General features: G+C 37.3%; 53 protein-coding genes, 1 tRNA gene and 1 riboswitch (1 of these 55 running past the window's edge). Of the genes, 26 read left to right on the plus strand and 28 right to left on the minus strand.

Going from position 1 to position 57,671, the window contains the following annotated elements; translation table 11 throughout:
- From AXA65_RS09775 to AXA65_RS09790, 4 genes are all read right to left on the minus strand, one after another.
- Window positions 1-316 (minus strand): hypothetical protein (locus AXA65_RS09775; protein ID WP_131797797.1); only part of this gene is annotated, 316 nt, incomplete at its 3' end.
- Between the two features lie 112 nt (window positions 317-428).
- Window positions 429-513 (minus strand) — tRNA-Ser (locus tag AXA65_RS09780).
- A 113-nt stretch (window positions 514-626) separates the two neighbouring features.
- Window positions 627-992, minus strand: coding sequence for a fluoride efflux transporter CrcB (gene crcB, locus AXA65_RS09785; protein ID WP_063969924.1), 366 nt, complete (start codon window positions 990-992; stop codon window positions 627-629).
- A 108-nt stretch (window positions 993-1,100) separates the two neighbouring features.
- Complete coding sequence (locus AXA65_RS09790; protein ID WP_063969925.1) at window positions 1,101-1,697, minus strand: ferritin-like domain-containing protein; 597 nt, start codon at window positions 1,695-1,697, stop codon at window positions 1,101-1,103.
- Window positions 1,698-2,067: 370 nt separating this feature from the next.
- Here AXA65_RS09790 and AXA65_RS09795 point away from each other — a divergent pair, with 370 nt between their 5' ends.
- The 4 genes from AXA65_RS09795 (at window position 2,068) to AXA65_RS09810 (ending at window position 4,952) form a co-directional block, all read left to right on the plus strand.
- Window positions 2,068-3,576, plus strand: a complete 1,509-nt coding sequence (locus AXA65_RS09795) for an acyl-CoA dehydrogenase family protein (protein WP_063969926.1) — start codon at window positions 2,068-2,070, stop codon at window positions 3,574-3,576.
- Between the two features lie 374 nt (window positions 3,577-3,950).
- Window positions 3,951-4,373: a cold-shock protein gene (locus AXA65_RS09800; RefSeq protein WP_034967718.1), complete on the plus strand. Its 423-nt coding sequence runs from the start codon at window positions 3,951-3,953 to the stop codon at window positions 4,371-4,373.
- Window positions 4,374-4,408: 35 nt separating this feature from the next.
- Window positions 4,409-4,603: a cold-shock protein gene (locus tag AXA65_RS09805; RefSeq protein ID WP_028123823.1), complete on the plus strand. Its 195-nt coding sequence runs from the start codon at window positions 4,409-4,411 to the stop codon at window positions 4,601-4,603.
- A gap of 88 nt (window positions 4,604-4,691) precedes the next feature.
- Window positions 4,692-4,952, plus strand: a complete 261-nt coding sequence (locus tag AXA65_RS09810; RefSeq protein ID WP_063969927.1) for a SemiSWEET transporter — start codon at window positions 4,692-4,694, stop codon at window positions 4,950-4,952.
- Here AXA65_RS09810 and pdeM read toward each other — a convergent pair.
- From pdeM to AXA65_RS09825, 3 genes are read right to left on the minus strand one after another with little or no spacing between them, the layout of a single operon-like run.
- Window positions 4,949-5,593 (minus strand): ligase-associated DNA damage response endonuclease PdeM, encoded by a 645-nt coding sequence (pdeM, locus tag AXA65_RS09815; protein WP_063969928.1) that lies wholly within the window; start codon window positions 5,591-5,593, stop codon window positions 4,949-4,951. The two genes, AXA65_RS09810 and pdeM, sit on opposite strands and share 4 nt — an antisense overlap.
- A 19-nt stretch (window positions 5,594-5,612) precedes the next feature.
- The gene (gene rhuM, locus AXA65_RS09820; RefSeq protein ID WP_063969929.1) at window positions 5,613-6,569 is read right to left on the minus strand and encodes a virulence protein RhuM/Fic/DOC family protein; all 957 of its coding nucleotides are present in this window, start codon (window positions 6,567-6,569) and stop codon (window positions 5,613-5,615) included.
- 25 nt (window positions 6,570-6,594) lie between these two features.
- Window positions 6,595-8,991: a ligase-associated DNA damage response DEXH box helicase gene (locus AXA65_RS09825; RefSeq protein WP_063970024.1), complete on the minus strand. Its 2,397-nt coding sequence runs from the start codon at window positions 8,989-8,991 to the stop codon at window positions 6,595-6,597.
- 179 nt (window positions 8,992-9,170) lie between these two features.
- Here AXA65_RS09825 and AXA65_RS09830 point away from each other — a divergent pair, with 179 nt between their 5' ends.
- Both AXA65_RS09830 and AXA65_RS09835 read left to right on the plus strand, forming a co-directional pair.
- A complete protein-coding gene (locus AXA65_RS09830) occupies window positions 9,171-10,520 on the plus strand; it encodes a DNA cytosine methyltransferase (protein ID WP_086048151.1) in 1,350 nt (449 codons plus the stop codon).
- A gap of 1 nt (window position 10,521) precedes the next feature.
- Window positions 10,522-11,580, plus strand: coding sequence for a hypothetical protein (locus AXA65_RS09835; protein WP_063969930.1), 1,059 nt, complete (start codon window positions 10,522-10,524; stop codon window positions 11,578-11,580).
- Window positions 11,581-11,583: 3 nt separating this feature from the next.
- Here the strand turns inward: AXA65_RS09835 and AXA65_RS09840 are convergent, their stop codons facing one another.
- The 3 genes from AXA65_RS09840 to AXA65_RS09850 all read right to left on the minus strand — a co-directional run bounded on the left by AXA65_RS09840 (window position 11,584) and on the right by AXA65_RS09850 (window position 15,078).
- Window positions 11,584-13,164, minus strand: coding sequence for an ATP-dependent DNA ligase (locus AXA65_RS09840; protein WP_063970026.1), 1,581 nt, complete (start codon window positions 13,162-13,164; stop codon window positions 11,584-11,586).
- 257 nt (window positions 13,165-13,421) lie between these two features.
- The gene (locus AXA65_RS09845) at window positions 13,422-14,450 is read right to left on the minus strand and encodes a ligase-associated DNA damage response exonuclease (RefSeq protein WP_063969931.1); all 1,029 of its coding nucleotides are present in this window, start codon (window positions 14,448-14,450) and stop codon (window positions 13,422-13,424) included.
- Window positions 14,451-14,571: 121 nt separating this feature from the next.
- The gene (locus AXA65_RS09850) at window positions 14,572-15,078 is read right to left on the minus strand and encodes a pyridoxamine 5'-phosphate oxidase family protein (protein WP_063969932.1); all 507 of its coding nucleotides are present in this window, start codon (window positions 15,076-15,078) and stop codon (window positions 14,572-14,574) included.
- Between the two features lie 167 nt (window positions 15,079-15,245).
- On the opposite strand from AXA65_RS09850, the gene AXA65_RS09855 reads away from it, so the two are divergent.
- The 3 genes from AXA65_RS09855 to ligD all read left to right on the plus strand — a co-directional run bounded on the left by AXA65_RS09855 (window position 15,246) and on the right by ligD (window position 18,645).
- Window positions 15,246-16,025 carry a Ku protein gene (locus AXA65_RS09855; RefSeq protein WP_063969933.1) on the plus strand — a complete coding sequence of 260 codons (780 nt, stop codon included), beginning with the start codon at window positions 15,246-15,248 and terminating at the stop codon, window positions 16,023-16,025.
- A gap of 80 nt (window positions 16,026-16,105) precedes the next feature.
- Window positions 16,106-16,717: a DNA polymerase ligase N-terminal domain-containing protein gene (locus AXA65_RS09860; RefSeq protein WP_063969934.1), complete on the plus strand. Its 612-nt coding sequence runs from the start codon at window positions 16,106-16,108 to the stop codon at window positions 16,715-16,717.
- 65 nt (window positions 16,718-16,782) lie between these two features.
- The gene (gene ligD / locus AXA65_RS09865; protein WP_063969935.1) at window positions 16,783-18,645 is read left to right on the plus strand and encodes a DNA ligase D; all 1,863 of its coding nucleotides are present in this window, start codon (window positions 16,783-16,785) and stop codon (window positions 18,643-18,645) included.
- On the opposite strand, the gene AXA65_RS09870 is transcribed toward ligD, so the two are convergent.
- Together AXA65_RS09870 and AXA65_RS20460 are read right to left on the minus strand one after the other, a co-directional pair.
- Entirely contained in the window at window positions 18,646-19,362 is a 717-nt protein-coding gene (locus AXA65_RS09870; protein ID WP_317040347.1) for a helix-turn-helix domain-containing protein, read from the minus strand.
- Between the two features lie 20 nt (window positions 19,363-19,382).
- Window positions 19,383-19,523: a hypothetical protein gene (locus AXA65_RS20460; protein ID WP_317040348.1), complete on the minus strand. Its 141-nt coding sequence runs from the start codon at window positions 19,521-19,523 to the stop codon at window positions 19,383-19,385.
- 75 nt (window positions 19,524-19,598) lie between these two features.
- Between AXA65_RS20460 and AXA65_RS09875 the strand changes: the two genes are divergently transcribed.
- The 3 genes from AXA65_RS09875 to AXA65_RS09885 all read left to right on the plus strand — a co-directional run bounded on the left by AXA65_RS09875 (window position 19,599) and on the right by AXA65_RS09885 (window position 21,945).
- Window positions 19,599-20,510, plus strand: coding sequence for a helix-turn-helix domain-containing protein (locus AXA65_RS09875; protein ID WP_228391660.1), 912 nt, complete (start codon window positions 19,599-19,601; stop codon window positions 20,508-20,510).
- Between the two features lie 124 nt (window positions 20,511-20,634).
- The gene (locus tag AXA65_RS09880) at window positions 20,635-21,318 is read left to right on the plus strand and encodes an NAD(P)H-dependent oxidoreductase (RefSeq protein WP_086048153.1); all 684 of its coding nucleotides are present in this window, start codon (window positions 20,635-20,637) and stop codon (window positions 21,316-21,318) included.
- 21 nt (window positions 21,319-21,339) lie between these two features.
- Window positions 21,340-21,945, plus strand: a complete 606-nt coding sequence (locus AXA65_RS09885) for an NAD(P)H-dependent oxidoreductase (protein WP_063970029.1) — start codon at window positions 21,340-21,342, stop codon at window positions 21,943-21,945.
- Between the two features lie 72 nt (window positions 21,946-22,017).
- Here the strand turns inward: AXA65_RS09885 and AXA65_RS09890 are convergent, their stop codons facing one another.
- On the minus strand, window positions 22,018-22,776 hold the full coding sequence (locus AXA65_RS09890; RefSeq protein WP_185114322.1) for an SDR family NAD(P)-dependent oxidoreductase: 759 nt from the start codon (window positions 22,774-22,776) through the stop codon (window positions 22,018-22,020).
- A gap of 83 nt (window positions 22,777-22,859) precedes the next feature.
- On the minus strand, window positions 22,860-23,801 hold the full coding sequence (locus AXA65_RS09895; protein WP_063969937.1) for a helix-turn-helix domain-containing protein: 942 nt from the start codon (window positions 23,799-23,801) through the stop codon (window positions 22,860-22,862).
- Window positions 23,802-24,022: 221 nt separating this feature from the next.
- Between AXA65_RS09895 and AXA65_RS09900 the strand changes: the two genes are divergently transcribed.
- Complete coding sequence (locus tag AXA65_RS09900; protein WP_063969938.1) at window positions 24,023-27,373, plus strand: DEAD/DEAH box helicase; 3,351 nt, start codon at window positions 24,023-24,025, stop codon at window positions 27,371-27,373.
- Between the two features lie 64 nt (window positions 27,374-27,437).
- On the opposite strand, the gene AXA65_RS19900 is transcribed toward AXA65_RS09900, so the two are convergent.
- Window positions 27,438-27,584, minus strand: coding sequence for a hypothetical protein (locus AXA65_RS19900; RefSeq protein ID WP_165596590.1), 147 nt, complete (start codon window positions 27,582-27,584; stop codon window positions 27,438-27,440).
- 126 nt (window positions 27,585-27,710) lie between these two features.
- Between AXA65_RS19900 and AXA65_RS09905 the strand changes: the two genes are divergently transcribed.
- Complete coding sequence (locus tag AXA65_RS09905) at window positions 27,711-28,520, plus strand: SDR family oxidoreductase (protein ID WP_063969939.1); 810 nt, start codon at window positions 27,711-27,713, stop codon at window positions 28,518-28,520.
- Between the two features lie 11 nt (window positions 28,521-28,531).
- On the plus strand, window positions 28,532-29,437 hold the full coding sequence (locus tag AXA65_RS09910; protein WP_063969940.1) for a helix-turn-helix domain-containing protein: 906 nt from the start codon (window positions 28,532-28,534) through the stop codon (window positions 29,435-29,437).
- A gap of 25 nt (window positions 29,438-29,462) precedes the next feature.
- Here AXA65_RS09910 and AXA65_RS09915 read toward each other — a convergent pair whose 3' ends face one another.
- A complete protein-coding gene (locus AXA65_RS09915; RefSeq protein WP_063969941.1) occupies window positions 29,463-29,822 on the minus strand; it encodes a winged helix-turn-helix transcriptional regulator in 360 nt (119 codons plus the stop codon).
- Between the two features lie 106 nt (window positions 29,823-29,928).
- On the opposite strand from AXA65_RS09915, the gene AXA65_RS09920 reads away from it, so the two are divergent.
- From AXA65_RS09920 to AXA65_RS09970, 10 genes are all read left to right on the plus strand, one after another.
- Window positions 29,929-30,684, plus strand: a complete 756-nt coding sequence (locus tag AXA65_RS09920) for an SDR family NAD(P)-dependent oxidoreductase (protein ID WP_063969942.1) — start codon at window positions 29,929-29,931, stop codon at window positions 30,682-30,684.
- A 22-nt stretch (window positions 30,685-30,706) separates the two neighbouring features.
- Window positions 30,707-31,045: a nuclear transport factor 2 family protein gene (locus tag AXA65_RS09925; protein ID WP_228391661.1), complete on the plus strand. Its 339-nt coding sequence runs from the start codon at window positions 30,707-30,709 to the stop codon at window positions 31,043-31,045.
- A gap of 89 nt (window positions 31,046-31,134) precedes the next feature.
- Window positions 31,135-32,166 (plus strand): helix-turn-helix domain-containing protein, encoded by a 1,032-nt coding sequence (locus AXA65_RS09930; protein ID WP_063969944.1) that lies wholly within the window; start codon window positions 31,135-31,137, stop codon window positions 32,164-32,166.
- A 109-nt stretch (window positions 32,167-32,275) separates the two neighbouring features.
- Entirely contained in the window at window positions 32,276-32,743 is a 468-nt protein-coding gene (locus tag AXA65_RS09935) for a nuclear transport factor 2 family protein (RefSeq protein WP_063969945.1), read from the plus strand.
- Between the two features lie 26 nt (window positions 32,744-32,769).
- Window positions 32,770-33,912 (plus strand): nuclear transport factor 2 family protein, encoded by a 1,143-nt coding sequence (locus AXA65_RS19525; RefSeq protein WP_086048154.1) that lies wholly within the window; start codon window positions 32,770-32,772, stop codon window positions 33,910-33,912.
- Between the two features lie 133 nt (window positions 33,913-34,045).
- Window positions 34,046-34,231, plus strand: a riboswitch (cobalamin riboswitch).
- Window positions 34,232-34,340: 109 nt separating this feature from the next.
- A complete protein-coding gene (locus AXA65_RS09945) occupies window positions 34,341-36,359 on the plus strand; it encodes a TonB-dependent receptor plug domain-containing protein (protein ID WP_063969946.1) in 2,019 nt (672 codons plus the stop codon).
- Window positions 36,356-37,486: a YncE family protein gene (locus tag AXA65_RS09950; protein WP_063969947.1), complete on the plus strand. Its 1,131-nt coding sequence runs from the start codon at window positions 36,356-36,358 to the stop codon at window positions 37,484-37,486. Before AXA65_RS09945 ends, AXA65_RS09950 begins: the two co-directional genes overlap by 4 nt.
- A 241-nt stretch (window positions 37,487-37,727) precedes the next feature.
- Window positions 37,728-38,906: a hypothetical protein gene (locus AXA65_RS09960; RefSeq protein ID WP_063969949.1), complete on the plus strand. Its 1,179-nt coding sequence runs from the start codon at window positions 37,728-37,730 to the stop codon at window positions 38,904-38,906.
- Between the two features lie 35 nt (window positions 38,907-38,941).
- Window positions 38,942-41,215, plus strand: coding sequence for a DUF5074 domain-containing protein (locus tag AXA65_RS09965; RefSeq protein WP_063969950.1), 2,274 nt, complete (start codon window positions 38,942-38,944; stop codon window positions 41,213-41,215).
- Between the two features lie 104 nt (window positions 41,216-41,319).
- Window positions 41,320-41,619, plus strand: a complete 300-nt coding sequence (locus tag AXA65_RS09970; RefSeq protein WP_063969951.1) for a hypothetical protein — start codon at window positions 41,320-41,322, stop codon at window positions 41,617-41,619.
- Window positions 41,620-41,692: 73 nt separating this feature from the next.
- On the opposite strand, the gene AXA65_RS20200 is transcribed toward AXA65_RS09970, so the two are convergent.
- The 12 genes from AXA65_RS20200 to kduI all read right to left on the minus strand — a co-directional run bounded on the left by AXA65_RS20200 (window position 41,693) and on the right by kduI (window position 54,275).
- Window positions 41,693-41,875, minus strand: coding sequence for a lipoate protein ligase C-terminal domain-containing protein (locus AXA65_RS20200; protein ID WP_228391662.1), 183 nt, complete (start codon window positions 41,873-41,875; stop codon window positions 41,693-41,695).
- Entirely contained in the window at window positions 41,823-42,713 is an 891-nt protein-coding gene (locus AXA65_RS09975; protein ID WP_228391663.1) for a biotin/lipoate A/B protein ligase family protein, read from the minus strand. Before AXA65_RS09975 ends, AXA65_RS20200 begins: the two co-directional genes overlap by 53 nt.
- Window positions 42,714-42,813: 100 nt before the next feature.
- A complete protein-coding gene (locus AXA65_RS09980; RefSeq protein WP_063969952.1) occupies window positions 42,814-43,734 on the minus strand; it encodes a glutaminase in 921 nt (306 codons plus the stop codon).
- Between the two features lie 165 nt (window positions 43,735-43,899).
- Complete coding sequence (locus AXA65_RS09985) at window positions 43,900-45,510, minus strand: UxaA family hydrolase (RefSeq protein ID WP_256333788.1); 1,611 nt, start codon at window positions 45,508-45,510, stop codon at window positions 43,900-43,902.
- Window positions 45,511-45,677: 167 nt separating this feature from the next.
- Window positions 45,678-47,135: a tagaturonate reductase gene (locus AXA65_RS09990; RefSeq protein WP_063969954.1), complete on the minus strand. Its 1,458-nt coding sequence runs from the start codon at window positions 47,133-47,135 to the stop codon at window positions 45,678-45,680.
- A gap of 4 nt (window positions 47,136-47,139) precedes the next feature.
- Window positions 47,140-48,666 (minus strand): MFS transporter, encoded by a 1,527-nt coding sequence (locus tag AXA65_RS09995; RefSeq protein WP_063969955.1) that lies wholly within the window; start codon window positions 48,664-48,666, stop codon window positions 47,140-47,142.
- A 34-nt stretch (window positions 48,667-48,700) separates the two neighbouring features.
- Window positions 48,701-49,366, minus strand: a complete 666-nt coding sequence (locus AXA65_RS10000) for a ketohydroxyglutarate aldolase (RefSeq protein WP_063969956.1) — start codon at window positions 49,364-49,366, stop codon at window positions 48,701-48,703.
- A gap of 54 nt (window positions 49,367-49,420) precedes the next feature.
- Window positions 49,421-50,425: a sugar kinase gene (locus tag AXA65_RS10005; protein WP_063969957.1), complete on the minus strand. Its 1,005-nt coding sequence runs from the start codon at window positions 50,423-50,425 to the stop codon at window positions 49,421-49,423.
- A gap of 56 nt (window positions 50,426-50,481) precedes the next feature.
- Window positions 50,482-50,829 carry a cupin domain-containing protein gene (locus AXA65_RS10010; RefSeq protein ID WP_063969958.1) on the minus strand — a complete coding sequence of 116 codons (348 nt, stop codon included), beginning with the start codon at window positions 50,827-50,829 and terminating at the stop codon, window positions 50,482-50,484.
- 378 nt (window positions 50,830-51,207) lie between these two features.
- A complete protein-coding gene (gene uxaC, locus AXA65_RS10015) occupies window positions 51,208-52,611 on the minus strand; it encodes a glucuronate isomerase (RefSeq protein ID WP_063969959.1) in 1,404 nt (467 codons plus the stop codon).
- Between the two features lie 39 nt (window positions 52,612-52,650).
- Window positions 52,651-53,436, minus strand: a complete 786-nt coding sequence (locus AXA65_RS10020) for a gluconate 5-dehydrogenase (RefSeq protein ID WP_063969960.1) — start codon at window positions 53,434-53,436, stop codon at window positions 52,651-52,653.
- A gap of 2 nt (window positions 53,437-53,438) precedes the next feature.
- Complete coding sequence (gene kduI, locus AXA65_RS10025) at window positions 53,439-54,275, minus strand: 5-dehydro-4-deoxy-D-glucuronate isomerase (protein WP_063969961.1); 837 nt, start codon at window positions 54,273-54,275, stop codon at window positions 53,439-53,441.
- 779 nt (window positions 54,276-55,054) lie between these two features.
- Here kduI and AXA65_RS10030 point away from each other — a divergent pair.
- Window positions 55,055-57,671: the 5' portion of a SusC/RagA family TonB-linked outer membrane protein gene (locus AXA65_RS10030; RefSeq protein WP_218281623.1), read on the plus strand. It continues 89 nt past the right edge of the window; 2,617 of the gene's 2,706 nt are visible here — the first part of the coding sequence; the start codon lies at window positions 55,055-55,057; its stop codon lies beyond the right edge, outside the window.

Below are 57,671 nucleotides of genomic sequence, written 5' to 3' on the forward strand. Positions count from 1 at the left end.
CCAGGTTTTGAAACTGATCCGTGTTTTTCGAAACTTTACCATCAAGCCTTTGAATAGCTTCATTAAAAGCAATTGTGATGGTTGTAGGCTTGATAAGATCTTTACCAACATTAGGAATCCAGCCAGACTTTAATTTAATCATTAATGCCTTCTGTAGATCTTGTGCAGCATAAAGCCGTTCTTCCGGATCTGGATCAACATTAATTCCTTTGTAATACTTTTGGATTATTTTATGACTAGAACTGTCATAGATGTAAACGTAATATCCGCCATCCCTTTTTTTAGGAATGTGAATTTTAGCTTCTAAATTTTCCATTTTCTGTCTGTAATGCTTCGCAGGCGTTGAGGACAAGAAAAAGACTAATTTTTACTATTTTGCTATTTAAAATTTCGTAAAGTGTTCTTTTTAAACACCTTATGAAAAATTGCGGAGAGAGAGGGATTCGAACCCCCGGACCTGTTACAGTCAATAGTTTTCAAGACTATCGCAATCGACCACTCTGCCATCTCTCCAAAAACTCCGATACTATCGTTGTTTTCAGTGGTGCAAATATAAAACGCTTTTACTTTATGACCAAATTATTTTTGAGAAAAAGTTTTAATTCTTTCGTTATCAAAGGGAAAAATTAATCCTTGACCAATTGGAAGCCCAAGAAAACCATCAATAATCCCACAATCAGACTTAGAAAAACATATAAAATTAAAATAGGATAGTTGCCATTTTGCCAAAGCGAGAAGTTCTCAGCTGAAAATGTGGAGAAAGTGGTGTAGCCTCCACACAAACCAGTGATCAAAAGATATTTTAATGAGTTGTCGACCTTCAGAAAGTAGGCTGACAAAATCCCAATTAGAAAACAACCAGTGATATTGACGACAAACGTTCCCATCGGAAAGTCATTGATCTTCCATAGTTTTTGAGTGTTACTGGAAATCATAAAACGCAACACACTTCCAAAACCACCACCAAGAAATATATAAACAAGGTCTCTCATGAGGCTAAATTATGAAAAATGGAAGAACTGTAAATTCATTGGTACTCAAAATTCTCTATTTCATTCAAAAAAAATAACTCCAGTTGATCTGAAGTTATTTTTTATTCTTTAAAGTGCTTTGGAATTTAAATTTGTGTCGGCAATACTTGAGAGTAGTTCGTCACAATTTTTTTCTTCTTCTAATGTCGATAGCAAATTTTTTAGGCATTTCTTTTCTTTCAAAACCTTTGCGAATGCTGCCAACGTGCCATAGGTCGCAATTTCGTAATGCTCAACTTTTTGTGATGCGGCGATGATTCCTGCATCTCTTACTGGACCAGGTTTTGTCTCTTCCACAATACTGGTTCCTTCGTCCAATAATCCCTGCATTGCGTCGCATTTTTTAGCTTGAGCCTTTTTTCCAAGTGCCGCAAAACAATCTTCTAGGCGTTTTACGTGGGTCTGGGTCTCTGCTAAATGGTCACTTATTGCTTTTTTCAGTTTTGCATCTGTGGCATTTTTATGCATTTTCGGTAATGCTTTTACCAATGCCTTTTCAGCCCAATAGATATCTTTCAAGCTATCTTCAAAGAGATCTTTGAGTTCTTTGGCTGCATCTTTTTTAGCAGGTGTCTTTGTTTTCGAAACCGTTTTTGAAGTGGTGGTTTTTGCAGGTTTACTCTTCGTAGTTGTACTTCGTTTTGTAGTTGTTGCTTTTGTTGCCATAATAATTTTTTAGTTTGGTATGACAAGTTACTTCCAAGTTATATGCCAATGTTTTTTTTTATTAAATATTTGAATTTTAAATATTTGCGAAAATCAATTGGTCTGTTTTTTGACCTTATCAATTTAATTGGATCATTGGTAAATGTATTATTTTAATTAAAATAACTTTATGATCATCAATTGTTAAAGATATGATAGTTAAACTGACGTACGTTTACCAAAATAGTATGAACCAATAAATTATCTTACCTTTGTGTTATTATTTATAATTGTGAAGCTGCTGAATTATCGTCATGATTCATTTGCCATTCGCTTTACATGATTTTTTTGCTGTGAATGATGGCGCACAGCGTTTTATCTCTCAAACTATATGAATGCACTAGCATTGGATTTACCTACCGATTCCTACACGGAGTTTCTAGACCGTTTCAAAACTTCTATTTCATCACTTTTTCAAAAAGAAAATATTGATCAGCTTAGCCTCTCGCGAGGTTTGCCACCCAATGTTTGGAAAGAGATCTTCAATTTGAAACCATTATCCGTAGCTATTCCAAAAGAATTTGGTGGGAGAGGCGTGAAGGTAAAAGAATGCCTTGGACTTCTTTCCGCGGCTTCGTACGAGTCTTTACCGTTGTCTTTGACATTCGGGATCAACATTGCACTTTTCCTGGAGCCTTTGGCAAAATACGGGAATGAGATAATCAAAGGTGATATCTTCAAGCATTTCTTGGATTACGGCGCAATGGGTGGTTTGATGATCACCGAGCCGGATTACGGAAGTGATGCATTGAGTATGAGAACTCAGAATCAATTGATCGATAACGAATATCACGTGAAAGGTACAAAGCATTGGCAAGGCCTTACAGGATTGGCGAATTACTGGTTGATCACTTCCAGAAATGCCAATGCAGAAGGCAACCTTGGAAGAGATGTAGATTTCTTCATAGCAGACACCCACAAACCCAATCAAAATATAGAAGTTTTAGAATATTACGACAACGCGGGATTGTATATGATTCCTTACGGTCTTAATAAAGTGGATGTCAAACTTCCTCAGGAAAATAAATTGATCCCAGAATCTACTGGACTGAAATTAATGCTGGACGTTCTTCACAGAAGCAGATTCCAGTTTCCAGGAATGGGAATGGGATTCCTGAAAAGAATGATGGACGAGGCAACAACACACTGCAAGGAGAGAATCGTTGGAACATCCAATCTTTTCTCTTTGGACCAGGTTCAGTTCCAGTTGGCCAAAATGCAGTCGTATTTCACGCTTTGTTCAGCAATGTGTGCCAAGAGTTGTAAGGTAAGCGGGATTGATAATGATGTTTCCGGAAGCGGTGTTCACGCCAACAGTATGAAAGCTTTGGTAACAGATATGATGCAGGATTCTGCACAGATGTTGGTTCAGCTTTCTGGCGGAAAAGGTTACAGATTGAGCCATATCGGTGGACGTGGCATTATGGACAGCCGTCCATTCCAGATCTTTGAAGGTTCCAATGAAATGCTTTACACGCAGATCTCAGAAGGCATCTTGAAGGATATGAAGAAGAAAAAAACAGAAAATCTTGGAGAATATCTTGCAATCAATGAATTGACAAGCAACGCTTCAAAACTTTATAAAAAGGAATTTGATTTCAATATTGGAAGTCCAATCTCTCAAAGGAAAATGATTGACCTTGGTAAGATAATCGCAAGAGTTGTCACAGTCAATGACCTTTTGGAATTGAATAACGAAGGCTTCAGTCAGCAATTGACAGACAACTCAGTTGAAATGGTAAGACAGGAAATTATAATGTTGTTGGCATCTTTGCAACATCATCAAAACATCTCTGCTTTAGAGGATTTAGGAAATAGTGATTGGATGGCATTCGCGTAATTTCAATAATAAAAATATAATGACCTCAAGGCTAAACGTTTTGAGGTCATTTTTTTATTAATAGATTCTCAATTATCTTTGAATTTAATATTAATTTGAAAATCAATTAATTAAAATAGTGTTTGTATCATATTAATGTTGTATATTTGCATTATAATTTACAAACAGAGGTGTCTGCCTTGCTTTTTCTGTCACAGTTTAGAATACCAATTTTACTCCCTCCCAGTTTTCGCTTACAGTACCAAACTTCAAATTTTAATTATAAAATTGAATATGTTGTTGACCTCGATTTTTTAAATTATAAAAAAACCATAGCTCTCGTGGAAAGGAGTTATCATCACAACAAAAATATTAATATAACACTAGAATAATTTATGGCAGATTCTTTCTCCAAAAAAGAAAATTTTAAGAAAAAAATCGCAAAACAAAAAGAAAAGGCAATACGTCGTGAAGACCGTAAAAACAACAATGACAAAGGAAAAGAGTCAGAGTTTATGTACGTAGATGCTTATGGCAGACTTACTTCTACACCTCCAGAGGAAAGATTAGAAGTTAATTTGGATGACATCCAGCTAGGTGCAGCGCCTATCGAAGCCGAAGAAGCTGTGAAGACAGGAATTGTAACATTCTTTAGCGAGAAAGGTTACGGTTTTATCACAGAGGATGGTAACAAAGAAAACGTTTTCTTCCATAGCAACAATTGTGTGCACTTGGTGAAAAAAGGAAACAAGGTCTCTTTCGAAAAAGAGAGATCACCAAAAGGTTACTCCGCTATCAACATTCAACTTATCAAATAGATAATTTATAACAACAATTTTTTAATACCATTACAATGCAAGAAGGCACAGTAAAATTTTTCAACGAAACAAAAGGTTTCGGATTCATTTCTCCATCAGCTGGAGGAGACGACATCTTTGTACATTCATCAGGTCTAGTTAGCAGAAACATTCGTGAGAATGATAAAGTAACTTTTGAAGTACAAAAAGGACAAAAAGGATTAAACGCAGTTAATGTAAAACTTGCGTAAGCATAAAAAGTTTTTTCCATTGAAAATGATAAGCTCTAATTTATTTTAGAGCTTATTTTTTTGGCTTTATTTTGGATTGTTGACAATTATGGACGAAAATTTACTAGGAATAATAGCTGGGGTTTTGACATCAGTCGCAATGATGCCGCAACTCATCAAGGTCATCAGAGAAAAAAACGTGGAAGATATTTCTGTCGTGATGCTTTTGGTTTTGATTTCGGGACTATCACTTTGGGTCTGGTACGGAATCCTAAAAGACGAATTACCGATTATTTTATCTAATGGATTTTCAGTTTTGGTCAATTTGACTTTGCTGACTTGCTGTTTTATCTTCAAAAAGAAAAGTTAAATCTCGTAAATTTCAGAATCGGTAAAGACAAAGTAAGTTCCTTTCTTGGGAATGTTTTTCGTGTCCAATCCTGTGAATTCGCTGAACGCCGGCAACAATAATTGCTTTGTAGTGCGAGCAAAACAAGGTAATTTAATTTTCTTAACAGGAGAATTAATGACAAATCCAGGATGAATGTGTCCTGTGATCTGAAATTTCGGATTAGAACAATCAAAGTCGTGAACGAAAGCAATGTCATCAATTTCTAACGATGCACTTCTTGAATCCAAACACAATTTCTTTTCCAAAGTTTTCGAAATTCTGTCGTGGTTCCCTTCTATCAAAATAAATTTAATATCGGGAAATTGTTTTTGCCAAGCGCAAAATTCATCTACATCTGAATTATTTCCGGCGTGCAATAAATCGCCAACTATAATGAATTTTTCAGGCTGAAAATTCTCAATTAAGATAGATAGACGTTCTAAATCATTTTTCATAATATGATTCGCCAAAGCAATTCCGTTTTTACGAAAATGAGCGGTTTTACCGATGTGTAAATCTGAAAAAATCAACGCTTTTTCCTTTTTCCAAAATAACGCTCGTTGATTAGTGAGGGTGAAAATTTCGTTTTGTATCGTAATATTTTTGGTGGCGATGTTCATTGTAAGTCGAAAATTGATTTTAATTGATAAGATTACAAATCAATTTTATCATCAGTTCTTTTTCGTTAGGATTACTTTGAGCGACAAGCAAAGCCAAAGCAGTTAATGCATTGTCATTGATTTTAATTTCGCCACTGTTTTTCAGAAGGTGTTTGTTCTTCTCAAGAAACCAAACGAAAAGAAATGCCCCAATGCGCTTGTTGCCATCAGAAAATGGATGATTTTTAATGACAAAATAGAGTAGGTGCGAGGCTTGTTCTTCAATCGTTGGATAGAGATAAATACCATCAAAAGTTTGAATCACCGACTGCAAAATTCCTGAAAATGTCCGGTCTTTTTGATTTCCAAATAATTCAGTAGCTTCCTTTTTTTGAATTAATTGACTCTTTAATTCTTTGATAGCGAATAAGGCTTGACCATAATCAATTTCATAAGTGATGTTTTCTTCCAGATAGTTCAATTCCAGTCTATTACTGTCAAATTGATTGAGGAGAATAAAACTTTTGGTATAATTGGCTAGAATGTCTAGAAGAGCTTTTGCCTCATTGTTTTGGATTTCGTTTTTAGAGATAATTTCAATTAATTGATTGAGCTCTTCTAATCTTTTTTGATTTAAAGAATAGCCTTGAATCAAATACTCCTTCAAACGGGTAGTTGCCCAAATCCTGAATCGTGTTCCCTGAACGGAATTGACACGATAACCAATCGAGATGATAGCATCGAGATTATAGAATTCGATTTCCCTTTTGATAGTCCTCTTACCTTCTTTTTGAACTGTTGCATTTTTTGCAACAGTTGAATCCATTTCTAATTCACCTTCTTTATAAATATTTTTTAAGTGTCTGGAAATTACAGATTTGTCACGTCCAAAAAGTTCGGAGATTTGATTTAAAGAAAGCCAAACAGTTTCTGCATCAAATTTTACTTCGATTTGAGTTTCGCCGTTGGAAGATTGGTAAAGTTCAATGTTACTCACCTTTCAAAGATAGGGAAATTTGAAATCACATCTTACGTGACTGCTGAATCAATTTCTGAATTCTTGCATCCAGATTTTCACTTGTTAAAGTCTGTCTCAAACTGTCAACTTTAATAGGGAAACTCAAAGGTGTAAATTTATCGGAATATCTTAAAATAAACTTCGATTTTTCAATCCTTTTGAAAGCTTCTACTAAACGTTGTTCCTGAAGTTGCATATTAAAAACTTCGGTATAAGCCTGTCTTACGAGAAAATGATTCGGGTCGTAATCTTCCAGAACTTTAAAAATTAATCCGGCTGAACTCTGCAACGCTTTATTGGAACGTTGCTGTCCGGGAAAATTCTGTACAACCATTCCTGAAATCACCGCAATATCCCTGAATTTACGTCTTGCCATCTCTGCCGAATTGATGCTGGAAATCACATCAACCATCAGGTTGTCTCGAGTCAGAATTTTCTCCAAATTATGTTCATTCAGTGGAATTTCTTTATCGCTAAATAACTCAAACCCATAATCATTCATCGCCATCGAAAATGAAATCGGAGCCAGTTTTGAAATTCTATAAGCAATCAAAGCAGCCATCACTTCGTGGACCAACCGGCCTTCAAAAGGATACATAAACAAATGATAACCTTCCCGGTTTTTAATTAATTCAATCAAAAATTCATCATCTTTCGGTATGTGCGACCGTTTTTCCTGATTGGCTAACAATGGATGCAGAAATTTCAGTTCCTTCTCAGAAGCTTTCGGATTCAAGGCGCCTGACAATTTTTCTCTTAAAAAATGACCCAAGTTGGAACTTAAAGGCAATCTTCCTCCCAGATAACTTGGAGCCTGTGCCTTTCCTTTCGAAGCTCGAACGAAAACCGTCATATCTTTAATCATCGCCACTTCCAAAACCCGACCCGCCAATATAAATTTCTCTTCTTTCTTCAATCTTGAAATAAAATATTCCTCAACCATCCCGATATAACCGCCGGAAATAAATTTCACTTTCAGCATTGCATCGCTGACGATGGCACCCATATTCATTCGGTGGAGCATTGCAATTTTTCGGGAAGTTACTTTGTGCAGACCGTCTTCCATCACCACAACTTTGTGATATTCTTCGTAGCTTTTCAAGGCACTTCCGCCAATCGTGAGGAAATCTACCATCGCTTTCCATTCCTCATCTCTGATTTCCTGAAACGTATATATTTTTTTGATTCTTTCATAAACTTCCTGAGGGAAAAATCCATCTCCAACCGCCAAAGTCATCAGAAACTGCACCAGAACATCGAAACACAAAACCACAGGTTCGCGTGGCTCGATAACTTTTTGTTTTACAGCCTCTTTCAAAGCAGCAACTTCTATGAGTTCCAAAGAATGCGTGGGAACACAGAAAATTTTCGAGGTCTCAAAAGGGGAGTGGCCACTTCGTCCGGCACGCTGCAAAAATCTCGCAACACCTTTCGCAGAGCCAATTTGAATGACCGTATCCACAGGTTTAAAATCAATTCCCAAATCCAAAGATGATGTGGAAACGACGGCTTTCAGTTTTCCTGAACTTAAATTTTCTTCAATCCAGATTCTCAGATGCGCGTCAATCGAACTGTGATGAATGGCGATTTGTCCGGCAAAATCTGGATAGGCATTCAGCAAAAGCTGATACCACATTTCGCTCTGACTACGGGTATTCGTAAAAACAATAGTCGACTTTGATTCTAAAATAATTGGAACCACTTTATCAGCCAGTTTTTGTCCGAGATGTCCTGCCCAAGGCAAAAGTTCAACTTCGTCCGGAAAGACGGAAATGATATCGATTTTCTTGAGTTCTTTTGCTGTAATCTTTGTTTTTTTAACGTCATACGGAATCAAAACATCCTGCGCTTCATCAAGGTTTCCGATGGTTGCCGTAATTCCCCAGATTTTAAGTTTCGGAACGTAATGAAAGAGCTGTGAAATTCCCAACTCGACCATCACACCACGTTTTGAACCCAACAATTCGTGCCACTCATCTACGGCAACACAGTGCATACTGTTAAAAAATCGCTGATGATTTTTTTGAGCTAAAAGCAAGTGCAAACTTTCGGGCGTGACAACCAGAATTTCGGGCATATTTTTAACCTGTTGCTGACGAACTTTTGGGTCGGTGTCGCCATTTCTTACGCCAACTGCCCAATCCAGACCAATCTCGTCAATCGCTTCCTGCATTGCTTTGGCGATATCTTTTGAAAGTGAACGGAGTGGTGTAATCCAAATCATTTTCAGTCCTTTTTTGTATTTGTCGGGATAAGTCAGGAAATCTGAAACCAAAGCTAAAAATACCGAAAAAGTTTTCCCAAAACCCGTCGGCGCAACTACCATTCCGCTATAACCACTGCCGAATTTCTTCCAGGTGTCGACTTGAAATTTAAATGGCGAGTTGCCTTTCGCCATCATCCAGTTTTGAATGATTTTAAAGCCTTCGGTATTTTCGTAGGTGCTCAAATTGTTTTATTAAGTCTAATCTTAGATAGTATCAAACATTTAACCATTTTCAAAATAAAATTGCAGTTTTCTATTTTCATTTAATATATTTGAATAATTAAATTGTAAACTAAAATTGTGATATTTAAACTATGCAGATTGAAAATTTAGAAAACGAAGAGGGTGTAGTTAAAGAGCCACAATTGGAATTCTTGTACTATCAAAATTCGAAAAAAGAAACGCAAAAAGAAACCTTAAATGTCCTTTCATTATTCTCTGGTTGTGGAGGAATGGATTTAGGATTTGAGGGTGGCTTTTCTGTGTTACAAGAATCTGTAAATGAGGTTTTAACACCAGAATTTATTAATAGAAAATTAAAGAACGGATTTGTAGAATTAAAAAAAACAAAATTTAAAACCGTTTTTGCTAATGATATTTTATCTGATGCCAGAAATGCTTGGGTTAATTATTTTTCAAAACGAGGAAATAATGCAGAAGATTTTTTTCAAGAGAGTATTGTTGATTTAGTAAAAATGCATAAAAGCGGAATTCCTATTTTCCCAAATGAAATTGATATTGTAACTGGTGGATTTCCTTGTCAAGATTTTAGTTTATCAGGCAAAAGAAATGGATTTAATTCTCACAAAAATCATAAAGGCGAATTAATCGATGACACAACTGCTTCTATCGAAACAAGAGGTCAACTTTATATGTGGATGAAAGAGGTTATTGAGATTACACAACCAAAAATTTTCATTGCTGAAAATGTGAAAGGTTTAGTTAATCTCGATAATGTGAAAGAAATTATTCAAAATGATTTTTCTTCAGCTAATGGAAACGGATATATTGTTTTAGAACCACAGGTTTTACACTCAGCAAATTATGGGGTTCCTCAATCTAGAGAACGAGTGATTTTTATTGGAATTAAGAAATCTGCACTAAGAGAAGGAATTATTAAAGAATTAGAACAACATAATATTTCAGAAAAATATAATCCTTATCCAAAACCTACCCATTCTTACACTGATACAGGTATTGATTTAAAACATTTTGTCCAGCTAAAGAATATTTTTAAAAATTTGCAAGAACCTGAAAATTCAAATGATTTATCTCAAAAATCTTACTCTAAAGCAAAATTTATGGGTAAACATTGTCAAGGACAAACTGAAATAAAACTCTCCAGTATATCTCCAACAATTAGAGCAGAACATCACGGAAATATAGAATTTAGACGTCTTTCAAGAGAAAATAATGGAAAAATTGAAAGCGAATTGCAAAAAGGATTAATAGAAAGAAGATTAACTGTGAGAGAATGCGCATTAATCCAGACCTTTCCTCCTGATTATGATTTTGTAATTGAAAATAAAAATGGTCGAAAAGGTTCATATTTAGTGAGTCCTTCTCAAGCTTATAAAATTATTGGCAATGCAGTTCCACCTCTTCTTGCATATAATTTAGCAAGACGAATTGAAGAGGTATGGGATTTATATTTTAAAAAATAGTATGGTAGTTTCAATAAACTCAGAGCCAAATAAAAATGAATTTAATTCTTTACTTAGTAAAACTATTGAGGAACTAAATATTCACGGACAAAACCCTTCAAAAGAAATTGAGAAATTATTTGGAAGAAATCTTGAGCCATACGTAAAAGATTTAATGTCTGAGTTAGCAATGGGCACTCCATTTGAAAATTCAATTGAGTTAATTGGAGGACAAAAATTTCCTGATATCATTGCTAAGAAATTTTACGGAATTGAAGTGAAGACTACAACTCAAAATCATTGGAAAACAACAGGTAATAGTGTTTTGGAAGGTACACGTGTTGAAAATATTGAAAGGATTTTTATGTTATTCGCAAAACTAGCAAATCCAATTGAATTTCGTTGTCGACCTTATGAGGAAGTTTTGTCAGAAGTTGTTGTCACTCATTCTCCAAGATATTTAATTGATATGAATTTGGAGCAAGGTAAAACTATTTTTGATAAAATAAATATGTCTTACGATACTCTTCGAAAGAAAGAGAATCCTATTCGTCCGATTGTTGATTACTATAAAAGTAAATTAAAACAAGGTGAGGAACTTTGGTGGATGGACAATCAAGAGCAAGTTGGAGGATTAAAACTCCGATTTTGGAATAAAATTAGCAAAGAGGAAAGGAAGCAATTATTGATTTTAGGAATGGTTTTGTTTCCCGAAGTATTTGGTAATTCTCAAGATAAGTTTAATCGATTTGCTTTTTGGTTAGTTTCAAAACATAATATTGTTTGTCCAAATACTCGAGACCCATTTACTGCAGGAGGAACAGGAGATTTTTTTATCGGCTCAAAAGTATACAATAAAGTTTCAAGAATTTTCTTAAACTTGCTGAATAGTACTTCGGAAATAGTTGAAGCAATTATACAAATCCCAACCAATGAACTTTCTGAATATTGGGAAATAAAAACAACTGAGAAAAAGAAAATTTTTGATTGGATAAATTTGGTTTTTGAACAATCAAGAAAGATTCAAGTTGCAATTAATTTAGACATAAAAGAAATTCTATATCAATTAATTATTAAATAAGATTTACTGTATCAATTTCTTAATCTCTTCAATATCATCAATATCATTCACGGTTTTGTCTTTCCGCCATCTTAAAATTCTTGGGAAACGCAATGCCACACCGCTTTTGTGACGGTTGCTGAAACCAATTCCTTCAAATGCAATCTCGAAAACCAATTCAGCTTTCACGGTACGGACGGGACCGAATTTCTCAATCGCATTTTTATTCACAAACTTGCTGACTTCCATTATTTCCTTGTCGGTCAAACCGGAATAGGCTTTGGCAATGGTGACCAGTTTATCACCACTTTTCACGGCAAAACTGTAATCGGTGTAGTAGGCACTTCGTCGTCCGCTTCCTTTCTGAGCGTATATCAAAACTGCATCAATAGTTAAAGGGCTGATTTTCCATTTCCACCAATCACCTTTTTTTCGTCCGGAATGATAATGAGAATTTTTCTGTTTTAGCATCAGACCTTCACTATTGATTTCCCTTGAATTTTCTCTGATTAAATCTAATTTTCTCCAATCTTCAAAATCAATAGCCTGAGGAATTTTGATATTTTCCGGAGATTCATTTAATAATAATTCCTGTAACATCGCTCTTCTTGCTGAGATAGGTTTTTCCCGTAAATCAGTTCCTTCGAGTTCCAAAATATCGTATGCAAAAACTTCAATCGGAATTTCTGCCAGCATTTTTTTAGTTAAAGTTTTCCGGTTCAAACGTTTCTGTAATTCGTTGAAATTTAAAACCTGACCATCTTTTACTGCAAGTATTTCCCCATCTATTACGAAATTTCCTTTCATCTTTTGTATAGTTTCAGCAATCTCAGGAAACTGTTCCGTAACCAATTCTTCTCCGCGAGACCAGATGAAAACTTCATCGTTCCTTCTGATGATTTGTCCACGAATTCCGTCCCACTTATATTCGATGAGCCATTCTTCAGGTTTACCCAAATCTTCCAGCTCTTTTTCCAACGGATAAGCCAAACAGAAAGGGTAGGGTTTTGAGTTATCGGGATTGATATTTTCTGCAGAAATCAGTTCCTGAAATGAAACTTCATCTGGTTGCCATTTTCCCATCAAACTGTGCATCAGCGTGCTTGCTTCCTGTCCGGAAAATTTGGTCAGAGAATTAATCAAAGTTTTGGAGGAAACCCCAATTCTGAAACTTCCTCCCAATAATTTATTGAAAATCAACCGTTCGGTATAATCCAGTCCGTTCCACGAATTCAGAACAAATTCCTTTTTTTCTGCTTCGGTTTTCGTTTTTAGTCCGATGATTTCCGTCATCCATTCAGACAAAGTTTTTTCGATTTTTTCTGTTGGTGGCGGAAGAATTAACGAAATCGTCTCGCCCAAATCCCCAACCGAAGAATAACTTTCCTGAAACAGCCAGAAAGGCAGTTGAATAATCTCCAGCGCCCATTCTTTCATATAATTGGTGTTCACATTTCGCTTGGGTCTTTTCCCGGTAAACAGGGCAATGAACCACAATTTATCATCATTTGGCGCACGCTCAAGATAATCGACGATGGCATCGATTTTAGCATTTGTTTTATTGGTACTCTCCAAAGCGTTGATGAGTTCTGCGAAATTTTTCATTGCTTTATTTTCATTTATTTGGACAGCTTTATCCGCCTTCCGTTCCCAATCTTTTTTTGCCACACGTTTTTGTCCTTTAGTTGAAATCTGAGTTTAGGCAAAAAAAGGATTTCCACTCAAGTCGGGCTGCGAGCAATTCGACTTTTTAGTAATTAACAGGTTGCTCCTACGGAGCTTTAGATATTTTTGTTCTGATTTGCTATTAATAGGGCGCTCCTACAGAGCTTTCCAACCTTCAAGGTTTTATTTAGTAATGCCTATTCTTCTTTTTTATCCGATACAACTTCCTTTTCAACGACTTCTTCGTCATCATCGCCATACAAAGTTTCCACGACATCAGATTTAATTCCGATTTCATTTAAATATTTAGAAAAAACTTCGGTTTGTCCGTGCGTGACGTGAACGATTTCTGCTTCGGTAGCTTTGATGGCTTGCAATAATCCTTTCCAGTCGGCGTGGTCGCTCATCGGGAAGCCGGCATCCATACTTCGCCATCTTCTGGCACCGCGAACCTGCATCCATCCTGAACAAATTGCTGTTGCTGCGTCAGGAATTTTCTTAATGACATTACTGTCGACCAAAGCTGGCGGAACGATAACGATATCGCCTGCAACGTGTTTGATGCTTTCCCTGAAATCGGGAACTTCATAATCAGGAAGCACGATTCCGACTTCTTCAAAGGCTTTGTTGAGTTTCCCAATAGAGTAGTGAACTTGAATTTTTCCCATTCCTTCAACGGCTTTCATAATTCGCTGAGCTTTCCCCAAAGAATATCCGATGAAAACAGAAGTTTTCTGATTTTCCTGATTTCTTAAAACCCAATTCTGAAGTCTTTTATTCAAATCGGGAACTTCGAGCCAATTGTAAATCGGAAGTCCGAAAGTACTTTCAGTCACAAATTCATTACATTTTACCACTTCAAAAGGCGTGCTCAAACCATCATCCTGAACTTTATAATCTCCTGAAACTACGCTCACATAACCTTTATATTCCAAACGAATCTGTGCCGAGCCAATAATATGTCCAGCCGGATGCATCGAAAGTTTAACTCCATTAATATCTAAAACTTCGCCGTATTGCAAAGTCTGACATTCGATGTCGGGAGAAATTCTTTGGTGTAAAATAGGTTTTGTGAAATGATGACAAAGATATTTCTTCATTCCCCAACGCGCGTGGTCAGCGTGTCCGTGGGTGATGACCGCATAATCTACAGGTCGCCACGGGTCAATATAAAATTTCCCCTGCGGACAGTAAATACCTTTGTTTGTAAATGTGATGAGTTTCAAAGAATTGATTTTTTTTAATGATTCAAAAAGCTGACCAATTGTTTTCTTTCATTAATCGTGAAAAAAAAATCTCCAACAATAAATGATTATCGTTGGAGAAATTATATTGACAATTCAGAAATTAAATCGTTGCGTTACCTTCTACACCGTCAGAATTATCGGTTTTACTTCCGCTGATTGCTGCTGCGGCAAAACTTAATAAACTAACCAATTTTCCGGCTTTCGTATCCCAATAGTAAGTCTCTTTTGGTTCTACTCGGATAATGGAAACATTCGGGTCATCTTTTCCGTCGAACCAAGCGTTGGCCATTGGCGACCATTTGTCTTCTATTGTGGACTTGTCTTTATAAATATAAGCATCACCAAAAACAGAAAGATACTCAGAATTGCTGTTGTTCATAAAGTAAAGCTGAACACGTTTGTCTTCTTTGATCTCAAAATTCTTGTTGCTGGTTTCGCTGCTGATGAACCATAGATTTCCGTTTTCGTCGGTTTCCTGGATTCTCATTGGTCTGGAATTGACCGGCAATCTGTCTAGCTCCGTACAAAACATACAGATTCTTGCTTTTTCCGACAGTTCCTTGATTTTTTCTATTGCTTCTTGGTTTGTTAAATCTTTTGTAGACATAATAATTTATTTTTTAGTGATTGATTTCTGTAGGAGTTACAAATAATGTGCTAAAAGATTTGATTAGAATTATTAATGAAAATTTAGAAGTTTTGATGATGGAATATTTATTGTTAGAAACTCGGTAATAATTATTGATTATCAATTTCAATTTTAAAAACTGAATTATGAGAGCAATCTGGAATGGCGCCATAGGCTTTGGACTTGTGAATATTCCCATCAAATTATATTCTGCGACAGATTCCAGCACTTTGGATTTGGATATGTTGGACAGCAAGGATTTGAGCAATATCAAATTCAAGCGAGTCAACGAGAAATCTGGAAAGGAAGTCGTTTGGGAAAATATTGTGAAAGGTTACAAACTGGAAGACAAATACATCGTTCTCGATAAAGAAGATTTTGCAGCGGCAAGTCCGGAGAAGTCGAAAGTTCTCAGTATTGCTCAATTCGTAAAACAAGACGAGATTGATTCTGCCCTGTTCGAAACACCTTATTTCCTTGAACCTCAAAAGAATGGTGAAGCGGCTTACAAATTATTATTAAAGTCATTAATGAAAACCAAAATGGTTGGAATCGGTTCTTTCATTTTGAGAGAACGTGAAATCCTCTGTTTGATTCGGCCTTACGATGATAAAATTTTGATGGTCAACAGAATGCGTTATCCTGAAGAAATGAGAAGCTATGAAGATTTGAAAATCCCAACCGGAAAAGCACCAAAACCTGACGAACTAAAGATGGCTGAATCATTAATAAAATCATTGGCGACCACTTTTGACCCTTTGAAATACAAAGACACTTACAACGCCGATCTATTGAAAATCATCAAGCAAAAAGCAAAAGGCAAAAAAGTGAAATTGGTTGAAGAAAAAGAACCAAAAGGAAAAACCACCGATTTGATGGCAATGCTGAAAGCCAGTCTGGAAGGCAAAAAGAAAAAAGCTGGGTAGAAAAGATACAAAAAAAAGGCAAAAGATTCAGGCTTTAGAATTGAAATCATTTATCATTTATAATTCATCATTAACCGATTATGGCACTCGAGGATTACAACAAAAAACGGAACTTCAAAGAAACTTCAGAACCAAGTGGAAAGGAAAAGGCGAGCGGTAAAAAACTGAAGTTCGTGATTCAACGCCACGCAGCGTCGAGGTTGCATTACGATTTTCGGTTGGAGATGGAAGGTGTTCTGAAAAGTTGGGCCGTTCCAAAAGGGCCGTCATTGAATCCTTCTGACAAACGTTTGGCGATGATGGTGGAAGATCATCCATACGAATATAGAACTTTTGAAGGCTCGATTCCAAAGGGAAATTATGGCGCTGGTGAAGTGGAAATTTGGGATGAAGGAACTTACGAACCGATTGAAAAGGTAAAAGGCAAAACCGATGACCTTTTGATGCGCGCCGAACTGCATAAGCAATCTCTGAAATTCATTCTTCACGGTAAAAAATTGAAAGGCGAATTTGCATTGTTCAAAATCAAAAATCCGCAAGAGGACAATGCTTGGCTGCTCATCAAACATAAAGACGATTTTGCGGTTTCCGATGATTATGATGCAGAAGAACACACATCCAAAAACTCAAAAGTAACGGCTTATCTAGAAGGGAAAGACAGTAAAAAAAAAATACCGCCTCCGAAAGCATAAAGCATTTTAAAAATTACACGCCAGCACTTTCCGGTGAGAAAAAATTATCGGAATTCATCACGCCGATGTTGTGCAAAACAACAGATAAAGCCTTTGATGATGAGGATTGGGCATTTGAGATAAAATGGGACGGTTATCGTGCAATTGCGGATTTGAGAAATGATTCTATCGGATTATATTCCAGAAACGGCCTCGATTTTTCTCAGAAATTCAAAAAAGTGGCGAATGCAATAAAACTTCAGGAACACGAGATGATTCTGGATGGTGAAATTGTCGCATACGATGACAAAGGAAAACCAAACTTTCAATGGCTACAAAGAATCGGCGATAATCCTGATTTGGCTTTGATCTATCAGGTTTTCGATTTGCTTTGGCTAAATGGACATTCGACGGAGGAACTGACTTATCTTGAACGAAAAGAATTGTTGAAAGAAGCTTTGGTTCAGAACGACATTGTCCAATTTCACGACCATATTATCAAAGACGGAAAAGATTTTTATCAAGTTGCCAACGACTTAGGTTTGGAAGGAATTGTTGCTAAAAAAACCGACAGTACTTACAAAGAAGGCGTTCGAAGTTCGGAATGGCTGAAGATTAAAATCAATCAAACCGACGAAGCAATTATCTGCGGTTTTACCGAACCAAAAGGCTCCCGGAATAAATTTGGTTCCCTGATTTTGGGAAAATATCTGAACGGTGAAATGATTTTCTGCGGACACACTGGAACGGGTTTCAATGACAAAACGCTTTCCGAACTTCATCAATTAATGAAACCTTTGATTATAGAAAAATCAGTTTTCAAGATCACGCCGAAAACGAATGCGAAAGCGACTTGGATAAAACCACAATTGGTTGCGGAAATCAAATTTACGGAAGTCACCAAGGATTTTATTTACCGTCATCCCGTTTTCCTGCGGCTTCGCGACGATGTGAAACCGAACGATGTGGAATTCAATTCTGAAAATAAATCAAAAAATGAGATTGTGAAAAAAGCCGAACCAAAAACCAGAACTGCCAAAAACGAAATCACTAAAAAAATCGGAAAACAAGAATTGAAACTGACCAATCATAACAAAATCTATTTCCCCGATGATGACGTGAGCAAAGGCGATGTGATAGATTATTATCAAAGCATTTCGAAATATATTCTGCCACATCTCAAAGCGCGACCGCAATCTATGAACCGTTTTCCGAACGGTATCAAAGGTCTCAGTTTTTATCAAAAAGATGCGTCAGAAGAAACGCCAGATTGGATTGAGATTGAAAAAGTATTTTCGGAAAGCAGTGACAAATACATCAATTATATCATTTGTAATAACAAGGAAACTTTGGCCTATCTCAACAATCTTGGTTGCATCGAACTCAATGTCTGGACAAGCCGATTGCCAAAAGCTGATTTTCCGGATTACTTGGTTTTGGACCTTGACCCATCAGACAAAAATACTTTTGAAGACGTCATTGAAACGAGTTTGGCCGTGAAAGAAGTTCTTGATTTGGCAGGAATCAAGGCCGTTCCGAAGACTTCGGGGAGTTCTGGAATTCACATTTACATTCCGATGGGTGCGAAATACGATTACGACCAAGTCAAGGATTTTGGACATCTCTTGATGCAAATGGTTCATCAGAAATTGCCTGATTTGACAACGCTTGAAAGAAGTCTTCAAAGACGTGATAAGAACAAAATCTATCTTGATTATCTTCAAAACCGTCGTGGGCAGACGCTTGCGAGTGTTTACAGTCTTCGTCCGAAAGAAGGCGCGACCGTTTCGATGCCGTTGGAATGGGACGAAGTGAAAGTTGGATTAAAACCTTCGGATTTCAATATTCATAATGCTTTAAAACGCTTGAAAGAAAAAAGCGACCTTTTCAAACCGGTTTTGGGAAAAGGAATTGATATGTTGAAAGTGATTAAAAAGTTGGAACAATAATTAATTCAAATTCCGATACTCCAAAGGACCTACGCCAACTTTCTGCTTAAAAAGTCTCGTAAAATGCTGCGGATATTTGAACCCTAAGTCATAAGCAAACTGACTGATAGATTTATCATCAAAAATTCTTTCTTTCGCCACTTCAATCACTTTTGACTGGATATATTCCTGAGCAGATTTTCCTGTTTCTTTTTTGATTAAATCACCAAAATAATTGGCCGACAAATGTAATTCATCTGCAGACCAAGAAACTGATGGCAAGCCGATACTTTGTGGTTTATCAGAAGAAAAATAATCATTCATCAATTCTTCAAATTTTTCCAAAATCCCTTTGTTTGCATTATCTCTCGTTATAAATTGTCTGTCGTAGAAACGGATACAGTAGTTTAGAAATAATTCTATATTGGAATTAATCAGCATTTTGCTGTGCTTGTCGATGGATTGCTGCAATTCATAAGAGATTTTTTCGAAACATTCTACAACCAATTTTTTTTCTTTATCGGAAAGGTGCAAAGCTTCGTTTGAATTGTAACCAAAGAAACCAAATTCATGTATTCTTTTTCCCAACGCGGTATTGACAAGCAAATCAGGATGGAAAACCAAAGCAACGCCGCTTGGCTGGAAAACTTCGTCACTCAAAACTTCTACAACCTGTCCCGGAGCGAAGAAAACCAAAGTGCCGGCTTGATAATCGTAGTTATTATTTCCATATTTCAAATCACCGCATTTGACTTGTTTCAAGACAATACAATCATCTTGTGAGCCGCTCTTTTATCAGCTTTAGAATGCTCAACTATGCTTACCAAAGGATGCAGTGTTTCATTATTATTGAAATCATTATAATCCTTTATCGTCCTGAAATTCACAACTCTGTCCATCTTTTCACTTATTTATCTTACAAAATTAGGTAATCAAAATCAATGATTTACACATCGTCATTCAAATCAGTAATAATGGTAAGAGAATCCGTAATCTGTATCATTGTCAATTATTACATTTGTAAAATGATAATGTTCAAAGACTTTAAAACTTACAACGAATATATTGGTCTTTCAAAACCTTTGGATAATGACATCGATGTTGGTTATTACAACCCGCCAAATATGCTTTTGAAGTCTGGACCTGTGGCTGTAGATTTTTACAGAATTTCTTTTAAAATCAATCTTAAAAATAAAAATACGCCTGAAGTCAAACCAATTACGGCAGTGTTTTTCAACAGTCCGGAAATGATTGTCAATGAAGGTTGGGATGTAGAGCCTACTTACAAAGGAATGTATCTTCAGCTTTCAAAGAAATTCATTGAGGAAAACAGATTTCTCTTCAAAACTTATCTGGATTACGGACAGCACGAAGCTTTGTATTTGACTGATGAAGAAGTTCAGGAAATTGGTGATGTTTTTAAATTAATGATGAAATATTATGAAACTGAAAAACGAAATTTCAATGTCCTTTTGTCTTATGTCAATGTGTTAATATCTTTGGTTGAAGCATTTTATAAACGTCAGTTTTCCACCGACCCGAAACAATATAATAGAGTAGTCACAGATTTTCAGCAAAGTTTGGTTGAATATTATAATCAACCGGTAAGACAACTTCCGAATGTTCAATATTTTGCTGATAAATTGGGTTTGACTGCCAATTATTTGGGTGATATCATCAAACATTTTACCCAAAAATCTGCGCTTGAAAATATTCACGAATTTGTCATTAAAAAAGCCAAAGAATTGTTGATGGAAAACGAAAAACTCAACACTACAGAAGTCGCTTACGAATTAGGCTTTGAGTATCCTAATTACTTTTCAAAGTTCTTCAAAAAGCAAGTTGGATTAAGTCCGAAAGAATATCGCAAGGAACTGATTAAATGATGAAAACGTCTTCGAAAGGAGGCGTTTTTTGTTATCGGTAATTTGTTTCTTTTTTAATAGTAGTTTGTCGCCGTCAGTTTTTTCAATCGCTTTTACTTTTGTATTGTAATTAAATTTTCAATCAATGAAAGCAAAAAACATCCTTTTCCTATTCCTGATTTTCTTTTCATTCGGAATACAATTAAAAGCACAAAAGATATCTTCAAAACAGAAAACAGTCTTATTAATTAATACGCATTTGACTTATCCCGGCTGGTCTGAAGGTAAACTGAACGCCTCATTTTATAATGCTGCAAAGACTTTTTTCATTTCTAAAAACTATAAAGTTCTGGAGACAAAAGTGGAAGATGGTTATAATCCCGATGAGGAAGTGGAAAAACATCTGCAAGCTGATATAATCATTCTTCAAACGCCTGTCAATTGGGAAAACACGCCTTGGATTTACAAAAAATACGTGGATGAGGTTTTTAACAGCGCTTTAAAAAACAAAAAGTTCCTTTCCGGAGACGGACGTTCCGAAACTGAAGGTTCAAAGCAATACGGAATGGGCGGAAAAATGCAAGGCAAAAAGTTTATGATTTCTGCCACGTGGAATGCGCCTGAAGAAAGCTTCAATGACAAAAACCAATATTTGTTTAAGGGAAAAAGTGCGGATGATGCTTTGTTCAATGTTGCCGCAAATTATCTGTTCACAGGCTTTGAGGTCGTTCCAGGATATTACTGCTACGATGTTTATCACAACAAACATATTAAAGAAGACATCGAAAATTATCCTGCCTATTTGCAGAAAGTTTTTAACATCAAATAAAATTATTCAATAAAAATGACAATGAATTCAACTAAAAAAGTACTCTTAATCAATACCCATTTAACATACCCAAACTGGTCGGAAGGATTATTAAACGATGCTTTCAACCAAAAAGCAAAAGAATTTTTTTTGAAAAAAGGTTTTGAAGTTTTAGAAACCAAAGTAGAAGCTGGTTACAATCCGGATGAAGAAGTAGAAAAACATATCGAGGCCGATTTTATCATCTTACAAACACCCATCAATTGGTTTGGCGCACCGTGGATTTATAAAAAATATGTAGACGAGGTTTTCAACAGCGGATTGCACAGCGCACAATTCCTTTCCGGAGATGGCAGAACAAGAGAAGATTTAACAGAACAATATGGAACTGGCGGAAAAATGCAGGGCAAAAAGTTTATGGTTTGTTCAACGTGGAATGCGCCAAAAGCCAGTTTCGATGACCCTAATCAACAGCTTTTTGAAGGCAGAAGTACCGCAGATGTTCTTATTCAAATTACCAGCAATTACCGTTTTTGCGGCGTTGAGATTGTTCCGGATTATAACTGTTTTGATATTTTCAAAGAGGGAGATATTGTGGGAGATTTAGAAAATTATCCCAAACATTTGGAAAAGGTTTTTGAACTTTAATCAAACTTAATTAAAACAAAAATCCCATTCAACAACTCGTCGAATGGGATTTTTAAAATTTTTTTGATTCGATTAAATTCTAAATCCTCCTGCAACTTCGATTCTCTGTGCATTAATCCATTTCGAATCGTCTGAACAAAGGAATGCAACCACAGTTCCGATATCATCAGGTAAACCAACTCTTCCCAAAGCCGTTTGTGAAGAAACCAACTGATTATAATCTGCACTGTCACGAACCGCACCGCCACCAAAATCTGTTTCAATAGCACCCGGAGCAATAGAATTCACTCTGATTTTTCTGCTTCCCAATTCCAAAGCCTGATATCTTGACAAAGAATCTACCGCCGCTTTCATTGCACCATAAGCGGAATATCCTGCAAATGAGAATCTTGCCAATCCAGAAGAAGTGTTCACAACGCTGCTTCCGTCATTCAGCAATGGTAATAGTTTTTGAGTTAAGAAATAAGGCCCTTTGAAATGGATATTGGTCATTGCGTCCAAGATTTCTTCGGTCGTAGTTTCAAAACTTTCATTGATTCCGATGCCTGCGTTGTTGACCAATGCATCCAATTTTGCAGATGAAAATTGAGTGTCCAAAACATTTTTCACTTCGGTTAAAAACTGGTCAAAACCTGCAGTGGTGGAAATATCCAAAGGCAAAGCAAATGCTTTCTGTCCCAAGGTTTCGATTTCTTTCACTACTTCGTCCGCAGCTTCTTTTTTGGTTTGATAAGTCAAGATGATATCGAATCCTTTTTTTGCCAATTGTAAAGCTGAATGTTTACCTAATCCACGACTTGCGCCTGTTACTAATGCTATTTTACTTGCCATTTTTATTTGTTTAATTAATGGTACAAAGTTGGAAAATTATCGCAATAGCTTATTTGCATAAATCAAATTAAAATTTGTGAAAATCAAACAATCTGCAATTCTCGGTAATTTTGTGGTGATTGCTTGCTGTATTTTTTAAAGAAGTTAGAAAAGTGCGCGACTTCTTCAAACCCCAATGTGAAAGCGATTTCCGAAATGTTCCATTGTGTTTGGGTCAGCAATATTTTTGCTTCCTGGAAAATTCGGCTTCCTATGATTTCTCCAGTAGTTTTTCCTGTTGTTTCTTTCAAAACTCTATTGAGGTGATTCACGTGAACGCCTAATATTCCTGCAAAATCTGCTGGAGTCTTTAGTTGTAATAATTGACTGATGTTTTCAATCGGGAATTGTCTTTCCAATAATTCGATGAATAGAGTGGTGGTTCTGGAAGCAGCCGTTTTGGTATTTTCAACTGGCAGAATTGGTTTTAATTTCTGACCAAAATGTATTAATTCCATCACATAATTTCTCAGCAGATCATATTTATAAACATAATCAGAATTGATTTCTTCGTGCATTTTCAGGAAAATCGCTTCGAATTGATGAAACTGTTCTGTTGATATTTGAAAAATAAAATCACTCTGAGCCGAGAAAACAGGAAGATGGTCGAGTTCCAAACCAATCTTTGAAGACGGTAAAAAATCTTTAGTAAAAACACAAAAATGTCCTGATTGCTCTGTGTTCTGATGTGTGTAGTTGTAAGGGATCTTTGGTGATGCAAACAAAACGGCGCAATCTTCAATCTCGATTGTTTTGTCTGCGTATTCCACTTTATTCTTACCATTAATTAAACTTATTTTATAGTAAGTTCTCCTGTTGTAAGGCATTTCTGTCTTCGAAGTGCAGCTCCTGTAAATCTCAGAAATATCAAAAACATTGAAATGACCAATATCTTTATGAATGTTTTCACTCAGAAATTGGTTGATGTCAGGACAGGTGTCTCCCAAAATATCCTGATAAAATTCTTTGATGGTGATTGAGTTCATTGGTTTGTAAAAATCAAAGATACAAGATAATTGTTTTAATTGAAAGGTTTCCTGAGTTTGAGTATTTTAATTAATAAAAATTGTAACGAATACTCCGCATTTTTTATTAATTTAGCTCACCTTAAAGATGAGGATTTCCTTTATTAAATGTACTTATTGACTTTAAAGTAAGCATCAAAAAAAATCCGAACTCATCCAAATATCAATCACTAAAAGAAATAATGCAGCAACTTAGAAATCAGTATATTTTCGAAAACATCAACTTCTCAGGTTTTTCGATTTTTGATATTCAAAAGTATTGCTCAGAAAGGATTGATATTGAGAGGGAAAATTTGAAGGATATCCAGCCTTATTTTATTGAAATTAATTCCGGTGTGTTTTATAAACCCTTATCGAATATTGATTTTCCCAGCGTTGCAGTTAATTTTATTGGTAGTTCGCTTATTTTAGAATGTCCGTGCGATGCTCCAAAAACAAAAATGTGCAGCCACCAAGCTCAGGTTTTGTACACGATTATTGAACGACAGGATTTGCGTATTTTCTTTGATGAAAAGCTTCGACGAAAGAAGTTGGAAGACTTTGCAAAAGATTACGGATTAGAAAATGAACCTAATCTTGATGATTATTTTCAATTGGAACATATTCACAATTCTTTAAGAATCGAGCCTAAAATTAAAGAATTAATTAAGCTGAATTCTGAGGAGCTGCAGCAGAAATTATTGCCTAAAAATACCAATCCATTTCACGAAATACAAGTTCCGAATCCGTCAAAAAAAATGTTTCTGGTCCTTAAAAAACATAAATATTATGACCGATTTGGCCTTGAACTTTTTGAAGCAGAAACCACACAATCCGGAAAAATTAAAAATCCAATAACGGCGATTGACCCTTCAAATCTGATTTGGAAAGCCGAAACCATTGATGAAGCAAAATTCTATACTGCTGTTTTGAAATTTGAAAATCATCAAACCGAAGAAAAGAATGATGCCGACCTCGAAGCTTTAAAAATGGTGGTGAAAAATCCGCTTCATCTGCCAACATTTTATCACGACAAAAGCATTTCGGAAAATGTTTCTGCAAAATCAATCGTTTCGGTTGATTTAAAATCATTGAATGCAGATATTGAACTTTCTGTTTTCAAAAAAGAACCATTCTTCGAAATCACTGGCGGAGTTTGGCTGAATGATGTTTTGCAGCCGTTTAAAAACATTAAAATTCAGTTTAATTATTTCATTTTTCACGAAAAAACACTGCATTTGGTTACTAATCTGGATATGCTTCGGGTGTTGGAATTTTTCAAATCGAACAGAGAAATTTTGCTGGTTCACTCATCCAAATTTGAAGAATTTAAACAAAACATTCTGTCCACTTTAGAAAAGCAAATCAAGATTAGCTACGCCTACATACAACCCGCTACAAAAAAGCAATTGGCTGAGAAATCCTTTGATGAAAAGGTCGAGAAAATCATTTATTTGGCAGACCAGAATGAGTATATTTCGATAACGCCGGTGATGAAATACGGCAATGTGGAAATTCCTGTTTTTTCGAGGAAACAAATATTTGATACCGACCAAAACGGCAATGTTTTTCAGGTAGAAAGAGATGACAAAGAAGAGATAAAGCTTACGGCGACCATTATGCAGCAGCATCCCGAATTTGCCGAACAAATCGAGCAATACGAATATTTTTATCTACACAAAGACAAGTTTTTGGACGAAAATTGGTTCTTGGAAGCTTTTGAAAAATGGCGGAATGAAGGAATTGTAATTTTAGGTTTTAATGAATTAAAAAAGAACAAACTGAACGCCAATAAAGCGGTCGTTTCCATAGCAGTTGTCAGCGGAATCAATTGGTTTAATACTGAAATTGATGTGAAATTCGGTAAGCAAAAAGCGTCACTGAAACAGTTGCATAAATCCATCCGAAACAAAAGCAAATTTGTACAATTAGACGACGGAACTAACGGAATTCTGCCTGAAGAATGGATGAAAAAACTCAACCTTTATTTCGATTCTGGCGAGATTTATGATGAACTTTTGAGATTGCCTAAAAGTAATTTTTCTGACATTAAAAACCTCTTTGATGAGAACGTTTTAAGCAAAGAAGTCAGTGAAGAAATCGAAACGTACAACAAAGCGTTGTCTGAAAATCAAAATATTCCCGAAACAGAAGTTCCTGCAGAATTGAATGCAACACTTCGGGATTATCAAAAACAAGGGCTCGATTGGCTGAATTATCTCGATGATTTCAATTTTGGAAGTTGTCTTGCCGACGATATGGGACTCGGGAAAACACTTCAAATCATTGCATTTATCCTTTCACAAAATAAAAAACAGCCTCAAAATACCAATCTTGTGGTGGTACCGACTTCCTTGCTTTTCAATTGGCAGGCAGAAGTCGAAAAATTTGCGCCTTCGATTAAAATTTTGACACATTACGGTGCCAACAGAATTAAAAATACGCTTCATTTTGCAGGTCACGAAATTGTGCTCACGACTTATGGAATGCTGCTTTCCGATATTCGGTTTTTAAAAGAATTTAATTTTAATTATGTATTTCTAGACGAATCTCAAGCCATCAAAAATCCAAATTCTGAACGGTACAGAGCTGCAAGATTGTTGAAATCAAGAAATAAAGTCGTTTTAACCGGAACTCCAATTGAGAACAATACGTTCGATATCTATGGGCAACTTTCCTTTGCCATTCCTGGTTTGTTAGGAAGTAAACAATATTTCAGAGATATTTATTCCATTCCGATTGATAAATTTGAAAATACAAAACGCGCGACAGATTTACAGCATAAGATAAAACCTTTTATCCTCAGACGAACCAAAAAGCAGGTCGCAAAAGAACTTCCCGACAAAACAGAAATGGTGATTTATTGCGAAATGGGAGAGGAGCAAAGGCTGATTTATAATGCTTACGAAAAAGAACTTCGGGAATATATTTCGGCAAAAGACGAGCACGAAATCGCCAAAAACAGTATGCACGTTCTGACAGGATTGACGAAGCTCAGACAAATTTGCGATTCTCCGACACTATTAAAAGACGAAGAACAATTTGGCGACAGTTCGGCAAAAATTGAAGTTCTGATGGAGCAGATTGAAAACAAATCTTCCCAACACAAGATTTTGGTTTTTTCACAGTTTGTATCAATGCTTGATTTGATAAAAGAAGAACTTCAAAAAAGAAATATCTCGTTCGAATATCTCACCGGACAGACAAAAAACAGAGCGGCAAAAGTCAATGAATTTCAGGAAAATGACCAAGTTCGTGTGTTTTTAATCAGCCTAAAAGCTGGCGGAACAGGGTTGAATTTAACAGAAGCCGACTACGTCTATCTTGTTGACCCGTGGTGGAATCCTGCCGTGGAAAATCAGGCTATCGACCGCTGTTACCGCATCGGACAAAAGAAAAACGTCATTGCCGTAAGGTTGATTTGTCCCAACACGGTTGAAGAAAAAATTATGAAACTTCAGCAGTCCAAAAAAGAGTTGGCGAACGATTTAATTACGACAGATAATTCCGTCTTCAAAAAATTATCGAAGCAGGATTTGATGGAGATGTTGTAAGAAATTATTTTTTATGGCAGCTTTTGACTGTGTCGAATAGCGATTTTTAATTATTTTATGGCAGCTATTTCCGCCTTCCGTTCCCGCTTTTTTGCAAATTTCCCAAAGCTTTCCCATTACTGAAATTTCCAAAAAGAGCTCCACTCAAGTCGGGCTGCGTGAGATTCGGTTTCATTCCAGCCGTGGTGCTATAACTTTTGCTCCATTTCATTACGCAAATCTATATTTTCTGCAGAATTATACTTCGTCATTTCGGATACAACCAAACTCATTTTGGCAACATTTCCCTCACTGCGTCTGCGGACATTTGTATTATAAAATTTAAACAAAATTGACAATGCAAAAAACAATTTTCATTACATGCGCATCATCAGGATTAGGAAAAGCGACAGCCAGATTATTTCAGTCAAACGGCTGGAATGTCATCGCAACAATGCGAAATCCCGAAAAAGAAACTGAACTTTCTCAATTAGAAAACGTAACCTTGCTTCCGTTGGATGTTACCAATCTCGAGCAGATTCAGGAAACAGTAAAAACAGCGATTGAACTTCATACGATTGATGTGGTTTTCAACAATGCAGGTTATGGTTTAATCGGTGCTTTGGAAGCGTTGACAGACGAACAAATCGTAAAACAGCTGGACACCAATCTACTTGGCGTAATTCGTGTGACGCAGGCTTTCATTCCTTATTTCAGGAAAAACAGAAACGGATTATTTATTACCACAACCTCCATTGGAGGATTATTGACTTTCCCTCTGGATTCCCTTTATCACGCTACAAAATGGGCTTTGGAAGGCTGGAGCGAAAGTATGTCTTTTGAGCTGGCTTTGCACAATGTTGGCATCAAAACCATTGCGCCGGGCGGAATTAAAACTAATTTTGCAGGAGAATCCTTAGCCGTTGCCAATCATCCGGCTTATGAAGAAGGTATGCAGAAATTATTTGAATTAATGAATCCCGACAACTTCGAACCTGTGGAATGGATTGCTGATGTGGTTTACGAAGCGGCCACAGACGGAAAAAGCCAATTGCGATATGTTACAGGAGAATTTGCCAATCAGCTATACGATCGTCGTTTGGAAATCGGTTCAGAGGCTGCAGTTGAAGAGATGAAACAGATGGTTTTTGGAGATTTAATCAATTAAAAAATTAAGAAATGAATAACCCGATAAAAGTAGATTCTATATCTGAGCTTCACGAGATGCTTGGTTTTGGTAAGCCCGTTCATCCCTTGATTAGCATTAATGACAACACCAATATGATTGTTGACGATAACCTCTTGAACCAGCATTTTCTGTTCAATTTCTACAAGATTTCTTACAAAAAAACACTGAAAGGTAAGATGGGATACGGGCAAGGCTATTATGATTTTGATGAAGGCGGAATGATTTTGAAGGCTCCAAACCAGTTACTTTCCACAAGTGCTGAAGATATGGAATATGAAGGTTTGACATTGCTCATTCATCCCGACTTTTTTAGGAATTATTCATTAGCTACCGGTATTAAAAACTTTGGATTCTTTTCATATTCTGCGAACGAAGCTTTATTTTTATCAGACAAAGAAAAGCAGACAATATTTTCAGTTTTTGATAATATTAAGGAAGAGTTGAATAATACGATTGATGATTTCAGCCAAGATGTTATTCTTTCGCATATCGAGGTTCTGCTCAATTACAGCAACCGTTTTTATAAGCGCCAATTCATTACCAGAAAAGCAGTGAACAATGATTTGCTTTCGAAAATTGAAGAACTTTTAAATGTCTATTTTGATAAAGAAAACGGATTGAATCAAGGATTGCCAACCGTTGACTTTCTCGCAACCGAACTCAGTCTTTCTCCAAGATATTTAAGTGATATGCTTCGGTCTTTGACGGGACAAAATGCTCAACAACTCATCCACGAAAAACTGATTGAAAAAGCCAAAGATTACCTCACGACGACTCAACTTTCAGTAGCAGAAATCGCTTATCAATTTGGTTTTGAACATCCGCAGTCTTTCAATAAGTTATTTAAGAATAAGACCAATCAGACGCCATTAGAATTTAAGCAAGTATTTAATTAGTAATAAGGATATAAAATTTTAAAAATCAATGTCCGATAATTCTTTTTCTGTGATTAATGCCCCAATCTGCTAGTGCTTGGATGATGGGTTCTAAGGTTTGACCGTAATCTGTCAGTTCGTAGCTTACAGTGATTGGTTTTGTATTGTTGACGGTTCTTGTGATGATACCATTGATTTCTAAACCCTGCAATTCTTTCGAAAGCATTTTTGCGCCAAGACCATCGATTTGTCTTTGCAAATCTGTAAAGTTTTTTTTACCGTACAATAAAACACTAATTACTTTAATTTTCCATTTTCCACTGATTAAATCAAGTGTGTCCTGTATTGCAAAAAGAATTTTGGAACAGTCGGCTTGTTCTTCGGGTAAAGATTTTTTCTTAGTCATTGTAAAATTTTATATGATGATACTTACTATACTCAAGGAAATGCATATCAAAAGTAAAGTTACTTTCATTTAGCTTTGCAAACATAATTAATTAAAATTTAAATAAATGACAACAAAATTGAAAGATAAAATAGCAATCGTAACAGGCGCTTCAAAGGGAATTGGTGCAGGCATTGCGAAAGCATTTGGAAAAGCGGGTGCAACTGTAATAGTAAACTACGCAACAAATGATAAAATCGCCAATGAGGTTGTGAAAGAAATCGAAAATAATGGTGGAAGAGCTATTGCAATAAAGGCCGATCTGAGTAATTCTGCAGAAGTAAAGCAAATGTTTGACAAAATATTTGCTGAATTTGGAAAAGTTGATATTTTGGTAAATAATGCGGGAGTCGCAGTATTTGAAATGATTGATGATTTTACAGAAAATGCCTTTCATCAGCAATTTAATTTAAATGTTTTGGGTTATCTGCTAGCAACCCAGCAAGCAGTAAAATATATGAATGACGGGGGAAGCATCATCAATATCAGTTCTATTTTGAGCACAGATCCCTATTTGGCTTCCAGCATTTATTCTGCGACAAAAGGTGCTGTAGATACAATGACTTTGGCATTGGCAAGAGAACTCGGACCTCGAAAGATAAGAGTGAATTCTATTCTTCCGGGTCATACCAATACGCCGGGAACTGATGGGAATTTTGCTGGTGTATTTGGAGAAAAATTAATCGAAGGAACACCTCTTGGTAGATTCGGGGAACCGGAAGATATTGCACCATTAGCTGTTTTTCTTGCTTCAGAAGATGCACATTGGATAACAGGCGAATCCATAAGAGCTTCCGGTGGAGTAAGAGGTGTTGGTTATTAGTAATTTTAAAATAATAATTAGGATGATGAATATAGAAACCTTTATCAAAGATTGGATTGCAGTCAGCAACAGTTACGACACCGAAAAATATCTTGAATTTTACAACGAAAATGCAGTCCTAGACGACCCATCGGTCGGCAGAAAATTTACGTGTCACAGCGGAATCAAAGATTATTTTGTGAGTTATTTTATTGGTTATAAAACGCAGACTGAATTGAGGAAATTAGAAATCAAAGAAAACTCAGCTTATCTGGAAGTTGAATTTACAGGAGAATTTCCAGAGGGTAAAATTGGCGGAAGCTTTGATTTTACTTTTAAAAATGATAAAATTGAATTTGTAAAAGCTGACTTAATACATTGACTAGGATAAGCCATTTTATAAAACTGTCAACCTTTTTTAAAATCTACCATTTCGATAAAACTTTTTATATTAGTAGAATAAATTAAATAATGACCGAGCCCAATCAACTGCTTTTCTTTTTTAGTGCGTTAGGTGCGTTCAATGGTTTTCTGCTTTCGATATATTTTGCAGTAAATGCGAAGAAAAAGATTTTTGCTAACTACTTTTTGGCTTTGTTGTTATTGGTTTTAAGCATTAGAATTATCAAGTCAGTGTTTTTCTATTTTAATCCACAACTGTCCAATATTTTTATTCAAATCGGACTTTCCGCTTGCATTTTGATTGGTCCATTTTTGTTTTTATATCTAAAATCTTATTCAAATAACGATAAACCCAATTGGGCACTTCATACCCTTCCGTTTATCGTGGGAATTACCATTTTAGGAATTTCTTATCCTTATATGGAACATCGCATTGTTTGGAGCAAATGGATTGTGACCGGAATTTATCTTCAATGGTTGATTTATATTCTCGCATCATTCAAATATCTTAAACCGATTTTTAAAAAACTAAAGGAGAAAGAAAAGTTAAAGGATATTGATGTTTGGTTGCTCAGTATTTATCTGGGTGTTGCTTTCATTTTGTTGGCTTACAAATTTGGAACGTATGCGTCGTACATTGTCGGAGCGTTATCTTTTTCTTTTGTGTTTTATTTGATTCTGTTGTTGGTCATTTTCAGAAACAGCAGAGAAACTACTTTTTTTCAGGAAAAAGAGAAGTACAAAAACAAAGCAATTGATAAGGAAACATCAAATTTAATTGAGCAAAAACTTACAATAATTGTAGAAAAAGAATTGTTTCTTGACCCAAATTTCACCCTCGAAATTGCCGCAAAAGAACTGCAGGTGACGAAGCATCTTTTATCGCAATACATTAATGAAAATTTAGGAAAATCTTTTTCAAATCTCATCAAAGAATACCGAATCGAAAAAGCAAAACAGTTATTGCAAACTGAAAGCAATTTCACCATAGAAGGTTTGGGTTACGACAGTGGTTTTAGTTCGAAATCAACGTTTTTCACTGCTTTCAAAAAAATCACAGGTTTCACGCCTGCGGAATATCAAAAACTACATTCAAAATAAGTTCTATTTTATAGAATTGAACTCCTAAACTATAAATGAAACCCTTTAAATAGTGCGTTTCCCGGATATTTGTACTCATTAATTTTAACAATTTTAAATCATTAAAAAAATGAGAAAAGTACTTTTATTGATTGGGTTCAATCTTTTATTTTTGAACTTCAATGCACAAACTGATGACGCAGCAAGCGATTGGAATCAAATCGAAAAAACCTTAAATCTTTACATTGACGGTGTCGGTACGAGCGATTCTGTGAAGGTTTCAAAATCCTTTCACAATTCCTGGCAACTGAAATATCTTGAGGACGACCAACAGTTGAACATCATCAAAAAAGCAAAGTATATGGAACGTTTTAATACGGCTCCGCACGCAAAATCCAGCAATTGGTCTGGGCGTATTGTTTTTATTGATATTACCAATACCGCAGCCATTGGCAAAGTAGAAATCAGTACTTCAAAATTGCTGTTTACAGATTATTTTAATCTAATGAAGACGAAAGACGGCTGGTTTTTAGTCGATAAAATTTCGACCAGAACACCGCACAAAACAGTTGAAGTTCCTGCGATGAAATCTAAGTAGTTTATTCAAATTTAAATGAAATACTTATGATTACTGAAAAACTGAATAAACCATTCGTGTTGATACTTATTTTTTTAAGTTTTAAAACAATTCACGCCCAAAATAAAATCCTGTTTGTGACTTCCAACCAAGATTTCTATGGAAATACAAAAATTCCTGCATCCAATCACTTTGAGGAAATTGTGGTTCCTTATGATGTCTTTACAAAAGCTGGTTATCAGGTTGATTTCATCAGTTCGAAAGGTGGTGCCATCCCAATTGGATACATTAATTCATCCGATATTTTACAAAAGAAATATCTCTATGATGCGTGGTTTATGGACAAGTTGGAGCATACAAAGAAACCAACTGAAATAGTAGCAGATAATTACGTAGCCATTTTTTACAGTGGAGGCGGAGCGGCTATGTTTGGCGTTGCGGAAGACAAGAATATCCAGAAAATTGCCAGAACTATTTACAACAAAAATGGAGTAGTTTCTGCAATTTGTCACGGAACAGCCGGAATTGCTTATCTGAAAGATGAAAATGGAAAATCACTTTATGCCAGAAAAAAAATCACAGGTTATCCCGACAAATTTGAAAGTACAGAAATGGAATATTACAAAACATTTCCGTTTTCAATACATAAAGCCATTAAGAAAAATGACGGAAATTTTGTTTATTCGGATAAAGGCGGAGACGGTTTTTATATTGTAGATGGGAGATTTGTAACCGGACAAGACCCAAGTTCAGGTTCTAAAGTAGCCAATGAGGTTGTGAAAGTTTTAAAGGCTAATTTTAAAAGTAATTCATTTGTAAAAAGTGATTCAGAACAAGTCACAGAAACACTTCTTGATTACATTGATGGTACAGCCAACGGGCAACCAGAAAGACTTCGCAAAGCATTTCATCCCGATTTTAATTTGTACACAGTTGTAAAAGATTCATTGTGGATACGCTCGGGTGAAGAATATGTTTCGAATGTGAAAGTTGGACAAAAAGTCAATAGAATCGGAAAAATCATTTCAATCGATATCGAAAAAGATGCAGCCATCGCAAAAGCTGAAATTGTAATTCCTGATGTGCGAAGTTTTACAGATTATTTTTTATTATTAAAATATGAAGGTTCTTGGAAAATTGTGCATAAAAGTTATTCTTGGAGAGACTTACCGAAAATCGAAATCGAATGAATATTATAGACTAGTGATAAGTTCTCTTATCACTATTTTTTTTGTTTTAAATTGAATTTATGTCTGATTTTCAATCATTTAAATTAAATATCAATCAAATGACCAACATCAGTTTTTTCTAAACCTATTTTATATATCTTTGCGCCAATCTGGTGAGCCGTAAAAAGCGCTTAATAGGGAATCCGGTGAAAATCCGGAGCAGACCCGCTGCTGTAAGCTTCACACAAAGGTTTTTGGAAATTATATCCACTGTCGCAAGATGGGAAGGATTTCAAAAATGAAGTAAGTCAGAAGACCTGCCAGAATGTTTTAATATTTGACGCTTTCGTGGAATAAAGCTTAGTCAACAATGATTTTGTGCAGCACAAACTGCGCCTTATCCTTGCTTTCTTACCTCCATTGGCGTCATCATTATTCGATATGAGCTAATGGTGACACGATTTACTTCCCGGTTTTACAAAACCGCTGTTGCAATATTTGTGACAGCTTCATCTTTCTGTTTTTCCCAGTCCAAAAATGATACAGTCAAGGAAACGGAGATTGTCAAAGTCGACGTTTACAGAAAGAATTTCAAAGAGATTTTACCGGCGCAAACGCTTTCCAGTGAACAGTTGGAAAGATTGAACAGCCATTCTGTTGCAGATGCGCTGAGGTACTTTTCAGGTGTTCAAATCAAAGATTATGGCGGAATCGGCGGACTCAAAACCATCAATATTCGTAGTATGGGAAGTCAGCACATCGGTGTTTTCTATGACGGAATCCAACTCGGAAATGCGCAAAATGGCGTCGTAGATTTGGGCAGATTTTCTTTGGATGACATCGAGGAAGTTTCACTTTACAACGGACAAAAATCTGAGATTTTCCAGCCTGCCAAAGACTTTGGTTCGTCCGGTTCTATTTATCTTCAGCCAAAAACACCAGCATTTAAACTTAATAAAAAAACAAATCTAGTTCTGAGACTTAAGAATAGTTCCATCGATTTGTTCAATCCATCTTTCCGATTGGAACAGAAGATTTCGGATAAGATTTCAGCAAGTTTTAGTTCTGAGTTCTTGCAGAGCGATGGCATTTACAGATTCCGATATTACAAAAAATATCCGGACGGCGCGCTTGCGTATGACACAATTGCGAAGAGATTTGATTCTGACATCAAAGCCAAACGTTTCGAAACCAGTTTTCACGGGATTCTCAATAACGGAAGTTGGAACGTTCGTGGTTACGGTTATATTTCCGACCGCGGCATTCCCGCAGCGATTGTCAATAATAGATTTGATGGGAGAGGACAAAGGTTGGTGGACGATAATTATTTCGTTCAGGCCAATTTCAAAAAGAGGTTGTTTCCCAAATTAGAAACGCAGTTGAAAGCCAAATTTGCTTATGATTTTACGCATTACATCGACACGGTTTCATCCATTAAGATCCAGAATCAGTACATTCAGAGGGAGATCTATTTGTCTTCATCTAATATTTATAATGTAACCCAGAATTGGGATGTCAGCGCCAGTTTTGACTTTCAGTACAACAATCTGGATGCGGATCTGGTCAACTTTTCTTATCCGACGCGCTACACTTCTTTGCTTGCATTTGCCACAACTTACCAATGGAAAAAACTGAAATTCCTGGGAAGTGTTCTTGGAACTTTCGTGCATGAAGATGTGGAAAAAAATGCCAAATCTCCAGATAAAACCGAATGGACACCAGCGGCTTTTCTCAGTTATCAACCTTTTGACTCCAATGATTTTACGTTGAGAGCTTTTTACAAACGGATTTTCAGAATGCCAACTTTCAACGATCTGTATTACACGATGATCGGGAATGCTTTCCTGGAACCGGAATTTACCAATCAGTACAATCTTGGATTCACGTACCAGAAGTCTTTTCAGAGTCAGTTTTTTCAAAGTTTCTATGCGAAGGTCGATGGCTATTTTAACAAAGTTGAAAACAAGATTATCGCCGCACCAACCGGAAATATGTTCCGCTGGATGATGCTGAATCTCGGCGAAGTGGAAATCATCGGGACAGATGTCAATGTTCAGGCTGATTTGCTCGTTGGCAATGTCAAACTGAAACCTTTGCTGAGTTACACTTTCCAAAGAGCGAGAGATTTCTCCGACAGGAACGAAACTTATTTTGGCGACCAAATCCCGTACACGCCTTGGCATTCCGGAACTTTTTCCCTGATGTCGGATTACAAGGATTGGAGTTTTAATTACAGTTTTATGTACGTTGGTGAACGTTATGATGGCCAGCAGAACAACATCCAGTACAATTACATCCAGCCTTGGTACACACACGATCTATCAATTCAGAAAAAGATGCATTGGGAAAATCACCAGTTCAAAGCCAGTTTCGAGGTCAATAATATCTTCAATCAATATTATGACGTGGTACTGAATTACCCAATGCCAGGCCGGAATTTTAAACTTATCTTAAGCTTTACATTATGAAAAAAAATTACTTTTTTCTGCTGCTTCTACTTTGCCTGATGTCCTGCCGAACAGATGAAATAATCGTTCGCCCGGAAGTTGAAGAAGGTCTCGCCACACCAGAAAATACAGCTATCAAAGGATTTTATCTTCTGAACGAAGGCAATATGGGAAGCAACAAAGCCACCTTGGATTTCTTCGATTACACGACGGGAACTTACCACAGGAATATCTATGCGGACATCAATCCGGATGTGGTGAAGGAACTTGGAGACGTTGGCAATGATATCAAGATCTATGGCAGCAAAATGTACGCGGTCATCAATGTATCCAACAAAATCGAAGTTCTGGACGCCAAAACGGCCAGACGAATCAAAACCATCAACCTTGAAAATTGCAGATATGTGACCTTCAAAGATGGGAAAGTTTACGCTTCCAGTTACGCCGGACCTGTGGTTCTGAATCCAAATGCACCACTTGGGAAAGTCGCTGAGATTGACACGGTTTCGCTTTCCATAAAGAGGGAAGTTGTGGTCGGTTATCAGCCGGAAGAGATGCAAATCATTGGAAATAATCTCTACGTTGCCAATTCCGGAGGTTATCGTTTTCCGAACTATGACAGAACAGTTTCAGTCGTTGATTTGAACACATTTACAGAGACCAAAAAAATCGATGTGGCCATCAATCTTCATCACACTACAAAGGACGATGACGGCGATTTGTATGTGAGTTCCAGAGGCGATTATTACAACGTTCCGTCGAGTTTATTTTTGGTCGATTCCAAAACTGGAACTGTAAAAAAAGATTTCAAAATTGCGGTCAGCGAGATGACGATTGTGAACGGTAAACTTTATTATTACGGCAACGAATTCAATTACAACACGCACGCCTACACCAAATCTTTCGGCATCATCGATGTGAAAACGGAGCAGATCATCTCCAACAAGATCATCGACCAGGAATATGTGGATGCCATCAAAACGCCTTACGGAATCGCCGTGAACCCGATCACAGAAGACATTTATATGACCGATGCACGCAATTATGTTTCCACGGGATTTGTCTATTGTTTCGATAAAAACGGAAAATTCAAATGGAAAACCGAAGGTGGCAACATCCCGGCGCACTTTGTTTTTCTTTATAAGTAATGATTATGAATCTTATAAAATTATTTACTGAGCGAGTCGAATTGTTTACTAAGCGAAGTCGAAGTATGGGCAGCTATTTCCGCCTTCCACTCCCAATCTTTTTTGCAGACGTTTTCAGTTTAGTTGAACCCGATGACCACGCAAAAAAGGATTTCCGTTCAAGTCGGGCTGCAGATTTCAACATAAAACCAATAGTCAACATAAAAACACAAACACTCTGAATAAAATTAAATCAATAAAAATGAAACATAAATTCATAAAATTCACTTTACTTTCAGTCATTGCAACTGCAATCATTGCCTGCAAAAACGATGATGATGACAGTACATTTAATCTGGCCGAATCTTACTCAATTGACCGTTTCAAAGTTTTGAATATTCCAACTAATATTTCAGGAACTTTCACTTGGAAAATTAATGATTCTTTGATTTCTGAGAATTCAACTTTAGATTTTATCAGTCCTTTCGCCAAGACTTATCCTTTGACTTTGAAGGTTGAAGCGAACGGAACAACAACGACTTACACTTCAAAAATTATTGTAAACAAAGAAACTTCAGCTTACAGCAAGTACATTTCAAACGTCTTTGATTTTCGTCCTGCCGTTGGGCAATTCATTAATGAAATTCCGGAATATGTCACTGGAAATTCGGCCGAGAATATGATTCAGAAAGCGAAACAGTCTTTGGTTGGTTCCAACTCGTCGATGATTACGTTGGGCGGATTTGGCGGTTATGTCACTTTCGGATTTGACCACACGATTCCCAATATGAACGGCCGTGATTTCAAAATTCTTGGTAACGCTTTTTGGGGCGATTTGTCGCAAGATGAACGTGCCGGCTCTTGTGAACCCGGAATTATAATGGTTGCCTATGACAAAAATAAAAACGGAAAACCCGATGAAGACGAGTGGTACGAGATTGCAGGCAGCGAATATTTCAAAAATACGACGGTCAAGAATTACAGCATCAATTACTTCAAACCCAACGAATCCAAACCTCCAGTTCCCGGAAATGAATATTGGGAAAACGATGTAGAATATATCAAATGGACAGATAATCTGGGAAATACCGGTTTTAAAACTAAAAACGTTTTCCATATCCAAAGTTATTATCCTTTGTGGATTTCGGATGCTTCTTACCAATTCACAGGAACCAAATTGGCCAATAATTACTACGACCAAAGCGGAACCGGAACTTATTGGGTCGGAAAATCTTACGCCTTTGGATACGCCGACAACGCTCCGAATACCGACGAAGCTTCCAATATCGATATCTCGTGGGCTGTGGACAAAAACGGCAATTACGTCAAACTTCCCGGAATCGATTTCGTAAAAGTTTATACGGGGATCAATCAGGAAGCAGGCTGGTTGGGCGAAGTTTCTACAGAAGTGGCCGGCGCTTACGACTTACATTTAAAATAATCATCAACAATAAAAATTCTTTAAATCAATTAAAAATGAAAAAGTTTTATCTTTTGACTTGGCTGTTGTTCTTTGCATTTTTTACCAATGCACAAGTCACAGTTCAAAGTGTTCCCAGAAATGACATCCAGGGAAACTCAATTAAAAAACAATCTAAAAAAGCCGATTTCAATTTCGATGACATCGTGTATTGGGTTGGGACAGGAACCAACGAAGCAGCTTTTGTAGTTCAATGGAATGATGCTAAAAATCCGGACGCTTTGGTTTGGGGATTCAGATGGAACGGCACTGCAACCGGCGAAGATATGCTGAAAGCGATTGCAAAAACCGATAAAAGATTCTTTACATTGCTTTATCAGGGAACGCAATACGGAAGCGCTGTTGGTGGACTTGGTTTTGACCTGGACGGACAAGGTTCTGTTGGTCTTTACAACAATGGAAACGTCACTTATCCGCTTTATCCGGTGGATGGCATCATCAATACAACCGCTTATGATTTTGATAATTATACAGCAATCGATGCGAATGACCATTGGGGTTCTGCTTGGTACACAGGTTATTGGTCTTATTGGGTGAAAGACCCGACGGATGCAGATTTTGGATATTCTGGTTTGGGTGCAAGCAGCAGACAATTGGAGAATGGTTCTTGGGATGTTTGGAATTTCAATCCGAATATGGAAAGCTATGATATCTCTTCAACATTGACACCGGTTTCAGCTTATTCGGCGCAGGCAGATTTTACAAAAGGTTATTTTATAGTGAATGAGGAATGGTTCGGTCACACCAACGGTTCTGTGAATTTTGTTGGAGAAAATGACCAAATTTATTACAGAGTTTACAGCGAAAAGAACAACAATCAGGCTTTTGGCGCTACGACTCAGTTTGGAACTATCTATGGCGATAAATTCTACTTTATTTCCAAACAAGCGGCTGACGGTGGCGATACGCAATACACGCCTGGCGGAAGATTGGTTGTTGCCAATGCTACGACGATGGAAAAGATTGCCAGCTTCAATACCATCGGTGGAGGAGACGGTCGTTCTTTCGTGGGTGTAACAGACAAATTGGGTTACATCGGAGCATCCAACGGAATCTATACTTTCGATATCGAAAATCTACAGGTTGGTACTTTAATCACCGGAACTGGAGGCGGAAGCCAATATGCGGGACAAATCGGAAATATGGTCAGAACTTCGCAATATGTTTTCGCTGTGAAGCAATCTGCAGGAATTCTAATTATCGATCCGAAGACCAACACTTTAGTTAAAACCATTTCTGGTGCTTATCATTCTATTGTTCAGGCAAAGGACGGAAGTATTTGGGCCATCCAAAATCAAAAATTGGTCAACATCGATCCAACAACGTTCGCAACCACTCAATTTGCGCTTTCCACAGCAAGCCAATATCTTGGGTCTTGGGGTGCTTGGAATGCAGGAAGCTTCACTTACAGCAATCAACAGAATGCATTGTACTGGATGAACTCTGTGAATGCCTTTACTTCAGGTGCGAAAGTGATCAAGTTTGATGTAACGACAAAAACTCTGGTTGATAATTTCATAACAATCCCAGGACAGACGGGAACTTACAAGCAGATCCCGTACGGCGCAGCTTTGAGAGTTGACCCGGTTTCTGACAGATTGATATTGAACACGACAGAAAGCGGTTACGGCGCGCATTACCAAAAAAACTGGATCCATACTTATGATAACACTGGAGCTTTGCTGAATACAAAAACTCTAAATGATTATTATTGGTTCCCTGCTGTGACGGTTTTCCCAGACAATACGTTGCCAGTTGTGGCTTCTAGTTTCCCAACAGAAACGACTTTGAGTGGTGTGACGAAAATCGATTTGAAAACGGTTGTTAGCGATGCGGATAATTTGTCTTCAGCGATTGTGAAATCTATCAAATCAAACAGCAATACAACTGCAATTTCGGCTGAGGTGAATTCTAATGACGAGTTGATTCTGACGCCTCAAAGCGCGGGAACGGCAGATCTGGTGATCAGTTTTAATTCCAATGGAAAAGTGGTGGAGAAAACGTTGACCGTGATCTCATCATCTTTGGCTGCTACCGCTGATGTTAAAAAATTGGAGTTGAGTATCTATCCAAATCCAACAACAGAAATATTGAATGTTAAAACGCTTGACAAAGTTCTAGATGTTTCAATATTTGATATCTCTGGAAAACAGATCAGTGCTAAGATTGTAAACGGACAGATCAATGTCAATTCTCTTCTGAAAGGAAATTATATCCTGAGAATTGTAACAGACAGATCAGTTTATCAAGAGAAATTCATTAAGAAATAACCTCTTTTAATTTTAAATCATGAAGCCTTCAAATTAAGTTTTGAAGGCTTTGTGATATTTATACAGAGATCTCTTAAATTTACTCTAAGTTAAAAAGAAAAACAATGCTAGATTTTTATCTGTTAAAAGATGAACAGCGCAAGCCGAGTTATCCCGAAGAAGCAGGATTAGAGTTTGTTGGAGAACTAGATGACCTTATATTCGGAAATTTACAAAGTAAAAAGATCATTGATGAACGATTTGAGTATTATTCAGACTTCAGATTAGATACGTCAGAGTTAAAAAAAATCCGAATGAAGATAATAGAAAAGCAATTGCAATATGATTCTGATGTAAAAGTATTGATTCAGTTATTAGACATTGCTGACAGCGAGCAAAGTGGACTGATAGCTTTCGGCGATTAAGGATTTACAAAAAAATATTTCTTTAAATTTTAAAATAAAAAAGCCTTCAAATTAATTTTTTGAAGGCTTTTTTTTATTTAAATAATTCAATGATCTCCTCAACAGAAACTTTACCAAAGTAATCTGTAAGGTTGATCTTAGATAATTTTTCAGCAATGACACTGATGTCGTGCTTTTCATTGATGATCAGATCTTCAAATTCTTCAATTGGTTTGGAAGCAAAGAAGTCTCCAAATATCTTCGCCTGCTTGATCATTCCTTTTTCGACATCGAGATGGATTTCTATGAAGCCAGCTGGGATCTTGATTACTTTTTTTGAAGTTATAATTCGGAGAGAAACCAAAATTCCAATCCCAGGTTTCGTATTTTTCTTTGGCTAATTTCTCTATTTCGTTGAGGTCTTCATCAGTCAAATTGTAGATTTTTCCACCTTCAGAATTTTTAAGGATCTCGTCGATCAATCGCTGTTTCAGAACTTCTATCGTCGTTCCTTCCGGCAAATAATCGATAAGGTTGGTAACTCTGGAACGGTTTGATTTTGTGGCTTTATCGATAAATTTTAAAGGGTTGGCTATCAGAACATCACTCAGAACATTCATCTCAGAATTGAATAAAATTGTTCCGTGCTGGATCATTTTCCCGCTTTTGGCCAATTTTGCATTCCCGCTGAATTTTTTTCCATCTACCAAAAGATCATTTCTCCCTGTCAGTTCTGCCGGAACATTCCACGCTTTCAAGAGCTGAAGAACAGGACTTGTAAACTTAGAAAAATCCATGAAATCCTGGTCTGCCAACAATGTGTGAAAAGAAAAGTTGAGATTACCAAGATCATGATAAACCGTTCCTCCGCCGGACATTCTTCTTACAACTTTGATGTTATTTTCAGTCACATAGTCCATATTGATCTCTGCCAACGTATTTTGAAACTTCCCAACGATGATAGAAGGTGCATTGATGTAGAGTAGAAAAATATCTTCGGTCGGGAATTTCCCCAGCAGATATTCGTCGGAGGCAATATTGAAATAAGCATTGTGAGAAGGAGAATCTATGATAAGAGTACGTTTGTAATTTGTTACAAAATTAGTGGGTTTTATTGTCGATAGGTCTTGATTTTACTCATATGGATATTCATCAAGAAGCAATCTCTTTAACTTCAAATTTTAAGCCTTCACTTACATTTTAACTTTTTTTTAATCAAAAAATAGATTCCTCGGTTGCTGTCGTAAATTGCTCCAAAAACTTCATTCCACGGTAAGAATTTCCTTTAGGATTCAGTTTTGGGCTCCAAACGGTGATCACATACCGACCTGGAAACAAGGCGACAATTCCACCGCCGACACCACTTTTCCCCGGAAGTCCGACTCGGAAAGAAAACTCGCCGGATTCATCATAGAAACCGCAGGTTTGCATAATCGCATTCACTCTTTTAGCTTGGCTTTTGGTCAGGATCTCTTTTTTGTCAATGATCTTTTTGCCACCATTGGCTAAGAAAGTAAAAGCATTACACAATTCCAGAGTGGTCATTTCTACAGAACAGATCAAACTGTAGAGATTCAGAACATCCTCAGGGTCGTTTTTAATGTTGCCAAATGACTTGATGAAGTTACAAAGTGCTGCGTTCCGAAAACCTATTTTCAGCTCACTTTCTGCAACAGTTTCAGAGTAACTGATGGTTTTTGAATCTGTAAGATCTCTGACGAAGGCCAAAAATTCTTTCTTCGGGTCATCAAAGAGATCGATCAAAATATCAGTAATGACCAACGCTCCGGCATTGAGAAAGGGATTTCTCGGAATTCCGTTATCAGATTCCAATTGTACCAGAGAATTGAAAGGGTTTCCCGAAGGTTCTACATCTACACGTTCCCAGATCTTCTCATCCATATCTCTGTAGACCAGGCAGAGTAGGAGAACTTTGGAAATACTCTGGATAGAAAATTTGGTTTGATGATCACCGTAGCTGTAGTTTTCTTCATTGATGAGTTGGATAGAAACAGCAAAGTGTTCTGGATCCTCATTGGCAAGTTCCGGAATGTAAGACGCAACTTCACCCGGATTTTCTTCATTTTTGATCTGATGAAAAATAGTCTCTATGATGTTCTGATAATGCTGATTCATTTTCTAGATTGAGTTTCCAAATGTATGAATTTAAATACTCAACGTCATTTTTTTTAATTGAATTTCAATCTAACTTCTAAAATCTGATTTCTAAAATATTTGTAAAAAAAGAGCACTCTCCGAAAAGAATGCCCTTTAATAAAAACCTTAAAAATTCAAAAAAAATTATAATGAAACCCCTCTTTTCCAAGGGATAAATACATCCTGTTTCAATTGGTCTGCTTTCGTTTCTACGTTTCCGCTCGCCAATTCGATAATATAATCTACGATCTCCTCACCAACTTCCTGAATGCTTTTTTCGCCCGTGATCACAGTTCCGGCATTCACATCGATAATATCCGACATTCTGTTGATCAGCGCCGTGTTGGAAGAGATCTTCACAACTGGTGCGATTGGATTTCCCATCGGATTTCCCAAACCTGTGGTGAACAGAACGACTGTTGCACCTGATCCTACCAATCCTGTGGTACATTCTGCGTCGTTTCCTGGCGTGTTCAATAGGTTCAAACCTGGTTTAGAGATATATTCGCCGTAATCCAAAACATCGACGATTGGCGCCGTTCCTCCTTTTTTAGAAGCACCTGCAGATTTCATAGCATCGGTGATCAAGCCGTCTTTGATATTGCCTGGCGATGGATTCATATCAAATCCTGAACCTGCATCTACAACGGATTTTTCGAAAGCTTTCATCAATGATAAAAACTTATCTGCTTTTTCCTCATCCACACATCGGTTCATCAATTCCTGTTCTACGCCGCACAATTCCGGGAATTCTGCCAAAATCGTTTTTCCGCCCAATGCGGCGAAAATATCGGAGACAATTCCCAAAGCTGGATTGGCTGATATTCCTGAGAATCCGTCCGATCCACCGCATTCCAAACCAATGCTGATCTTAGAAACGGGAGCTGGTTGACGCTCGATCTTGTTGGCCCTTTTGATCGCTTCGAAAGAATCTTTGATCACCATCTGGAACATCTGATCCGTCGTTCCAATTTTTTGTTGCTCGAAGATCAAGATTTCCTTGTCGCTGTTCGGGCTCATTTCTTTCAAAGCATTTTGAAAAATATCAACCTGAAGATTTTGACAGCCTAAACTTAAAACAGTTGCACCAGCCACATTCGGGTTGTTAACATATCCTGCAAGCAATTTTGCCAACAATTCCGAATCTTGACGGATGCCGCCACAACCACCTTGGTGATTGATGAATTTCACTTCGATATTGTCCAGAAGGTTCTCATTTCGAGACGTGTCTTCAACTTCTGCTACGCTTTTTTCTTCAATTAATGAACGTAGGAAATTCTTGTAGGAAACTTCTTTTTTCGGTAGCAATTCGTTTTCGAAAATGTCTTTCAGCTTCTCAATGTTCTTGTTTTCACAGAAGACCAATGGGAAAAACAACCAGACATTTTTGGTTCCAACTTGTCCGTCTGAGCGGTGATAACCGTTGAAAGTTTTGTCCTTCCATTTATCAACATTCGGTGGCGTCCAACCAAGATCTCCCGTTTTTTTGAAAACAGGTTCACTTTGGTGTTTCACATTTTCAGTCGTGATCACTTCACCTTTTTGGATGGTTTGATTGGCTTTTCCAACCACAACACCATACATGATGATCTGGTCGCCGGCTTCAAAATGCTCTCCAGCGAATTTATGTTTAGCTTTTGTATCCGTTAAAACATTGTAAGGCGTTCCGTCTAGATCCACGATTTCGCCTGCGTAAAGGTCCATCAGCGCAACGACGACGTTATCTTTTGGATTTACTTTTAATACTTTTTTCATAATTTTTAAGTCTTTTAAAAATTAATTGTTTGTCATTTAATAATTATTTGGGCAGCTATTTCCGCCTTCCGTTCCCGCTATTTTTTGCCAAGCTTTTCCCTCCGCAAAAAATGAGCTCCACTCAAGTCGGGCTGCGACGATTCAACGTTTTATGACCGAACCAAAAATTATTGAATGAAATTTTTATAACCTTGCTCAATCCCATTAGCATCGATTTCTTTCAAGGCTTTTGTCACAGCATCTGTCAATCCAGAAACTTCTGTCAGGTCTGTATCCCAGAAACTGATCTCTGACAAAGTCGCTTTTACCACTTCTCCAAGGTCATTGTTTGTCCAGATCTCTTTGAATCTTTCCAAAACGGGCGCATCGTCCATCACTGGAAGCGCTTTTCCGTTGAATTCGCCTTGGTAGAATCTGATCAGTGCTGCAAGCGCAAAGGTCAAATTAGTTGGCAATTCTTTTTTGTCGTCAACGTATTGCAACAAACTTGGCAATACTCTTACTTTGAATTTCGCAACCGAGTTCAGCGCAATACTGGAAAGCTGATGTTTCAAAAATGGATTTCTGAATCTGTCAAAAACTTCCTCAGCGAAAGCCGTCAATTCTTCTTTTGAAAGATCAAGCATTGGGATGATCTCGTTATAAACTGTATCAGAAATGAATTTCCCAGCGAATTCCGCATCGATAGCTTCCTTCACTGTTTCTTTTCCGTCAAGTATAGAGAATGCCAACATTGCTGTGTGAGCACCGTTCAGGATTCTTACTTTTCTGGTTCTGTAAGGTGTGATGTCATCAACAATCAATACCTGATCATCAATTTTGTCAAACGGGATCAAGGCTTTCAATTTGTCGTCACCTTCGATCACCCAAAGTAGGAATGCTTCGCAAACTACCATTAAGTTGTCGTCGTATCCGAATTTAGCTTCGTATTCGTCTTTTTCTTCTCTTGGATACCCAGGCACGATCCTGTCCACCAAAGTGTTGTGGAAAGAGTTGCTGTTTTCCACCCAAGTAGAGAAACCTTCATCAAGATTCCAAAGTTGAGCGTATTGAAGGATATATTTCTTTAAAGTCAAGCCATTATTCTCGATCAATTCACAAGGGATGATGTGAAGACCTTTGTCCTCAGCTCCGTTGAAATGTTTGAATCTCTCGTAAAGGAAAGCCGTCACTTTTGCAGGAAAATTCTTGTGAGGTCCAGCTTCTAAAGTAGCTTCGGAATCGTCAAAAGCGATTCCAGCTTCTGTTGTGTTTGATAAGATGAACTGAAGATCTTCGCCTTTCGCAAGATCAAGATATTCCTGATAGTGATCGTAAGGACTCAATGATCTTTGGATTGCGGAAATGACGCGTTGGTCATCCACAATCTGTCCTTTTTTTACCCCTCTTACGAAAAGTGTGTAAAGGTTATTTTGCTCTTCCAACATATTTACAAGTCCGCCGACAGTTGGCTGAACAACAGCTACACCAGCGTTGAAGCCCGCTTTTTTGTTCATCTTGTCGATCAGGTAATCAACGAATGCTCTTAGGAAATTGCCTTCTCCGAATTGTAAAAATTTTATAGGAAGTTTCTCAGTTAGACCTGAGTTTTCACGGTTTAGTTTTTCTTTAGTTTGATATTCCATTTCTTTATTCTTTAATGATTTTGTAAGTCGGAACCAATGATTTCATGACGAACCACGCAATCAGATAAGCCACTGCGCAGAATGAGAAAATGATCATATAACCTTTGTCGATACCGTCGGAAACCACGGCACCTGATTTTTGTAATTGTTCAAAAAAACCTTCCGGTAAACGCTGTTCTGTGTATTGAGGGAATTTTTCCAAAAGCGGAACGCCATCTACAGTTGTCCACGCCTTATGAGAATAGTCGAACAACAGACCAGAACTTTTATTGATGATCGTGGAACCAATTCCACCTGCCAATCCACCGATTCCTGTGATGGTTGCAATCGCTTTTTTCGGGAACATATCACCAACAGTGGAGAAGATATTCGCGGACCAAGCCTGATGCGCTGCACCTGCGATTCCGATGATCAATACTGGGAACCAATAAGATATTTTACCAGTAGATTGTGCCAATAGTGCCAACAGTGGGAAGAATGCGAAGATCAGCATCGCTTTCATACGGCCAGAATAAGGATTCATTCCTTTCTTTTCTACAAAGAATGTCGGAAGCCAACCACCAACGATGGATACCAAAGTGATCATATAAAGGACGAACAATGGAAATGCACTTTGCGTACTGTCCATTCCGTAAACTGAGCTTAGATAAGCTGGTGTCCAGAAAAGGTAAAACCACCAAACGCCATCTGTCATAAATTTACCGAAGGCAAAAGCCCACGTCTGTCTGTATTTGAAACACTGAGCCAGCGTGAAAGTTGTTTTAGGTTCGTCTGATTCTTGGATAGAATCATTGATATCTTGATTGATATAATCCAATTCACCTTGATTAACCTTTGAATGCTCGTGTGGCTTTTTGTAATAGAAAACCCAAATTCCCATCCACAAGAATCCTAAAGCACCAATGATGATAAATGCCATTTCCCAACCTAAAGCCTTCGCAATAAAAGGAATAGAAATCGGTGCTGCAAGGGCTCCAACAGTTGCACCAGCGTTGAAAATACTGGTTGCCAAGGCTCTGTCTTTTTTAGGGAAATATTCTGCGGTAGTCTTGATGGCAGCAGGGAAGTTTCCAGCTTCACCAATCGCTAAGATCAATCGTGCAAAAATGAATAAGGTGACACTCACGTTGATCACTCGGGACACATCTTTTACAGTTGCTATGTTTTCTTTTGCACCTTCAAAGCTTACAAACCATTCACCAGTGACGATCCCGGATGTCGCAATGCCACAGAAAGCGTGTAACACCGCACCAATAGACCAAACGCCGATAGCCCAAAGAAAACCTTTTTTGGTGTCCATAAAATCCACAAATTTCCCTGCGAAGATCATACTGGCAGCGTAGAATATCGAGAACAATGCGGTGATATTACCGTAATCATTATTATCCCAATGAAATTCTGGCTGGATAAAATCTTTCCAGGTCAAAGAAAGAACTTGCCTGTCCAGATAGTTTACCGTGGTTGCCAAGAAAAGCAAACCAACGATGGTCCATCTGAAAGTGGTCGGTTTAGAAGCTGTGGATTGATTCATTTTAAGATGATTTGGTTTGTTTGTGTTTTTTATTTTAAGAAGCTTTTATCGATTTGATGATCTCTAAAACTTTTACTGTTTCACTTTCGATGGTTGCGTAATCTTTTGCAGCCATTAATTCTTTACTTACCAATTTGCTTCCCATTCCAACAGCGGAAACGCCTGCGTTGAACCAGCTTTCGATACTTTCTTTGGTTGTATCAACGCCACCAGTTGGCATGAATTTTAGATTTGGGAAAACATCCTTTATTGCGCTCATAAATCCGGCTCCTAGGGCATTTCCTGGGAATAATTTTATGAAAGTCACGCCTGCCGCTTCAGCCGTGATGATTTCTGTTGGTGTCATACAACCTGGGCTGTAAAGCAAATGTTTCGAGAGCAAAAATTCTGCAACTTCCGGGACAAATCCTGGGCTGATAAAGAAATCTGCACCTGCTTTTTCGTATTCTTCAGCTTGTTTCAAATTTTTTATCGTTCCGATTCCGAGAAGCATTTCCGGCATTTCCTCATTTCTGAGTTCTACCATTTTGGTAAAGTTGCTCAATGCAAATTCGCCTCGGCTTGTATATTCCACAGCGCGGATTCCGGCTCTGTAAAGTGCTTTCAGTATATCGAGAGTTACCGTTTCGTCTGCGTTGTAGTACAAAGGCAAAAGGCCTTGGTTGATGATCGCATTGGTAACTAATTGAATTTTTGTCATTTTTATTATCTTTAATTGTTCCTTCGAGAGCTTCAGGATGACAATATTTTTAATTTATCTCTTTATTCTTCCGCCTTTATCACCATTCATCACATCCAGAATGTCGGAAGCGCTACAATGGTTGATGTCACCTGGAACGGTATGTTTGATGGCACAAGCCGCGTTTCCAAACTTAAGAGCGGTTTCATCATCAAAATTTAATAATCCATAGATCAAACCTGCTGCGAAAGCATCGCCGGTTCCGATTCTGTCCACAACTTGAAGGATTTCGATTGGTTCCGATTCGAAGTACGTTTCATTTGACCAAGCTCTACCTTGGGTTTCCTGCGTACTTGCGCTGGCACCAACTCTTACTTTGTCAAATATCTTTTTGATAGAAGGTATTTGCTTCTGAAATTCTTTACAAGCTTCGATGAAACTGTCTTTGTCCGAAGAGAATTTAGTTCCGATGATTTCATTAATTTCATTCACGCCACCAATGAAGATAGTGGAGTAGGACACCAATTCTTTCAAAACTTCGAAGCCTTCTTTCCCGTATTTCCAAAGGTTGGAACGGTAAGCTGGGTCAGCAGTGATCTCGATTCCTTTTTCGTTGGCCGTTTGTAAACCTTTTTTCAAAGCGATGTAAGCACTTTCCGAAATTCCTGGAGAAATTCCTGTCCAATGGAAATAGTCTGCACCTTCCAAAGCTTTTTCCCAGTCGATTTGGTTTGGATTGATGTTAGCAAAAGAACCATTCAATCGGTTGTAAGCAATTCTAGAAGCACGAACAGATGAACCAACTTCCAAGAAATATAATCCCAAAGGATGTTCGTTTTTTGAAATGTGAGTCGTATCAATTCCATAACTTTTTATGGATGAAACCGCAGATTCTCCAACGAAATCGTCAGAAACAACGCTCACGTGTTTTACGTCACAACCCATTGTCGCAAGCGATGCCGCAACGTTCAGTTCTGTACCTCCGAAAAAGAATTCCATTTCGTTGCTTTGCTTCATCATCCTGTTGTTGGCAGGTGACAATCGCATGATCACTTCTCCAAAGCTTACTACTTTGCCCATTAATCTAAGTTTATTTTAAGAATCAAGATAAAAGAATCGAGATTCTGGATTTTTAATTATTTAATAAAATCTTCTCTGTGCGGGCTGAAAACATCAACCAAAATCCCGTCTTCCAGACATTCTACACCATGAATGATATTGGACGGCACGAAGAATGAATCTCCTTTTTTCAGGATTGAAATATCTTCGCCAATATTCACCTCGAACTTTCCTTCTGAAACATAGGTCACCTGAATGTGCGGATGTTTGTGCTTGTACCCAATGCCGCCTTTTTTGAAACGAACGTTGACCATCATGACAGAATCGTCATAGCCAACAATCTGGCGGTCGATGTATTCATCTATTTTTTCCCATTCTGTGGAATCGGATTTGTAGAATGTTTGTGGTGTTTGTTCTGTTTTCATTTTTTTATTTTACCGTAAAATCGCAAAATTGTTAATTGCAATTTGTTGTTTTAAGTTGCAAAGTCCTTCGACTCCGCTCAGGATGACATTTTTAATAATTTTATTTTCAATTTTGTCATTCCTTACGAATCTCGATTGTTAAGATTGACTTCTTCGAACCACTTCGTTAGGTTTCCTACGGAATGACAAATATTGTTTTTTATGTTACTGCTTCTTCTATGTTGAATATGCAGCCCGACTTGAGCGGAAATCCTTTTTTGCCTTTACTTGAGTTCTATTTGAACTGAAATCGTTGTGCAAAAAAGATTGGGAGCGGAAGACGGAAATAGCTGCCCAAATCTTTATTTTAATTTCCTTCGAGAGCCTCAGGATGACAATTTAAAAAGTGAAGTAGTCTTTTGCGTTGTTATAACAGATGTCCGAAACTATTTTTCCTACTAGATCCATATCTTGTGGAAGTTCGCCGGATTCGATCTCGTTTCCTAACAAGTTACACAAAACACGTCTGAAATACTCGTGTCTTGGGAACGAAAGGAAGCTTCTTGAATCGGTCAACATTCCTACGAATGTGCTGATCAATCCCATGTTGGAAAGGGCGTTCAGTTGTTTTTCCATTCCGTCTTTTTGGTCCAAAAACCACCATCCGGAACCGAATTGTACTTTTCCTTTGACAGAACCGTCGTTGAAATTTCCGATCATTGTCGCCATAATTTCGTTGTCGGCAGGATTCAGATTGTAGATGATCGTTTTGGTCAATTTATCTTTTGAATCCAAAGTATTTAGGAACTTTGAAAGATTGACCGCCTGACCGAAATCGCCGATGGAATCCCAACCTGTGTCTGGTCCTAGAACCTTCAACATTCTTGCATTGTTGTTTCTCAACGCACCCAAGTGATATTGCTGAACCCAGCCAAATGAATGGTAAGTTTCTCCCAAAAACAACAAAATTGCCGTTTTGAATTGCTCAATTTGGTGAGGTGTCAAAGTTTCTCCTTTTCTCTTAATTTCAAAAATTGAGTTGATCTCTGAATCTGTGAACGTTTCAAAAGAAATGTTATTCAATCCATGGTCACACAATCTGCATCCGTTGGTGTGAAAGTATTCTATTCTTTTGATCAGTGCATCCTGTACATCCTTGTAAGAATTAATTTCGATGCCTGCAGATTCTCCCAATTTATCGATGTAAGAATTGTAATCCTCATTGTCAATCAAAATCGCTTTATCAGGACGAAAAGCTGTGCTAACAGTGATTCCAATGTTATTTTGTTTGATTGTCTGATGATATTCTAAAGTGTCGATTGGATCTTCTGTGGTGCAAACTGTTTCCACATTTCTCATTTTCAACAAGCCGTGAACAGATTTTTCCGGCGTTTGAAGTTGAGCTGATACATTTTCGTAAACCTGGTCTGCATTTTTTTCATTAAGCAAATCGTAAACGTCAAAATATCTAGCCAATTCCAAATGTGTCCAGTGGAACAAAGGATTTCTCAAAGTATTCGGAACTGTTTTTGCCCAAGCTGCAAATTTCTCTTTGTCAGAAGCATCTCCGGTAATGAATTTTTCGTTCACGCCCATCGTTCTCATCGCTCTCCATTTGTAGTGGTCGCCACCGATCCAAACCTGAGTGATATTCTCAAACTGACGGTTCTCTGCAATCTCTTTTGGAGGCAAATGGTTGTGATAATCGATGATCGGCTGTTTTTCTGCAAAATTGAAAAACAACTCTTCAGCGAATTTATTTTTTAATAAAAAAGTATCTGTGATGAAAGGTTTTGTACTCATAAGACTAATAGATAATAGACTGATAGATGAAAGACTTAATTATTCGTTGGACGGTTTTCCGATGGTTGCCAAGATTCCGCCATCAACGTAGATGATCTGTCCGTTGATGAATTGACTTGCTTCTGAGGCTAAGAAAATTGCGGTTCCGGCAAGATCTTCTGGATTTCCCCAACGGCCTTCAGGTGTTCTGCTGATGATAAATTCGTTGAACGGATTGCCATCCACTCGGATCGGTTCAGTTTGAGACGTTGCAAAATATCCAGGACCAATTCCGTTCACTTGGATATTGTGTTTTGCCCATTCTGTCGCCAGATTTTTGGTCAGCATTTTCAGTCCGCCTTTTGCCGAAGCGTAAGCCACAACATTATCTCGGCCCAATTCGCTCATCATCGAACAAATGTTGATGATCTTTCCAGATCTTCTTTTGATCATATTTCTTGCCACCAATTGTGACATGATGAATGGTCCGGTCAAATCGACATCAATCACTTTTCTGAAATCTGAAACTTCCATTTCCAAAGCTGGAATTCTCTTGATGATTCCTGCATTATTAATAAGGATATCGATCTGTTTGTGATTCGCTTCGATCTCTGCTACTTTTTCGGCAGCGATTTTCTCGTCAGTCACATCAAAAATATAACCTGTTGCTTTGAAACCTTTTGATTGATAATATTTGATAGCTTCTTCCAATTTAGATGGCGTCGTGCTAGTGATAACAAGTTCTGCACCTGCTGATCCCAAACCTTCTGCCATTGCCAAACCTAAACCGTGCGTTCCACCGGTGATTGAAGCTACTTTTCCTGTTAAGTCGAATAAATTTGTCATAATTATTTTAATTCGTCAGTTTTTACAGCATCCATATCTCCGTAATCCATATTTTCTCCTGCCATTCCCCAAATGAAGGTGTAATTAGCAGTTCCAACGCCAGAGTGGATAGACCATTCTGGAGAGATCACGGCGTCTCTGTTTTTCAAGAAGATGTGACGTGTCTCAGTTGGTTGTCCCATGAAGTGTGAAACCGTTTGCCCTTCTTCCAGATCGAAGTAGAAATAAGCTTCCATTCTTCTGGTGTGCGTGTGAGAAGGCATGGTGTTCCAAACGCTTCCTTCGTGCAATTCGGTCATTCCCATTTGAAGTTGGCAAGTTTCCAGGACACTGTTCACAATTAATTTGTTGATGGTTCTTCTGTTGGCATATTTTGCATCGCCCAATTCTACGATCTCAGCTTCAGCTTTTGTAATTTTCTTTGTTGGAAAAGCATGGTGAGCTGGTGCAGAATTGATATAGAAATAAGGTTGTTCGCCGTTTACAGCTTCGAAGGTCACTTCTTTGTTTCCTTTTCCTATATATAAGGCTTCCTTATTATTAAGTTCGTAAACCGTTCCATCAACAGTCACTTTTCCTTTTCCGCCAACGTTGATGATCCCTAATTCTCTTCTTTCAAGAAAATAAGGAGCTTTCAGTTCATCGATGGTTTCTAAAGTTAAAGCCTGATCAACTGGCATAATTCCACCAACGATCAAACGGTCGTACATGGTGTAAACCAATTTGATCTGGTTTTCTACGAATAGGTCATTGATAAGAAATTCTCTTCTTAAGTCTTCGGTTGTGTAATTTTTGGCATCGTTCGGATGATGCGCGTATCGGAATTCTGAATGGGTCATTTTAATCTATATAATGTGAACAAATAATTAACGCTGTGTAATCGATTGCATTGCTTGCTGCAAGGATTGGCACGAGAAATAATTTTTGTAAATATAAATATAAATTCTAACTGGAAGACAAAAAAATGATTTAATTTATATTGTTCTTAAAATCAGTTGATTAATTTCAATTTTAGCGGTTGATTTGAATTTTAAAGTAGTTTTGACTGTCACTTATTTTCACATGTATCTATTATTAGAATGTATTTTACAGAATTCATAATAAAACTGTAAATATCTCTTAAATTAATAAAATAAATTTTTAAGATACTGATAATCAGTGTTTTGTTGTGGCTTTTTATTTGTTATGCTTTTATTTCTAAGATGACCTCAAAAATGTGTTTTTGACATAAAAAAAGTCAATTTTGCTAAAATTGGCATTGTTAAGTTAATTTTTGGTTAATTAAAACTGGGCCAGATTTTTACTTTTTTGACACAATTTATATCGATATGATAACAGTCAATATTTTTTTTCAATAAAAAAGGATTCAAAATAAAATTTTACTTATCATTTTAAATATTTGATTAATAGTTATTTGTGAATTACCTTATCATAAAATTCAATGTAATGTTAAATTAGTATGAATAAAAACGTGGTTTTTTCTATCTGCTAATTAAAAAATAATCTTAGTTTAGTCGAGTTAAGAAATCGTTAACAAAAATAATGCAATCGATTACATTTCTATACGGTTTTGTTGGAATAATTATCAAAGTAAAAACATTACTAAAACTAAATGTCTATGAGTGGTTTAAAATTAGGTATCCAAAGTGCTTTTATAAAAACGACGATCGCATCTGTCTTTTTATTGCCGGCATTTGGATTAGCTCAAGAGTTGATCAAAGTTGCCGGGACGATAACTTCTGATCAGAACAAACCTGTCCAGAATGTAGAGATCACGGTCAGAAACTCGAAGTTTTCTACAATGACGGACAAGGCTGGAAAGTATGAATTGAATGTGCCAAAAAATGCTACGCTGGTTATCCGGTCAAAAGGATTCGAAGAGCAGGAAATGAATGTGGATGGCAAAAATGTGATCAATATTGTTCTTGCTAAGTATGATTCGAGCAAAGAGAAATCTATAGACGAGGTTGTTTTGGTAGGTTATACCAAAGTTTCCAAAAAAGATGTGACCAATGCAGTATCATCTGTAAAAGGTGAAGCGTTGAAGGATATGCCGGTAAACAGTGCTGCAGAAGCGATCCAAGGTAGACTTGCCGGGGTACAGGTGCAGACCAGTGAAGGCTCTCCTGGTGCAGAGGTAGATATCAAGGTGAGAGGCGGAACTTCTATCACTGGAAGTAATGCGCCTCTATACATCGTAGATGGTATCCAAATGGACAACGCAATGTCTCTACTTTCTCCTAAGGAAATAGAATCTATTGAAGTTTTGAAGGATGCATCTTCAACTTCTATCTATGGTTCCAGAGGGGCAAACGGAATTGTTTTGATCACGACAAAAAGTGGTCGTAAAAGAGTAGGGACAACTATCAATTACAACGGTTTTACTGGGGTAAGAAAAATAATGAACACATTAGATGTTCTGGATCCATACGAATTTGTATTATATCAATACGAGCTCTACAACAAAGCAAATGTTGAGACCGATGTCTTGGCTTTTGCGACGAGATATGGCGCATACAGTGAGTTGGAAAGCAAATACAAGAGTGTCAAAAAAAGAGATTGGCAAGATGAGCTTTTTGGGAGTGAGGCATTTAATTTCACACATAACCTTACCCTTAACGGTGGTTCCGAAAAATCAGCATTTTCATTGACATTGAATCATGTGGAAGAAGATGGGATCATGTTGGGTTCTGGATTCAAAAGAAGTATGGCCAACTTCAAATATGATTATGATATCAGCAAAAAATTAAAAGTTGGTTTCAATACAAGATACAGCCGATCTATGATCAATGGCGTAGGAACCTCAAACAGTGGTTCTCAAGGTAATAACAGGTTGAGAAACTCTGTGAGATACCAGCCTTTTGAAGGAGGGTCCAACGTACCAGTAGATGATTTTGATCCTAACTATGCGACCAATACCAACTTGGTAAACCCACTTATCCTAAACGATAATGAGGTGAGAAACAACGGCTCTAATGACCTCTTGTTAAATGCATATCTAAATTATAACATTACAAAAGATCTAAGCTTCAGAAGTGTTATTGGATATGTACAGAGAGATATTGCGACCAATCAGTTTTGGGGTACTGTAACTTCTGCAGCTAGAGCAAATGCTGATATGCCAATCGTTCAGTTGGACCGATCACAAACCAGAAGGATCACCAACACCAATACTTTGAACTATACCAAGAAATTTGGTGGACATAAAGTCGATTTTCTACTAGGTCAGGAGACGATCCAGACAGACGGTGAATCCAGCTACAACTATGTAAAATGGTTCCCAAAATCGATCCTGCCAAACGAAGCATTTGCCAACATCCAAAGTGCAACGCCTCCTGCAGGAATGGTTCAAGATGCAGCTAGAACAGCTTCATTGGCGCCAGACCGTTTGGCATCTTTCTTTGCCCGTGCCAATTATATTTTTGCAAACAAGTATATCGCAACATTTTCTGTAAGAGCGGATGGTTCCAACGTTTTCAAGGATGGCAATCGTTGGGGTTACTTCCCGGCTGGATCATTGGCTTGGAAAATTAATGAAGAGAACTTCCTGAAAGATGTAAATTGGGTAGACGAGTTGAAGATGCGTGTAGGATATGGTCTTTCGGGGAACAACAGGATCACTTCTTACCTTTGGGCCAACTTCTACAGTACCAATGCAAACAACGGATATACATTTGGGACAGCGGTGACTCCTGGAGCGGCATTGTCAACAACTCAGGCAAATCCTAATGTAAGCTGGGAAGCTACTGTTTCCAAAAATGCCGGTTTCGATTTTGAATTTTTCAATCACAGATTATATGGTAGTGTAGACGGATATATTACAGATACCAAAGACCTATTGGTATTGGCAAAAGTTCCTTTTCCTGGATATAACAATCAATTTCAGAACTCTGGTAAGACAAGAAACAAAGGTTTGGAATTTACAGTCGGTGGTATCATCGTCAACAAAGAAGATTTCACTTGGAAAACAGATATCAATATTTCTGCCAATAAGAATGAGATCTTAAGCTTAGGAAGTGGAGTAGGTCCTGGTATGGATTCTTACCTAGTACAATCTGGAGGGATTGGAGGCTTTGATTTTATCGCCAAAGTTGGAAGTCCGGTGGGAACTTATTATGGATATGTGACCGAGGGAAGATACGAGATCAGTGATTTCAATTATAACGCTACAACACAGGCCTACACTTTGAAATCCGGTATTCCGAGTAACAGTTCTATTGCCCTTGGATCAAAGG

Source organism: Chryseobacterium sp. FP211-J200 (assembly GCF_001643375.1).
GTDB classification, from domain to species: Bacteria; Bacteroidota; Bacteroidia; order Flavobacteriales; family Weeksellaceae; genus Epilithonimonas; species Epilithonimonas ginsengisoli.

What these genes read in the sequence shown, in the direction of transcription:
- ligD (WP_063969935.1), top strand. Translation starts at nt 16,783, where the DNA reads ATGTTGTGCAAAACAACAGATAAAGCCTTTGATGATGAGGATTGGGCA.
- AXA65_RS09810 (WP_063969927.1), top strand. Translation starts at nt 4,692, where the DNA reads ATGGACGAAAATTTACTAGGAATAATAGCTGGGGTTTTGACATCAGTC.
- AXA65_RS09800 (WP_034967718.1), top strand. Translation starts at nt 3,951, where the DNA reads ATGGCAGATTCTTTCTCCAAAAAAGAAAATTTTAAGAAAAAAATCGCA.
- AXA65_RS09830 (WP_086048151.1), top strand. Translation starts at nt 9,171, where the DNA reads ATGCAGATTGAAAATTTAGAAAACGAAGAGGGTGTAGTTAAAGAGCCA.
- AXA65_RS09850 (WP_063969932.1), bottom strand. Translation starts at nt 15,078, where the DNA reads ATGTCTACAAAAGATTTAACAAACCAAGAAGCAATAGAAAAAATCAAG.
- AXA65_RS09915 (WP_063969941.1), bottom strand. Translation starts at nt 29,822, where the DNA reads ATGACTAAGAAAAAATCTTTACCCGAAGAACAAGCCGACTGTTCCAAA.
- AXA65_RS09875 (WP_228391660.1), top strand. Translation starts at nt 19,599, where the DNA reads ATGGTAAGAGAATCCGTAATCTGTATCATTGTCAATTATTACATTTGT.
- AXA65_RS09885 (WP_063970029.1), top strand. Translation starts at nt 21,340, where the DNA reads ATGAATTCAACTAAAAAAGTACTCTTAATCAATACCCATTTAACATAC.
- AXA65_RS09910 (WP_063969940.1), top strand. Translation starts at nt 28,532, where the DNA reads ATGAATAACCCGATAAAAGTAGATTCTATATCTGAGCTTCACGAGATG.
- AXA65_RS20460 (WP_317040348.1), bottom strand. Translation starts at nt 19,523, where the DNA reads ATGGACAGAGTTGTGAATTTCAGGACGATAAAGGATTATAATGATTTC.
- AXA65_RS09805 (WP_028123823.1), top strand. Translation starts at nt 4,409, where the DNA reads ATGCAAGAAGGCACAGTAAAATTTTTCAACGAAACAAAAGGTTTCGGA.
- AXA65_RS20200 (WP_228391662.1), bottom strand. Translation starts at nt 41,875, where the DNA reads ATGATCAAGCAGGCGAAGATATTTGGAGACTTCTTTGCTTCCAAACCA.
- AXA65_RS09920 (WP_063969942.1), top strand. Translation starts at nt 29,929, where the DNA reads ATGACAACAAAATTGAAAGATAAAATAGCAATCGTAACAGGCGCTTCA.
- AXA65_RS09960 (WP_063969949.1), top strand. Translation starts at nt 37,728, where the DNA reads ATGAAACATAAATTCATAAAATTCACTTTACTTTCAGTCATTGCAACT.
- AXA65_RS10010 (WP_063969958.1), bottom strand. Translation starts at nt 50,829, where the DNA reads ATGAAAACAGAACAAACACCACAAACATTCTACAAATCCGATTCCACA.
- AXA65_RS09995 (WP_063969955.1), bottom strand. Translation starts at nt 48,666, where the DNA reads ATGAATCAATCCACAGCTTCTAAACCGACCACTTTCAGATGGACCATC.
- AXA65_RS09895 (WP_063969937.1), bottom strand. Translation starts at nt 23,801, where the DNA reads ATGAACTCAATCACCATCAAAGAATTTTATCAGGATATTTTGGGAGAC.
- AXA65_RS09840 (WP_063970026.1), bottom strand. Translation starts at nt 13,164, where the DNA reads ATGAAAAATTTCGCAGAACTCATCAACGCTTTGGAGAGTACCAATAAA.
- AXA65_RS09950 (WP_063969947.1), top strand. Translation starts at nt 36,356, where the DNA reads ATGAAAAAAAATTACTTTTTTCTGCTGCTTCTACTTTGCCTGATGTCC.
- pdeM (WP_063969928.1), bottom strand. Translation starts at nt 5,593, where the DNA reads ATGAACATCGCCACCAAAAATATTACGATACAAAACGAAATTTTCACC.
- AXA65_RS10005 (WP_063969957.1), bottom strand. Translation starts at nt 50,425, where the DNA reads ATGGGCAAAGTAGTAAGCTTTGGAGAAGTGATCATGCGATTGTCACCT.
- crcB (WP_063969924.1), bottom strand. Translation starts at nt 992, where the DNA reads ATGAGAGACCTTGTTTATATATTTCTTGGTGGTGGTTTTGGAAGTGTG.
- AXA65_RS09990 (WP_063969954.1), bottom strand. Translation starts at nt 47,135, where the DNA reads ATGGAATATCAAACTAAAGAAAAACTAAACCGTGAAAACTCAGGTCTA.
- AXA65_RS09835 (WP_063969930.1), top strand. Translation starts at nt 10,522, where the DNA reads ATGGTAGTTTCAATAAACTCAGAGCCAAATAAAAATGAATTTAATTCT.
- AXA65_RS09900 (WP_063969938.1), top strand. Translation starts at nt 24,023, where the DNA reads ATGCAGCAACTTAGAAATCAGTATATTTTCGAAAACATCAACTTCTCA.
- AXA65_RS19525 (WP_086048154.1), top strand. Translation starts at nt 32,770, where the DNA reads ATGATTACTGAAAAACTGAATAAACCATTCGTGTTGATACTTATTTTT.
- AXA65_RS09890 (WP_185114322.1), bottom strand. Translation starts at nt 22,776, where the DNA reads ATGGCAAGTAAAATAGCATTAGTAACAGGCGCAAGTCGTGGATTAGGT.
- AXA65_RS09860 (WP_063969934.1), top strand. Translation starts at nt 16,106, where the DNA reads ATGGCACTCGAGGATTACAACAAAAAACGGAACTTCAAAGAAACTTCA.
- kduI (WP_063969961.1), bottom strand. Translation starts at nt 54,275, where the DNA reads ATGACCCATTCAGAATTCCGATACGCGCATCATCCGAACGATGCCAAA.
- AXA65_RS10020 (WP_063969960.1), bottom strand. Translation starts at nt 53,436, where the DNA reads ATGACAAATTTATTCGACTTAACAGGAAAAGTAGCTTCAATCACCGGT.
- AXA65_RS19900 (WP_165596590.1), bottom strand. Translation starts at nt 27,584, where the DNA reads ATGAAATGGAGCAAAAGTTATAGCACCACGGCTGGAATGAAACCGAAT.
- AXA65_RS09790 (WP_063969925.1), bottom strand. Translation starts at nt 1,697, where the DNA reads ATGGCAACAAAAGCAACAACTACAAAACGAAGTACAACTACGAAGAGT.
- AXA65_RS09935 (WP_063969945.1), top strand. Translation starts at nt 32,276, where the DNA reads ATGAGAAAAGTACTTTTATTGATTGGGTTCAATCTTTTATTTTTGAAC.
- AXA65_RS09795 (WP_063969926.1), top strand. Translation starts at nt 2,068, where the DNA reads ATGAATGCACTAGCATTGGATTTACCTACCGATTCCTACACGGAGTTT.
- AXA65_RS10000 (WP_063969956.1), bottom strand. Translation starts at nt 49,366, where the DNA reads ATGACAAAAATTCAATTAGTTACCAATGCGATCATCAACCAAGGCCTT.
- AXA65_RS09980 (WP_063969952.1), bottom strand. Translation starts at nt 43,734, where the DNA reads ATGAATCAGCATTATCAGAACATCATAGAGACTATTTTTCATCAGATC.
- AXA65_RS09855 (WP_063969933.1), top strand. Translation starts at nt 15,246, where the DNA reads ATGAGAGCAATCTGGAATGGCGCCATAGGCTTTGGACTTGTGAATATT.
- AXA65_RS09925 (WP_228391661.1), top strand. Translation starts at nt 30,707, where the DNA reads ATGATGAATATAGAAACCTTTATCAAAGATTGGATTGCAGTCAGCAAC.
- AXA65_RS09880 (WP_086048153.1), top strand. Translation starts at nt 20,635, where the DNA reads ATGAAAGCAAAAAACATCCTTTTCCTATTCCTGATTTTCTTTTCATTC.
- AXA65_RS09930 (WP_063969944.1), top strand. Translation starts at nt 31,135, where the DNA reads ATGACCGAGCCCAATCAACTGCTTTTCTTTTTTAGTGCGTTAGGTGCG.
- AXA65_RS09970 (WP_063969951.1), top strand. Translation starts at nt 41,320, where the DNA reads ATGCTAGATTTTTATCTGTTAAAAGATGAACAGCGCAAGCCGAGTTAT.
- AXA65_RS09945 (WP_063969946.1), top strand. Translation starts at nt 34,341, where the DNA reads ATGGTGACACGATTTACTTCCCGGTTTTACAAAACCGCTGTTGCAATA.
- AXA65_RS09965 (WP_063969950.1), top strand. Translation starts at nt 38,942, where the DNA reads ATGAAAAAGTTTTATCTTTTGACTTGGCTGTTGTTCTTTGCATTTTTT.
- AXA65_RS09825 (WP_063970024.1), bottom strand. Translation starts at nt 8,991, where the DNA reads ATGATGGCGAAAGGCAACTCGCCATTTAAATTTCAAGTCGACACCTGG.
- uxaC (WP_063969959.1), bottom strand. Translation starts at nt 52,611, where the DNA reads ATGAGTACAAAACCTTTCATCACAGATACTTTTTTATTAAAAAATAAA.
- AXA65_RS09985 (WP_256333788.1), bottom strand. Translation starts at nt 45,510, where the DNA reads ATGAAAAAAGTATTAAAAGTAAATCCAAAAGATAACGTCGTCGTTGCG.
- AXA65_RS09905 (WP_063969939.1), top strand. Translation starts at nt 27,711, where the DNA reads ATGCAAAAAACAATTTTCATTACATGCGCATCATCAGGATTAGGAAAA.